Origin of the sequence: Amycolatopsis silviterrae (assembly GCF_042684085.1) — a bacterium.
Taxonomy (GTDB): Bacteria; Actinomycetota; Actinomycetes; order Mycobacteriales; family Pseudonocardiaceae; genus Amycolatopsis; species Amycolatopsis silviterrae.
In genome coordinates this window covers 1-57,671 of sequence record NZ_JBHUKS010000032.1, presented here as the reverse complement: position 1 = coordinate 57,671, position 57,671 = coordinate 1, and the positions used below count along the sequence as shown (strand labels likewise).

At 71.3% G+C, this 57,671-nt stretch carries 22 protein-coding genes; 10 read left to right on the top strand and 12 right to left on the bottom strand.

Annotated elements, in window-relative coordinates:
* Nucleotides 1-54: 54 nt before the first annotated feature.
* On the top strand, nucleotides 55-564 hold the full coding sequence (locus tag ACFSVL_RS38405) for a DUF2199 domain-containing protein (protein ID WP_378311716.1): 510 nt from the start codon (nucleotides 55-57) through the stop codon (nucleotides 562-564).
* A 1-nt stretch (nucleotide 565) separates the two neighbouring features.
* Here the strand turns inward: ACFSVL_RS38405 and ACFSVL_RS38400 are convergent, their stop codons facing one another.
* The 3 genes from ACFSVL_RS38400 to ACFSVL_RS38390 form a co-directional block, all read right to left on the bottom strand.
* Nucleotides 566-1,969 carry an amino acid permease gene (locus tag ACFSVL_RS38400; protein ID WP_378311714.1) on the bottom strand — a complete coding sequence of 468 codons (1,404 nt, stop codon included), beginning with the start codon at nucleotides 1,967-1,969 and terminating at the stop codon, nucleotides 566-568.
* Nucleotides 1,970-2,170: 201 nt separating this feature from the next.
* Nucleotides 2,171-3,037, bottom strand: coding sequence for an aminoglycoside phosphotransferase family protein (locus ACFSVL_RS38395; RefSeq protein WP_378311712.1), 867 nt, complete (start codon nucleotides 3,035-3,037; stop codon nucleotides 2,171-2,173).
* A gap of 117 nt (nucleotides 3,038-3,154) precedes the next feature.
* Nucleotides 3,155-4,021, bottom strand: coding sequence for a LysR family transcriptional regulator (locus tag ACFSVL_RS38390; RefSeq protein ID WP_378311710.1), 867 nt, complete (start codon nucleotides 4,019-4,021; stop codon nucleotides 3,155-3,157).
* Nucleotides 4,022-4,127: 106 nt separating this feature from the next.
* Between ACFSVL_RS38390 and ACFSVL_RS38385 the strand changes: the two genes are divergently transcribed.
* Nucleotides 4,128-5,123, top strand: a complete 996-nt coding sequence (locus tag ACFSVL_RS38385; protein WP_378311708.1) for an amidohydrolase family protein — start codon at nucleotides 4,128-4,130, stop codon at nucleotides 5,121-5,123.
* An 18-nt stretch (nucleotides 5,124-5,141) separates the two neighbouring features.
* Here ACFSVL_RS38385 and ACFSVL_RS38380 read toward each other — a convergent pair whose 3' ends face one another.
* The 4 genes from ACFSVL_RS38380 to ACFSVL_RS38365 all read right to left on the bottom strand — a co-directional run bounded on the left by ACFSVL_RS38380 (nucleotide 5,142) and on the right by ACFSVL_RS38365 (nucleotide 10,842).
* Nucleotides 5,142-7,388 carry a serine/threonine-protein kinase gene (locus ACFSVL_RS38380; RefSeq protein WP_378311706.1) on the bottom strand — a complete coding sequence of 749 codons (2,247 nt, stop codon included), beginning with the start codon at nucleotides 7,386-7,388 and terminating at the stop codon, nucleotides 5,142-5,144.
* A gap of 81 nt (nucleotides 7,389-7,469) precedes the next feature.
* Nucleotides 7,470-8,477 carry an ArsR/SmtB family transcription factor gene (locus ACFSVL_RS38375; RefSeq protein ID WP_378311705.1) on the bottom strand — a complete coding sequence of 336 codons (1,008 nt, stop codon included), beginning with the start codon at nucleotides 8,475-8,477 and terminating at the stop codon, nucleotides 7,470-7,472.
* Nucleotides 8,478-8,592: 115 nt separating this feature from the next.
* Nucleotides 8,593-10,002, bottom strand: coding sequence for an FAD-dependent monooxygenase (locus ACFSVL_RS38370; RefSeq protein WP_378311703.1), 1,410 nt, complete (start codon nucleotides 10,000-10,002; stop codon nucleotides 8,593-8,595).
* 117 nt (nucleotides 10,003-10,119) lie between these two features.
* Nucleotides 10,120-10,842 (bottom strand): alpha/beta hydrolase, encoded by a 723-nt coding sequence (locus ACFSVL_RS38365; RefSeq protein ID WP_378311701.1) that lies wholly within the window; start codon nucleotides 10,840-10,842, stop codon nucleotides 10,120-10,122.
* Nucleotides 10,843-11,252: 410 nt separating this feature from the next.
* Here ACFSVL_RS38365 and ACFSVL_RS38360 point away from each other — a divergent pair, with 410 nt between their 5' ends.
* The 6 genes from ACFSVL_RS38360 (at nucleotide 11,253) to ACFSVL_RS38335 (ending at nucleotide 48,839) form a co-directional block, all read left to right on the top strand.
* Complete coding sequence (locus tag ACFSVL_RS38360; protein WP_378311700.1) at nucleotides 11,253-12,464, top strand: MFS transporter; 1,212 nt, start codon at nucleotides 11,253-11,255, stop codon at nucleotides 12,462-12,464.
* 883 nt (nucleotides 12,465-13,347) lie between these two features.
* Nucleotides 13,348-14,751, top strand: a complete 1,404-nt coding sequence (locus ACFSVL_RS38355; protein ID WP_378311698.1) for a serine hydrolase domain-containing protein — start codon at nucleotides 13,348-13,350, stop codon at nucleotides 14,749-14,751.
* Between the two features lie 72 nt (nucleotides 14,752-14,823).
* Nucleotides 14,824-32,340: a non-ribosomal peptide synthetase gene (locus ACFSVL_RS38350; protein ID WP_378311697.1), complete on the top strand. Its 17,517-nt coding sequence runs from the start codon at nucleotides 14,824-14,826 to the stop codon at nucleotides 32,338-32,340.
* Between the two features lie 11 nt (nucleotides 32,341-32,351).
* Nucleotides 32,352-47,123 carry a non-ribosomal peptide synthetase gene (locus ACFSVL_RS38345; protein ID WP_378311694.1) on the top strand — a complete coding sequence of 4,924 codons (14,772 nt, stop codon included), beginning with the start codon at nucleotides 32,352-32,354 and terminating at the stop codon, nucleotides 47,121-47,123.
* A gap of 271 nt (nucleotides 47,124-47,394) precedes the next feature.
* Nucleotides 47,395-48,642 carry an MFS transporter gene (locus ACFSVL_RS38340; RefSeq protein WP_378311692.1) on the top strand — a complete coding sequence of 416 codons (1,248 nt, stop codon included), beginning with the start codon at nucleotides 47,395-47,397 and terminating at the stop codon, nucleotides 48,640-48,642.
* Nucleotides 48,642-48,839, top strand: a complete 198-nt coding sequence (locus tag ACFSVL_RS38335; RefSeq protein WP_378311691.1) for an MbtH family protein — start codon at nucleotides 48,642-48,644, stop codon at nucleotides 48,837-48,839. Before ACFSVL_RS38340 ends, ACFSVL_RS38335 begins: the two co-directional genes overlap by 1 nt.
* Before the next feature lie 456 nt (nucleotides 48,840-49,295).
* On the opposite strand, the gene ACFSVL_RS38330 is transcribed toward ACFSVL_RS38335, so the two are convergent.
* Complete coding sequence (locus ACFSVL_RS38330; protein WP_378311689.1) at nucleotides 49,296-50,366, bottom strand: S1 family peptidase; 1,071 nt, start codon at nucleotides 50,364-50,366, stop codon at nucleotides 49,296-49,298.
* A gap of 430 nt (nucleotides 50,367-50,796) precedes the next feature.
* On the opposite strand from ACFSVL_RS38330, the gene ACFSVL_RS38325 reads away from it, so the two are divergent.
* Together ACFSVL_RS38325 and ACFSVL_RS38320 are read left to right on the top strand one after the other, a co-directional pair.
* The gene (locus ACFSVL_RS38325; RefSeq protein ID WP_378311687.1) at nucleotides 50,797-51,492 is read left to right on the top strand and encodes a S1 family peptidase; all 696 of its coding nucleotides are present in this window, start codon (nucleotides 50,797-50,799) and stop codon (nucleotides 51,490-51,492) included.
* Nucleotides 51,493-51,523: 31 nt separating this feature from the next.
* A complete protein-coding gene (locus tag ACFSVL_RS38320) occupies nucleotides 51,524-52,060 on the top strand; it encodes a snapalysin family zinc-dependent metalloprotease (protein ID WP_378311685.1) in 537 nt (178 codons plus the stop codon).
* A gap of 52 nt (nucleotides 52,061-52,112) precedes the next feature.
* On the opposite strand, the gene ACFSVL_RS38315 is transcribed toward ACFSVL_RS38320, so the two are convergent.
* The 4 genes from ACFSVL_RS38315 to ACFSVL_RS38300 form a co-directional block, all read right to left on the bottom strand.
* Nucleotides 52,113-53,498 carry a family 2B encapsulin nanocompartment shell protein gene (locus ACFSVL_RS38315; RefSeq protein ID WP_378311683.1) on the bottom strand — a complete coding sequence of 462 codons (1,386 nt, stop codon included), beginning with the start codon at nucleotides 53,496-53,498 and terminating at the stop codon, nucleotides 52,113-52,115.
* A gap of 5 nt (nucleotides 53,499-53,503) precedes the next feature.
* Nucleotides 53,504-54,919, bottom strand: coding sequence for a family 2B encapsulin nanocompartment shell protein (locus tag ACFSVL_RS38310; RefSeq protein ID WP_378311681.1), 1,416 nt, complete (start codon nucleotides 54,917-54,919; stop codon nucleotides 53,504-53,506).
* Nucleotides 54,920-54,997: 78 nt separating this feature from the next.
* Nucleotides 54,998-56,110, bottom strand: a complete 1,113-nt coding sequence (locus ACFSVL_RS38305; RefSeq protein WP_378311679.1) for a family 2 encapsulin nanocompartment cargo protein terpene cyclase — start codon at nucleotides 56,108-56,110, stop codon at nucleotides 54,998-55,000.
* Nucleotides 56,111-56,124: 14 nt separating this feature from the next.
* Nucleotides 56,125-56,976, bottom strand: coding sequence for a geranyl diphosphate 2-C-methyltransferase (locus ACFSVL_RS38300; protein WP_378311677.1), 852 nt, complete (start codon nucleotides 56,974-56,976; stop codon nucleotides 56,125-56,127).
* Between the last annotated feature and the right edge of the window lie 695 nt (nucleotides 56,977-57,671).

Here is a 57,671-nt window from a genome sequence, read left to right as displayed (position 1 = left end):
GCTTAAGCGCGTTTTCCCGGACTGCGCCCCGGTTCCGTCATTATCCTCTCGATCATGACGACTGACCTGGGGTTCGACTGTTCCTGCTGCGGCAGACGCCACGACGAACTACCGCTCGCCTACGGCGCGCCCGCCCCGGCGCACTGGCACGACGGCCTGGCCGGCCAACCAGGCTTCGTCCTCGGCGAAGAACAGTGCGTGCTCGACGGGGAGCACTTCTTCGTCCGGGGCCTCCTCGTGCTGCCGATGCCGGACGGCGAGGACTTCGAATGGGGCGTGTGGGTATCGCTCAGCAAAGACAGCTTCACCCGCGTCACCGAACTGTGGGACGACCCCGCGCGGGTCGACGAGCCGCCGTACTTCGGCTGGCTGTCGACTGAACTGCCCGGTTACGAGCCAACCACGCTGAACCTGAAGACCAACCTGCACAGCCAGCCGGTCGGCGTCCGGCCGCTCGTGGAGCTGGAGCCGACCGGTCACCCGCTCGCCGTCGAGCAGCGGACCGGCATCGACCGCGCCCGGGTGCAGGAGATCGCGGAACTGCTGCTGCACCCGGGGCGGTAGCTCAGCGGTTCTTCCGCAGGCTCCGCCGCACCAGCGGCCAGAACGCCGCGATCACGACCAGCGACACGATGCTCGTCCACACCTGGGTGCGGGCGGAGTCGTCGGTGAGCAGCATGACCACGATGATCGCCACGACCCCGGCGACGGTGAGAATGCCGAGCCACGGGTGCAGCCACATCTTGAGCTTGAGCCCGTCGCGTTCCTCCGGCGTCATCTTCTGCCGCATCCGCATCTGGGTGAACGCGATGAACGAGTACACGAACAGCGCGACCAGGCCGGCGGAGTTCATGATGAAGTCGAAGATGCCCGAGTCCGGCGCGACGAAGTTGACCAGGACCGCGATGTACCCGCCGATGGTGCAGGCCACCACCGCGACGGCGGGGACGCCGGCTTTGTTCTTCTTGGCCACTGCCCGTGGGGCGAGCCGTTTCTCGGCGAGCGCGGAGAACATCCGGCCGGCGGAGTAGAGCCCGGAGTTGAGCACCGAACACGCGGCGGTGAGCACGACCGCGTTCATCACCAGGCCGGCGCCGGGGAGCCCGAACAGCGTGAAGGCGTGTGCGAACGGCCCCTCCTGCTTGGGATCCGGCAGCTGGTTCCACGGGACGATGGTGACGATCAGCAGCACGCCGCCGACGAAGAACAGCAGGATCCGCCAGATCACCGTGACGACGGCCTTCCGCACGCCCTTGGCCGGGTCCTCGGATTCGGCCGCGGCCATCACCGCGATCTCGGTGCCGAAGTAGGAGAAGATCACGATCGCGACGCCGCTGAGGATCGGCCACCAGCCGTTCGGCGCGAATCCGCCGTGCTGCCAGAGGTTCGGGATCGAGAAGCTCGCCTTCGGCCAGAGCCCGAACGCGAACAGCGCGCCGACCGCGAGGAACACGACGATCGCGGCGACCTTGATGCTCGCCAGCCAGTACTCGACCTCGCCGAACGACCGCGCCGACACCAGGTTCGTCGCGGTGAAGAACAGCAGCAGCACCACGGAAAACACCCACTGCGGCACCGCCGGGAACCAGCCGCCCAGCACCGAACCGCCGACGACCGCCTCGAACGCGATCACGCCGATCCAGTAGTACCAGTACAGCCAGCCGACGAGATAGCCCGCCCACTCGCCGAGCCCGACGCGGGCGTACTCCATGAACGAGCCGATCGCCGGGCGCGCGGCGGCCATCTCGCCGAGCATCCGCATCGCGAGGAAGACGAGCAGCCCGCCGATCAGATAGGAGAGGACGGCGGCGGGCCCGACGGCGCGCACGACGTTGCCCGAACCGACGAAGAGGCTGGCCCCGATGATCCCGCCGAGCGCGATCATCGTGATGTGCCGGGAGCGGAGCTTCTTCGCCCGGCCGCTCTCGCCGGCGGTCGCTTCGCCCTGTTCGGTGGTCCGATCAGCCATTGACCGAGGTTCCTCTCGTCCGTGCCGTCCCGCTTCCCCGGCCGACAACGATGTCGGAAACGGCCGCGGAGCTGGGCTTCGCGGGCGCGGCCGCCGGGTCCGTCGAGGCTAGGTGCGCACGGGGGCGGATGCCGGGCGGGGGAGTTGTCGATCATCCGAATGGAGCAGCGGTGCGCGCCGGATTTGCCGGGTATCTGCGGGCTAGCCCGTCAGCGTCTCGGCGATCTGGTGCCCGGTGCTCGCGGCCACCCGCGGATTCGTTGCCGCGTAGGCGGTGTAGGCGTTCAACCCGGTGCTGAGCGCGTACCCGCGGCCGCGCCGCCACGAGTCGTCGTCCAGGCCGGACTCGACGCGAAAGACCTCTCGCGCCGAGGGCGGGAGGAGGGTCCACGCAATCAGCGCGTCGCACGCCGGATCGCCGACGCCCAGCTCGCCGAAGTCGAGAACCGCGCTGAGCCGTCCGTCCGCCATCAGCAGATTGCCGGGATGGAGATCGCCGTGCACCCATACCGGCGGGTGCGGCGGTGTCGCGAGCGCGGCGTCCCAGATCGCGGTGAGGGCGGAGCTGTCGAAAACGTGGGCGGTCGCGGCGATCGCGGCGCGGGTGTCCGAGTCTCTGGAGGCGAGTGGATCGTCGTGTGCGCGCGAGGTGTCGGCCGGGATTCGGTGGAGCGCCGTGACGAACCGCGCCAGCTCGGCCGCAGTCTCGTCCGGGCGGGGGAGCGCGCCGATTTCCGGGGGTGAGCCGGTGAGCCAGCGGGATACCGACCAGTGCCACGGATAACCCTCGCCCGGCCTCCCGAGCGCGACCGGTTCGGGAATCGGCACCGGGAGGTGCGGCGCGAGCCGGGGGAGCCAGCGGGACTCTTTCTCCGCCTGCCCCGCCGCCCACTCGCCGCGCGGCAGGCGCACCGACAGGTCGTCCCCGAGCCGGTAGATGACGTTGTCCGATCCGGCCGGGTCGAGCCGCGTCAGCGGGAGCGCCGCCCAGGCGGGGAACTGGGCGGTGAGGAGTCGCTGAACCAAGGCTTCGTCGATGACCGGGTTCGCGGGGCGGGCGGTGGGCAACGGCGGGTCTTTCGGTGGTGGCTGGCGTGTTCCGGCTTGATCAGACCACGGCGGGCGGGGTTCGGCCAACGGATTTCGGTTCCGCTCGGGCTGATCGCGGAACTCCCGTCTGGCAGGTCAACCGCAGGCCCGGATGAACGCGGCCACAGCGGGTGCGGGTTCGTCGCTGCGGTGCAGCACGTGGAAGTCGGTGGCGGGGCCGGGCTCGGCCAGCGGCCGGTACAGCACGTCCGGCACCGCGGCCCGGTCCACTCCCGACGGGACGACGGCGATCCCGACCTTCGCGGCGACCAGCGCGAGAACGCTCAGCGTGCTGTCGGCGCGGAACCGGCCCGGCGGGAGCGCCGAGCGGCGAGGCATTCCGTGCGGCGCGAGGTCGCCGTCGCCGACTAGGTATTCGATCAGCTCCTCGCCGTCGATCTGTTCGGCGGTCAGGGTTTCGTGCCCGGCGAGGCGGTGCCCGGCGGGGAGCGCGACCAGGAAGGACACCGAACTGGCCCGGATCGACGCCAGCCGCGGGTCGTCGGACGGAGCGGCGAGCGCGCTGAAGCCGACGTCCAATTCGCCGGCGAGGACCGCGGCGCGCTGCTTCAGCGGCCCCGCTTCCCGCACTTCGATCCCGACCCTCGGCCGTGCCTGGTGGAAATCGCGGATCAGGCCGGTGAGGAAGCCGCCGAACACGGCGGCGCCCGCCACGCCGATCCGGACGCTTCCGGTCTCCCCGCGCAGCGCCGACCGCGCGGTGTCCTGCGCGCGTCCGGCCTGGGCCAACACCTGCCGGGCTTCGGCGAGGAACGCGGCGCCCGCCGGGGTGAGCCGGGGCTGCCGCCCGGCGCGGTCGAACAGGGGTCCGCCGAGTTCGTGTTCCAGATCGCGGATCTGCATGCTCAGCGTGGGCTGGACGACGTGCAGCCGCCGCGCGGCCGCGCTGAACCCGCCCTCCTCGGCCACCGCGACGAAATAGCGCAGATGCCGCAGTTCCATCTCCAGCTCCTATCAGCGGTACTGATCGATGAATCAGAAACAAGTGTTTGAGCTTATCGCCCGCCGGAGTCATCGTGGAGGGACCGGACGACGAAGGGGACCCGCGATGCGGATTGTCACGCTCGAAGAACACTGGACCGACCCGGCGGTGAACGCCGCGGGCATGCCGCGGCTGCTCGACCGCGTGCCCGGCTACGCGGCCGCGTTCGACCCGGACACCGGGATGCCCTACCCGCGGCGCCCGGAGCTGCTGGCGGACCTCGGCTCCGCCCGGATCGCCGACATGGACCGCAACGGCATCACCACCCAGGTCCTCTCGCTGGTCAACATGTTCCTGCCGGCGGACGTCGCGCCGGAACTGACCGCCGCGGCCAACGGCGCCATGGCCGAGGCGGTCGCGGCGTTTCCCGGACGGTTCGCCGCGTTCGCCGCTCTGCCCACGGCCGTGCCCGGAGCCGCCGCGGACGAATTGCGCCGGTGCGTCGGAGAACTGGGCTTCGTCGGCACGATGATCATGGGGCGCACCGACGACGAGTTCCTCGACCGGCCGCGGTTCGACCCGATCCTGCGCGCCGCGAGCGAGCTGGCCGTGCCGATCTACCTGCATCCGGCCCCGCCGCCGGCAGCGGTCAGCGAAGCCAATTACGCGGGCGGACTGTCACCCGCGGTGTCGGCGGCCCTCCGGCTGCCCGCGTGGGGCTGGCATCAGGAGACCGCCGTGCACTTCCTGCATCTGGTGCTGACCGGGGTGTTCGACCGCTATCCGGGCCTGCAGTTCATCCTCGGCCACTGGGGCGAGTTCATCCCGTTCTACCTCGACCGGCTGGACGACGCGCTGCCGAAGCGGATGACCGGGCTCGACCGGACCTTCGGGGAGTACTTCCGGGAGAACGTGTTCATCACCCCCAGCGGCATGTTCAGCCAGGCCCAGCTGCGGTATTGCGCGGACACCGTCGGCGCCGGCCGGATCATCCATTCCGTGGACTTCCCGATGCTCGGCAACGAGGGCGCCGTGTCGTTCCTGACTGAGTCGCATCTTTCCGGGGAGGACCAGGAAAAGATCGCCCACGGCAATGCCGACGCCTTGCTCGGCCTCGGCTGAGTCCTTTCGCGCCTGCGGTCAGTGCGGCTGGGTGAGGTCGCCTGGCCGGAAAGCGTCCACTGTGGTGCTCACCGGAGTGTCGAGTTCGGACTTGTGCTCGCGGGGGTAGACCCAGCGCAGTGCGGCCGTCGACCCGGTTCCCGGGTAACCGCGCTCGTAGAAGATCTTGCCGTCGCTTTGGTAGCCGGAAATCGAGTAATGGTCGCCCTCGTCCTTGCGATAGGTCACGCGGCCGCCGGTGGATTCTGCTTCGGCGGCTGCGTCGGCCAGGGCTGCGGCGGTGGTTCGGCCGCCGGAATTGGTTCCCCATACGGTTAGCGTCGCGTCGAGTTCGGGGTTGGTGAACGTCATTCCGTCGCCGTTTTCCGGGCTGTACGGGGACGCGGTGTAGCCCTGCGGCACGCGTGTGGTGAAGCCGAATCGGGGGTTGGTGTAGGTATTGCTGACGGCCGATGACGACGAGGACGGGGACGGCGGCGAGGACGAAGCTGTTGTGGTGCCTAGCATTTCCAAGAACTTCGGCTGCAGCAGATCGTTGATCTCCGTGTACGGCACGGTCGCGGTTTCTTTTCCGGACGCGTTGTCGCAGCCCAGGTCGTACCACAGGATTTCGAACTCGACGCCGGTTTTGGTGAAGCCCATTGCCGCGCCGGGGACGTGGTCGCGGGCGGGGTCCCGGTCGGCGGCGTCGATGGTCGTTTTCCGGCCTTCTTCGCCGACGGAGATCACCCGGCAGAAACCGTTCTTGGTGTGCGGTTCGATGCGGGCGGTCAGGGTGCGCATTCCGGTCGCGGTCAGTATTTCGGGGCGGAACATGTCCGTGGGGCCGATCGGATTGCCGGTGGTGAGGTCGAGGTTGACGGTTTCCGGGAAGCGCCACGTCGTGTGCGAGAGCACTTTCGAGTCGAGATCGTGGTCGTACCGGACGGAAAGGAGGCTCGGCGTCTGCAGCAGGATCCGCGCCGTCGACCGTGCGGTGGGGGTTTCTCCGGCTGCGGGGAACTGCTGCTGCCAATCCGGATCGGCGACGGCGTCGCGGATGGCCTTCAGCCGTTTGTCGATCGGGGCGCGCAGTGCGGCGTTGAGGCGTTGCCGGACTGCCGGATCCCCGCCGGACACCTGCGGATACTGGAGGCTGTAGGCGACCGGCCGGGCCTGGTCGCGGCCGGAATCGGTTTGGATCGCGACGGTGAGCGGGGCCGGGGGCGGCGGGTCGTCCTGCCGGTTGAAGACCAGGATTCCGCCGGTGACCAGCGCGCCGACGACCACCAGCACGGCGATGACCTTGCCGACGATGACCGTGGCCGCGCCGGCTCCGGTGCCGGTGGCGGGCACTCCGGCGGCCACCGCGCCGGCACCGATCGGTGCGGCGGCCGTGCCCGCGGTGGTCAGGAGGGCGAGCGGGGTGAGTGCGGTCAGCGCTGCGGCGGAGGCGGCCAGGCGCTTCCAGCCGCGTTTCTCCCAGTCCTTTCCGTAGGCCTTGCGGGCGATCGTCTCCAGCTCGGTCACGAAAGCGTCCGCTGTGGACGGTCGCCACGCCGGGTTCTTCGCCATCCCGCGCGCGATCAGCGGGCGCAGTTCCTCGGGTACGGCCTCCAGCGGCACGGGTGCCATCTGGTGCAGCGAGCGCAGTTCGTTCGTGGTGGCGCCCTCGAACGGCTGGTGGCCGGTGATGCACTGGTAGAACACGCACGTGGCGGCGTAGACGTCGGTGGCGGGCTGGCCGGGCTGCCCGGCCCACTGCTCGGGAGCCATGTACGACGGGGAGCCGGCGGTCAGTCCGTTGTGTCCGTCCAAAGTGGCCAGTCCGAAGTCGACTAGTTTCGACTGGCCTTCCCGCGACACGAGGACGTTTCCGGGCTTGTAGTCACGATGGACGACCCCGGCGGCGTGCGCGTCGGCGAGGCCGAGCAGGGAACCCTTGAGGATGGCCAGCGCGGATTCGGGGGCGAGCACGTTTTCCGTGGCAAGGAGCGCGCGCAGGGACACGCCGGGCACGGCTTCCATCACCAGCGCGGCGCCCTGCGAGGTCTCGACGAAATCGAACAACCGCACGACATGCGGGCTCCGGACGCCGGACAGCAGCCACGCCTCGCGGCGGAAGCCTGCCGCGATGTCCGGGTCGGCGAGGTACTCGGCGAGGAGGTACTTGATGGCCACCATGCGGCCGGATTCCTGGTGCTTGGCCAGCACCACCCGCCCGAAGCCGCCGACGCCGAGCACGTCGACCTCGGTGAACCCGGGCACCTGCCAGGTCTCGCTCATCCGCGCCGCTTCCCGTCTCCGCGAGGCCGGTCGCGGTCGGCGAGAGCGTACTCCGGAACTGTGGCATCCGGGGTGGAGTTGTCACATTTGTGCTCCGGTCGAGGGAACGGAGCCGTCCGGGCCGGTCAGCAGGCGCAGTCCCTGTTCGGTGGTGCGGTAGAGAACGGCGCGGCCGGATCGGTGGCCGGCGACCAATCCGCTGTCCCGCAGGACCCGGAGGTGCTGGGAAACCGCGCTCGGCGACACGTGCAGGGCTTCGGCGAGGCTGGTCGTCGTGGCGGGGGAGCGCAGGGTGTCCAGCAGTTCGGCGCGGCGCCGGCCGAGCAGGCGGACCGCGTGCGCGGCGGTGGAACGGCGTGCGGCTGTCCACAGTGCACCGCTGCCGCGCGCCGGGTAGCGGATCGTGGTCTGGGTGGTGGTGTGCAGTTTGATCATGACCCACGGCGGGCCGAGCACGACGGGCGACAGCACCAGCCCGCCGGCGGGACGGCCGGGCGAGGGGCGGCGGTCGCCGTCGAGGGTGAGCCGTCCGTCGCGCCAGTTCAGTTCGGCGTGCAGGCCGGAGAACAGCCGGCTCGCGCCGCCGTCGGCCCATCGCCGGGCCCGGTAGGCGATGTCGGCGTCGAGCACGGCGCGCAGCCGGGCCCAGTGCGGCGCGATCAGCCGGTCGTGCGCCTGGCGGAGTTCGGCGGCGATGGCGCGGAGCCCGGACGCGGGGTCGTCGGCGAGCACCCGGGCCGGAGCGGGCAGGTCTTCGCCGAAGACCCCGCGCAGACTGCGGCGGACCTGGCTCGCGGTGGTCCGGCACATCGCGGCGAGCGCCTCGTCGATCGTGCTCGCCGCCCGCGCCGGGGCGGGCAGCAGGAACTGGGGCCAGCTGGTCCGGCCGGTGACGAGAAGCGGCCACGTCCGGGAGAGGTCGAGCGGGCGGGCGGCGAGTTCGGCCGCGGCCCAGCGCGCCCAGGGGGTGCGGGCCGTGCCCCAGCAGCCGCCGAGGGTTTGCAGGCCGGAGACGGTTTCGGACAGCGGCGAGACGGCGAATCTGGTGTTGGCCAGGTCGTCGGTGGTCAGGTCGAGGGTGAGTGCCACGTTCGGGATTATCGGCGTTGGCTGAACCGGCGCGCGAGGTGATGGTTGAGGTTCGGGTGGTTGCCGCTGGTCGAGGCGAGGTAGCTGCCGCTCGTGCTCAGCGCGACGTTCGTGTCTATCGGGGTTGGCCGAACCATCGGGCGAGATGATCGTCGAGGTCCTGCTGGTCCTCGCCGATCCAGGCGACGTAGCCGTCCGGTCGCAGCAGGACTGCCGGATGCTCCAGCGCCACAGTGGAATCCTCGATCAGGTCGACCCGGTCCGCCCAGCCTTCGACGCTCAGCCGTTCGGTCCGGTCGAGCACCAGGCCGTGGCCGCGGTGCAGCCGTTCGAAGAGGCGGCCCTGCTTCAGGTCGAGGTCGGGCAGGCGGCTGCCGAGCAGGGCGGGGCCCTCGCCGAGGTCGTAGCGGAGGTCGATCGCGGTGATTTTCCCGATCAGGCGGCGGTTCACCTCGTCGAGGTCCATCAGTTCGGCGAGCAGTCTGCGCACGGCCTGCGGTCCCGCTTCGGCGGACGACAGTTCCATCTGCGCGCGGGTGTTGTCGAGGACGTCCGCGGCGACGGGGCGGCGTTCGGTCTCGTAGGTGTCCAGCAGGGATCCCGGGGCCCAGCCGCGGAGCTGCGCGGCCAGTTTCCAGCCGAGGTTGAACGCGTCCTGCACGCCGAGGTTGAGCCCCTGTCCGCCGGTGGGCGGGTGGATGTGCGCGGCGTCGCCGGCCAGCAGCACGCGGCCGGCCCGGTATCGGTCGGCCAGCCGGGTCGCGTCGCCGAAGCGGGACAGCCAGCGCGGGGAGTGCACGCCGAAATCGGTTCCGGCGACGGCGCGGAGCCGGTTCTTGAAGTCCTCCAGCACGGGCGGCTCCGCACTGAGGTCCGCCGCCGGGACCACGACTCGGTAGCTGTCTTCGCTGACTGGGCTGAACAGGAACCGTTTGTCCGTCTCGCGGATCTCGGCGACCTTGGCGGCGATTTCCTCTGGCGGGGTGGTCGCGGCCATCTCGCCCATCAACGTCTCGTTCCGCGACGGCTCGCCGGGGAAGCCGACGCCGAGCAGTTTGCGCACCGTGCTGCGCGCACCGTCGCAGCCGACGAGGTACTGCGCGTGCAGCCGTTCGCCGTCGGTCAGTTCGACGGTCACGCCGTTGTCGTCCTGTGCGAAACCGGCGACCGCGCAGCCGTGCCGGACTTCCGCGCCCAGTTCGATCGCGTGCTCTTCGAGCAGGCGGACGACAATGGGCTGCGGGATGCCCAGCAGATAAGCCGATTCGAGGCTCGCGGGCGCGGGTTTGGCGATTCCGGCGAAGACGCCGCCGACCGGACGCCGCCGTCCGTGTTCGAGGACGCGCTCGGCCAGCCCGCGCATCGCGAGCTGTTCGAGAGTTCGAATATGCAGACTGACAATGCGGGCGAGCGGGATGGGCTCGGTTTCCCTCTCCAGCACCAGGACCTCGACCCCGTGCAGCCGCAGCTCGGCGGCGAGCGTCGCGCCGGTGGGGCCGCCGCCGGCGATGATCACGTCGGTCATGAACCACCTGTTCGTCTGGATTGCGCCCGCCGCGGTCACGTCGAGTATCGGCCGGTCAGTGTGCGGCACTCTGGATCTTGCGGCAAGCGATATACGTGGACCGTGACGGGAGCTTCTTCACTGCCCGAACGCCCACGCCGCCATCAGCGGGAACTCTTCGCGCCAGAAGGCGTCGCCGTGCGATCCGGCTCGCTCGTGCAGCACGACGTCTGCTCCCGCGTCGCGCAGCGCGTCCGCCCACCGGGCCGCGTTCTGGAGGAAGAACGGCTCCTGTGTGCCAGCGACGAGGTACACCCGCGGCAGCGAACCCGGCAGGTCGTCCGGCGGCCGGTAGCCTCCGCCGGGCGAGGCGCAGAAGACGGTGCCGTAGACGTCCGGATGCCGAAGCCCCATGGCCAGCGCCAGCTCTCCGCCTGCCGAGACACCGCACACCGCGGTGCGCTCGGCGGGCAGCGCCACGCCGAACCTCGATCGTGCCCAGTGGCCGACGTCCTCGCGGAAAAACCGCTCGTGCGCCGAGAACCGCTCCGGATCGAAGCCCGGGGAGTACTCGTGGAGCCGCACAGTCTCGTCGGCGTGGTGATGCGCGCCGACGATCATCGTGGGCGGCACGTCGTCGACAGTCGCCGAGGTCCCGTCGGCAGTCAACGAGGTCCCGTCGGCGACCTTCGCCGTCACGCTGCTAGCCGCGGCCTCGAGGTCGCCGCCCCACCGCGCGATCTCCTCGCCGTCGGCGGCGAACACGATGGCCTCCGGCCGATCCGCCGGGACGTAGGCCGTGACCTGGCGGCCGCCGTCGTACTCGAGGGTCTCGGTAACCAGTTCGCCCGCGCGCGACATCGTCGGCTCCTCCGGTCCGCAGTACGGTCGGCCTCGTCGGCTAGGCGGGACGCTAGCGGATGTGTTCGCCGCCGTTCCGTCCGCCGCTGGCGAGGCGGCGAATCCGTCCGTCGCTGGCAAGGCGGCGAACGGCTGCTCCCGCGATCGGACGTGCGCCAGCCCGATACTGCGGCAAGCTGCCGGAGGCGAGTCGCGTTGTGCTTGCTGGCTTCGGCAGGACAGCCGCGCAAGACTTCCGCCGGACAACGGACGAGGCAGCTACGGGGCGAGCCGGGTCGCCGCTTGCCCGTGCTTCAGACCGAAGCGGTACCGGATGCCCTCGGCGGTCCACGCTGGTTCCGCGAAATGCTCTTTGTAGCTCCACCCTACATCATGGCGAACACATGTTCGACTCCGGCACCCTCCCCGTTATGGTGAAACGCGACTCCAAACTCCCCGCCGCGTACTGGCGGCTGTGGTGGGCCTCGGCGGTGGACAACGTCGGCGACGGGGTCTTCTCGGCGGCCGTTCCGCTGCTCACCGTCACCATCACGCGCGATCCGCTGCTGGTCTCGGTCGTCTCCGCGGCGACCTACCTGCCCTGGCTGCTGCTCTCCTTGCCGGCGGGCGCGCTGGTGGATCGCTGCGACCGGGTCGGGTTGCTGTGGCGGTCGCAGGTCGTTCAGGCGGCGATCGTCGCGGTGGCGGCGGTGCTGATCTGGCTGGGGCGGATCGACATCGCGGGGCTGGCGGTCATGGGGTTCGGGCTCAGTGCGTGCGAGGTTGTCTTCGCCAACGCGTCGCTCGCGGTGTTGCCGGATCTCGTTTCCGACGCGCAGTTGCATCGGGCGAACGGCAGTCAGTACGCGGTCGCCAATGCCGGGCAGTTGTTCGTCGGGCCGCCGATCGGCAGTGTGTTGTTCGCGGTGGCGGCGGCGGTGCCGTTCGGGGTGGACGCGGCTTCGTTCGCGGTGTCCGCGGTGTTGCTGGCGACTTTGCCGCGGCGACCGGTGCCGCGGGTGGTGCGAGTGCCGCGGGTCGCGGTGGCCGAGGGGGTGCGCTGGCTCGGGCGGCATCGGCTGTTGCGGACGCTGGCGGGGCTGTTGGCGGTCAACACGTTTTGCTATCAGCTCGGGAACGTCACGGTGGTGCTGCTCGCGACGCAGACCCTGCACGTCGGCGGCCAGGGGTTTGGGGTGCTGCTGGCCGGGGCGGCGGTCGGGAGTGTGCTCGGCGGGATGGTCAACGCGCGCATCGTCGCGAGAATCGGGGCGCTGCGGGCGTTGCTGAGTGCGTTGATCGCCAATGTGATCCTCTTCGGATTGATCGGGCTCAGTCCGAATGCGGTCGTGCTCGGCGTGCTGTTGGGGATTAACGGATTCGCCTCGACGCTTTGGAGCGTGGTCACGGTCAGTCTCCGGCAGCAATCGGTGCCGGCGGAATTGCGCGGGCGGGTCCACAGTGTTTACCGGATGCTGGGCTGGGGATTGATGCCGCTCGGCTCGCTGGCCGGCGGGCTCGTCGCGGACGGATTCGGCATCCGGGCGGCGTATCCGGTCGCCGGTGCGGTGCGGGGGATCGCGCTGGCGGTCGCATTGCCGGTGCTGCTTTCCGCGATGCGCGGCGAACGGGCGTCCGGGTGACGCGGGCCGGTTTGGATTGTCCGCTGTGGACGTATTCGGTTCGGCCGCGGGAAGGCCGTCAATTCGCGGGCAACCGGGCGGACAGTCTCCTTTAACGGCAGGTTTGCCGGACTGTCGCCGAATTGACCGGCTATTGGCAGTTTGCCGACAGTGGGCATTTCCGGAGGGCCGGGCGAGAAGTCCGTTCCGCTGTTCGGCTAATGGTCGCGGCGGGGCTGCAACGTTTCCGGCGGCGGGCGCGACTGTGCGTTCGGAGGTGCTCGTGACGGAATCCACTGCGGCAGTCCGGTGCGGACGCCCGGCGCGGCCGCGCCGCGGCAACGGCCGGTTACCCGGCGGTAAGAAACCGGTGCAAGGCGGCCGCGCCGCCTCCGGTTTCGTTACCAGGCATTCGCGCGGCGATCCGGGAGGAACGAATTCCGCTTCCGGGGATCCGCCGGAATCTTCCGGTGATCGGGTGAGGTTTAACGGGCGGCTTCGGTGATTCCGTGAGATCGACTTGTCTCGCCAGCAGTCCGGGGGCGTTTTGGCCCGGCCGGGAGGTGATCGTTTCACGGAATGCGCGGGCGCGGCCGTGATGTTGCTGCGTTCGGGGTAATGCCGACGGCTGTTGGCGCCACTTCTCCGGTCGGGCGCGCGGATCGGCTCGCCGGGAAAGGGGCGGTTTACGCTGGTCGGCGCAGCGGGAATCGGTGCGGTGCGCGGGCGGGGCGTCCGCCGAATGCGCAAGATCCGGTTCGCTTATCCGCGCGCCGCCCCGAGGTGTGAGCCCGTTGTTCATATTTTAGAATGGTCTCGGCAATGTGTGACGCTGGGTGCGATCGGGTATATGCCGGAGTCCTTCGTTTGGCGGTTGCTGGAGCGCAACCGATCTAGGCAGGGTATGGATTCCAGCGCGGGCCTGGGCTCGATGGCGTCCGCGCTCTGCTGGGGCTACTGCCGCGCGGGCGGGGGCAATTCCCCGCGCGGTTCCTACGAGTATTCGAAAGGCCTGGTCATGCACTCCCGGAAAGAAAGACCAGAAACCCCGAGACGGCGCCCGGTCCCTGGCGCCGCGGGCGCGGACCGGCTCGCCGAGGTGCTTTCGCGGCTGGCGGTCCGGCATCGGGTGCCGGGGGCGCAGGTCGCGGTCTGGTCCGGCGGCGAGACCGTAATGGTCCAGACCGGTTCGGCGGGCGGCGGCCGGGCGATGCGGGAGGACACGCGGGTGCCGGTCGGCTCGGTCACCAAGGCGGCGACCGCGACGCTGGCGATGATGCTCGTCGCCGACGGCGACCTCGACCTGGACCAGCCGGCCGGCGAGATCCTGGGCGACGCCCGGATTCCCGGCGCGCTGACCCTGCGGCGGCTGCTGAGCCACACCAGCGGGCTGCCGTCGGACCCGGCCGACACGGCGGGGTCCTGCCGGAAAGAGGTGCGGTCCGCGGAGTCCGTCTGCGAGCCGGGGACCGCGTTCTCCTATTCCAACCTCGGGTACGCGCTGGCCGGCTCGCTGATCGAAGAGGTCACCGGGATGGGCTGGCGCGAGGCGGTCGAGTCGATCCTGTTGCGGCCCTTGGAGATCGAGCCGGTCTACGTCGACAGTCCGGGCATCGCGACCGGGCACGCCCGCGACGGCGAGCGTCCGCTCGAGCAACTGCTGCCGCCGATGCTGGACCCGGCGGGCGCGCTCGCGCTGAGCGCCCGCGACCTCGTCGCGCTGGGGCGAGTCCACCTCGGCAAGCCGGGGCTGCTCGACGTCGTGACCGCGAGCGATCTGCACCGGCCGGTGCCGGGCGCGGAACCGTTCGGCCTCGCCGACGGCTGGGGGCTGGGGCTGGCCTGTTTCGGCGACGAGGACTCCCGCTGGCTCGGGCACGACGGCACCGCCGACGGCACGTCGTGCCACCTGCGGATCGACCAGTCCGGGGCGTGCGTGCTCGCGCTGACCGCCAACGGGGCCGGGGGCGCCGACCTCTGGCTCGATCTGGTCGAAGCGCTGCCCGAATTCGACCTCCCGCGCCGCCGCCTGCTCGCCGCGGATTCCGTCGCGGTTCCCATGCCGGACGGTGATTTCGGCAGTTACCGCAACGGCGCCATCGGATACACGGTGCGGCCGGACGCCGCCGGCGGCGGGTGTCTCGACGTGGACGGCGAGATCTTCCCCGAACTGGTCCGGTACGCCGGCGGCGCCTTCACCGTCCGAGATCCGGCGACCGGCCGCGCCACGCCCTGCGGCCGGTTCCGCGGCGAGCCCGGCGCGGCGGCCGCGGTCGAGATCGGCGGACGGCTCGCGCGGCGGTGCTGAGCCGCCGCCCCTGACAACCCCTCGTTCCCGCCCGGCGGGATCCCTTGGTGTGCCCGGAAGGTAGCGAAAACGATGACCGCCCAAGACATTCCGGCCGGAACGGACGCCGCGCCCGGCAGCCTGCCGGAGCTGTTCGCCGCACAGGTGCGCTCGGCTCCGGACGCGCTGGCCGTGGACGGCGCGGCTCGGCTGACCTACGCCGAACTGGCCGGCGAAGCGGCCCGCCTCGCCGCGTATCTCGGGCGGCTGGGCCTGCGCGCGGAGGACCGGGCCGGGATACTGGCGGAACGGTCGGCCGGGCTGGTCGTCGCGGAGCTGGCCGTCGTCGCGGCCGGCGGCGTGTACGTGCCGCTCGACCGGCGCGCGCCGGACAGCCGGCTGCGAACGCTGCTGGTCGAGGCCGGGGTTTCGGTGCTGCTCACCGACGACCCGGCGCGCGCCACGGAGATCCACAGTGGACAGATCGTCGCGCTCGGCCAGCCGCTGCCGGAGGCGGAGTTCCCTGAAGCAGCAGCACATCCGGACAACCTGGCGTACCTGATGCACACGTCGGGCTCGACCGGAACGCCCAAGGGGGTCGCGGTCCGGCACCGGGACGTCGCGGCGCTGGCAGCGGACCGGAGGTTCGCCGGGGACGCGCATCGGCGGGTGCTGCTGCATTCCCCGGCCGCCTTCGACGCGTCCACCTACGAAATGTGGGTGCCGTTGCTCACCGGCGGCACGGTGGTGGTCGCGCCGCCCGGCGACCTCGACGTCGAGAGCCTGCGTGAGGTTCTTTCCCGCTGCGACGTGGGCGCGGTCTGGCTGACGGCGGGGCTCTTCCGGGTCGTCGCGCAGGAAGCGCCGGACTGCTTCCAAGGCGTGCGGGAGGTCTGGACCGGTGGTGACGTCGTCCCCGCCGGGGCGGTGCGGCGGGTGCTGCGCGCGTGCCCCGGCGTCACCGTGGTCGACGGGTACGGGCCGACCGAGACCACCACCTTCGCGACGGCCCACGCGGTCCAGTCGGCGGACGTCACGGCGGTGCCGATCGGCCGCCCGCTGGACGACGTGCGCGCGTATGTCCTGGACGACGCCTTGAATCCGGTCGCGTCCGGCGAGCTGTACCTGGCCGGTGCCGGGCTGGCGCGCGGCTATTGGGCGCGTCCCGGCGCGACGGCCGAGCGGTTCCTCGCCGATCCGGCCGTGCCCGGGGAGCGGATGTACCGCACCGGCGACGTCGTCCGCTGGAACGACCAGGGCGAGCTGGAATTCCTCGGCCGCGCCGACGATCAGGTCAAGATCCGCGGTTTCCGGGTGGAACTCGGCGAGATCGAGGCCGTGCTCGCCGCCGACGACACGGTGGCGGAGGCCGTGGTCGTCGCGCGGGAAGACGGGCCGGGCGTCAAGCGGCTGGTGGCCTATGTCGTGCTGGTGCCGGGAGTGTCGCGAAAGGACCTGAAGGCGGTTGCGGCGGCGGTGTTGCCGGGCTATCTGGTGCCGTCGGTGGTGGTCGTGCTGGACGAGCTTCCCTTGAGTGCCAATGGAAAGGTCGACCGGAACGCGTTGCCCGCTCCTGCGGCGGAACCGGTGGACCGCAGCGAGCCGAGAACGGACGCCGAACGCGCCGTCGCCGACATTCTGGCGGAAGTGCTGGGCCTGGACCGCATCGGGACGGACGACGATTTCTTCGCACTCGGCGGCGATTCCATCCTGGCAGTGCAGGCGCTTTCCCGGTTGCGCCGGACGTTCGGCGCGGATCTCTCGGCGCGGGCGCTGTTCGACGCGCCCAGCGTGACCGACCTTGCGCGGTTCCTCGAAAACCGGCCGAGGACCGAGCAGGCGATCCCCGTCTCGCCGACCCGGGACGTGCTGCCGCTTTCCCCGGCTCAGCGGCGATTGTGGTTCCTCGACGAGCTGACCGGCGGAAGCACCGAATACAACACCGGCGTCGGGATCCGGCTCTCCGGTCCGCTCGATCGCGCGGCCCTGCGGGCTGCGCTGGCTTCGCTCTGCGCCCGGCACGAATCGCTGCGCACGACGTTCGGAGAAGGCGGGCAGCGGATCGCGCCGACCGGGGAGATCCCGTTGCGCATCAACGAATGCGCCCCGGACGACGAGACGCTGAAGGCCGAACTGAACGAACCGTTCGACCTGCGGACCGGGCCGCTGACCCGGGCCGTGCTCTTCCCGCTCGCCCCGGACGAGCACCTGCTTCTCCTGTGCCAGCACCACATCGTCACCGACGGCCGGTCGATCGCCGTGCTTACCGACGAGCTTTTCGACCTGTACACCGGCAAGACCCTGTCCCCGCTGCCGCTCGGCTACCAGGACTACACGCAGTGGCGCCTGGCGTCCGAACGGCTGGACCAGCTCGGGTACTGGCGCGAGGCGCTCGACGGGCTCGAACCGCTCGCCCTGCCGACCGACCGTCCCCGGCCGCCGCAGCGCACCACCGAAGGCGCGGTGCACCGGCACGACCTGCCCGCCGACCTGGTGCGCCGCGTCGCGGAAGCGGGTCGCGCGCAGGGTGCCACGCTGTTCATGACCCTGACCGCCGCCGTGCAGGTCGTCCTCGCCGCCTACAGCGGACAGCGGGACGTCGCGGTCGGCACGGCGGTGTCCGGACGCGACCGGGCCGAACTGGAGCAGCTGACCGGATTCTTCGTCAACACCCTGGTCCTGCGGTCCGATGTGGACGGTGCGCAGCCGTTCGAGCGCTTCCTGGCGGAGTTCCGCGAAACCGTGCTGGCCGCGTTCGCGCACGGAGACGTCCCGTTCGACCGCGTGGTGGAGGAAGTCCAGCCCGAACGCGACCCGTCGCGGACGCCGTTGGTGCAGGCGGTGGTGGTCCTGCAGCGTCCGTTGGTGGCGGAGCGCACGGTCGCCGGGCTGGACGTGAGCGAGTACGCGCTGCCCCGGCCGTCGGCGCGGTTCGACCTCGTGGTGGAGTTCTGGCCGCGTCCCGACGGCCTGCGCGTCGCCGTCGAGTACGCCACTGCGCTTTTCGACGCCGAGACCGTCGAGGGTCTTGCGCGGAGCCTGGAAGTCCTGCTCGCCGGGATCGCCGCCGACCCGGCGCGGCCGGTGGGCGACCTCCCGCTGCGCGCCGCCGACGACCGTCCGCCCGCTCGCTCGGACACGCCCGCCGAGACGGTGCCGGAACTGTTCGACCGCTGTGCCGACCGCAACCGGGACGAGGCCGCGGTGGTGTGCGGCGACGTCCGGCTGAGCTACGGCGAGTTGCAGACCCGGGCGAACCGGCTCGCGCGACACCTCCGCCGCAGCGGCGTCCGGCCGGAAGAGCGGGTCGGCGTGCTGATGGACCGCTCGGCCGATCTCGTCGTGGCCGTGCTGGCGATCCTCAAGGCGGGCGCGGCCTACCTGCCGCTCGACCTGCGCGCCCCGGCCGACCGCCTGCGCCGGGTCCTCGACGGCGTGTCGCTGGTGCTCACCGACGATGCCTGGCACGACACCGCCCGTACTGTCCACCAGGGAATGTCGCTGGTCGTGAAGGACTCCATGAGGGAATCAGATTCCCTCATGGAGTCCTTCACGGACCCGGAGCACCTGGCGTACGTCGAGTACACGTCCGGGTCCACGGGGGTTCCGAAGGGGGTGGCGGTGCGGCACGCGGACGTTACCGCGCTCGCGACCGACCCGCGTTTCGCGCGTCATGATCGGGTGCTGCTGCATTCCCCGCTCGCCTTCGACGCCTCCACCTACGAGCTGTGGGTGCCGCTGCTCAACGGCGGCACCGTCGTGGTCGCGCCGCCCGGCGACCTGGACGCCGACCGGCTCCAGCGGTTGATCGCGGAGCACCGGATCACCGCGCTGTGGCTGACCGCCGGGCTCTTCCGGCTCTTCGCCGAGGAGACGCCGGAGTGCTTCGCCGGGCTGCGCGAGGTCTGGACCGGCGGCGACGTCGTGCCGCCTGCCGCCGTCCGCCGGGTCCTCGACCAGAGGATCACCGTCGTGGACGGGTACGGCCCGACCGAGGCCACCACCTTCGCCACGTCGTTCCGGATGACGGCCGAGGCACCCGACGTCATCCCGATCGGCACCCCGCTGCGGGACGTCCGGGTGCACGTGGTCGACGACCGGCTCCGGCTGCTGCCGCGCGGTGCGGCCGGCGAGATCTGCGTCGCCGGGGCCGGGCTCGCGCGCGGCTACTTCGGCCAGCCGGGCCTGACCGCGGACCGGTTCGTCGCCGACCCGTCCGGTGCGGGGGAGCGGATGTACCGCACCGGCGACCGGGGCCGGTGGCGCACCGACGGGACGCTCGAATTCCTCGGCCGCGTGGACGATCAGGTCAAGATCCGCGGCTTCCGGGTCGAACCGGCCGAGATCGAACGCGCGCTCGCCGCCGAACCCGAGGTGGCGCAGGCGTTCGTGACGATCCGGGCGACTGCCGGGCGCAAGCATCTGGTCGGCTACGTGGTCGCTGCCGAGGGATCCACTGTGGACACCGAGGCGCTCCGCCGCGCGGTCGGCCGCACGGTGCCGGACTACATGGTGCCGTCGGTGCTCGTCCCGCTGCCCGAACTGCCGCTCACCGCGAACGGCAAGGTCGACCGCCGTGCGCTGCCGGAACCGCAGGCAGCCGGCGAGCGGACGGTCGCGCCGCGCACCGAACGCGAGGCCGTGCTCGCCGGGATCTGGGCGGACGTGCTCGGTCTCGAACGCGTCGGCGTGGAGGACAACTTCTTCGCCCTCGGCGGCGATTCGATCCTGAGCATCCAGGTCAGCGCGCAGGCCCGGCGCGCGGGGCTCAGCGTGACCACCGCCGATCTGTTCCGCCACCAGACGATCGCCGCGCTCGCCCCGGCGGTCGGCGCGGCCGCGGCGATCCCGGTCCGCGGCCCGGAAAGCGGCGACGTCGTCCTCACTCCGATCCAGCAGTGGTTCTTCGGCCTGTCCGCGGACCGGTTCGACCAGACGATCGCGGTCCGGCTCGCCGGCGACGTGCGGCTGAGCGCCCTGGTCCCGGCGCTGGCCGCGCTGTCCGAGCGGCACGACGCGCTGCGGATGCGGTTCGTCCACGACCGCGACGCCTGGCACCAGCACAACACCGCCGTCAACGAGGGCCATTCGCTGCTGCGCTGGTCGCTGACCGGCGAGCCGCGGATTCTGCACCTGTCCGCGCACCACCTGGTGGTCGACGGCGTGTCGTGGCGGCTGCTGCTCGAAGACCTCGACCGTGCCTATCAGCAGGCTGTGCGCGGGAAGCCGATCGACCTGGGTCCGCGGACGACGTCGTTCCGCGAATGGGCCGCCTGGCTGGCCGAGCACGCGCAGGCAGGCGGCTTCGACGACGAACTCGCGCACTGGTGGGAGCTGCCCGCCCCGACGCCGCTGCCGGTGGACGGGACCGGGGACAACACCTTCGGCCGGGCCCGCGTCGTCACGGCCCGGCTCACCGCGGACGAGACGCACGCGCTGTTGCGGGAGGTGCCGCCGACGTACCGGACGCAGGTCAACGACGTGCTGCTCACCGCGCTGGGCCGGGTGCTGGGCGACTGGATCGGCGCGATACCGGTGCTCGACCTCGAAGGCCACGGCCGCGAGGAGCTGTTCGACGGCGTCGATCTGTCGCGGACGGTCGGCTGGTTCACCAGCATGTTCCCGGTGGCGCTGGACGTTCCGGACGGCTGGGGCCCGGCGCTGAAAGCGGTCAAGGAGCAGCTGCGCGCGGTCCCCCGTCGAGGGATCGGGTACGGCGCCCTGCGGTATCTGGCCGGCACGGCACCGGTGATCGAACCGCAGGTGAGCTTCAACTACCTCGGCCAGTTCGATCTGCCCGGCGACTTTTCCCTGCACCGGGAACTCTCGCTGGACGTCTCGCCCGATACTGTCCGGCCGCATCTGCTGGAGGTCGTCGGCCGGGTCGAGGGCGGCGAGCTGGAGCTGGCCTGGCATTACGCCGAGGGCGTGCACGAAGAATCCACTGTGGACCGGCTGGCCGCCGCGATGGCCGAGGCGCTGCGCGAGATCGTCCGGCATTGCGCGGAACCGGGGGCGGGCGGCCGGACGCCGTCGGACTTCCCGCTGGCCGGGCTTGATCAGTCCACAGTGGACACGCTCGTCCAAGGGCAAGCGGTAGAAGACATCTACCCGTTGACCCCGATGCAGGCCGGGATGGTGTTCCACGACCTCGCCCAGCCCGGCGACCGTGTCTACTTCGAACAGGTTTCGTTCACCGTGGACGACGTGCCCGACCCGCGGCGGCTCGGCGAGGCCTGGCAGCGGATTGTCGAGCGGACCCCGATCCTGCGCAGCCGGATCGTGTGGGACGGCGTGCCGCAGCCGCTGCAGGTCGTGCAGCGCGCGGCTGAACTGCCAGTGTCCTATCTGGACTGGTCCGATGTGGACGCGGAGAAAGCGTTGGCACAGCTGCTGGAAGAAGACCTGGCCGAAGGCTTCGACCTCGACCGGGCACCGCTGGCGCGGCTGGCGATCGCCCGGGAATCCGCCACCCGGGTGCGCGTGCTCTGGACCTTCCATCACGTGCTGCTCGACGGCTGGAGCGTTTTCGGTCTCCTGTCCGACGTCATCGCGGTGCTGCGCGGGGAGGAACCGCCCGTCCGGCCGCCGTTCAGCGACTACGCGGCCTGGCTTGCGGCGCAGGACGACGAGCGGGCCGAGGCGCACTGGCGGGCCGAACTCGCCGGGGTGACGCCGACGCCGCTGCCGGTCGAGCGGCCAGCCGTCCGCACGCACACGTCGAGTTCGACCGGCCGGATCCCGGTGGAGCTGGACGACGAGACGTCGGCCGCGGTATACGCCTTCGCGCGGCGGCACCGGCTGACGGTCAACACCGTCGTCCAGGGTGCCTGGGCCGCGCTGTTGTCGCGCTACAGCGGCGAAACCGAGGTGTGCTTCGGCGCGACGGTGTCCGGCCGTCCGGCGGAACTGCCCGGCGCGGACGACATTCCCGGCATCTTCATCAACACCCTGCCGGTGCGCGTGCGGCTCGACGGTACGCAAGGGGTCGCGGACTGGCTGCGCGATCTCCAAGCGGCGCAAGCGGAATCGCGCCGGTTCGGGCACGTCGGCCTCCCCACCCTGCAGGCCTGGAGCGGCAGCGACGGGAGCATTTTCGACAGCATCGTCGTCTTCGAGAACTACCCGATCGACGAGGTGCCCGAGCTGCGCGACGTCCGCGCGGCCGAGCGGACCAGCTACCCGCTGGGCGTCGTCGCCTACCCCGGACGCCGGCTGTCGCTGATCCTCACGCACGACCCGGCGCGGATCGGCGATCCGGCGCGGCTCGCGGCGCACCTCGAAGCGCTGGTCCGGGGCATGGTCGCGGCTCCGTATCAGCCGGTGTCCCAGGTGCCGATGCTGTCCGCCGCCGAGACCGAAGAACTGCTCGCCGAGCGCAACGAGACGGCCCGCCCGGTGCCGCCCGCCGCCGTGCCCGAGCTGTTCGAGGCACAGGCCCGCCGCACTCCGGACGCTGTCGCCCTGGTGACCGACGACGAGCAGATCACCTACCGCGAACTCGAGGCCCGCGCGAACCGGCTGGCCCACCGGCTGATCGAGGCGGGCGTGCGGGCGGAGGACCGGGTCGCCGTGCTGATGGACCGGTCGCCCGAACTCGTCGTCGCGGAACTCGCGATCGTCAAGGCCGGCGGCGCGTACCTGCCGCTGGACCTGCGCGCGCCCGCCGAGCGGATGCGGCTGCTTCTCAGCGAGGCCGACGTGACCGTGCTGGTCGCGGACGACGCGTGGCGCGAAACCGCCGGGGAAGTCCATTCCGGCACCATCGTCATCGGCGAGAGCAGCGGGCCGGACACCCCGCCAGGCATCCCCGTCGATCCCGAACAGCTCGCGTACGTCATCTACACCTCCGGGTCGACCGGCCGGCCGAAGGGCGTGGCGGCGCGGCATTGCGACGTCGTGGCGCTCACCGCCGACCAGCGGTTCGCCCGGCACGACCGGATTCTGCTGCACTCGCAACAGGCCTTCGACGCCGCCACTTACGAGCTGTGGGTGCCGCTGCTCAACGGCGGCACCGTCGTGCTGGCCCCGCCGGGGGACGTGGACGTCGAGACGCTCGGCCGCTCGCTCACCACGTACGGCGTGACCGGCGCGTTTCTCACCACCGGGCTGTTCCGGCTGGTCGCGCAGGAATCGCCGGAGGTCTTCGCGGGCGTGCGGGAGGTCTGGACCGGCGGCGACGCCGTCCCCGCCGCGGCGCTGCGCCGGGTGCAGGCGGCCTGCCCGGACACCCTGGTCGCCGACGTCTACGGCCCCACTGAGACCACCACCTTCGCGACCGTGCACCCGCTGCCCGGCGAGGTCCCGGACGTCGTCCCGATCGGCGGGCCGCTCGACCACACCCGCGTTTACGTTCTCGACGCGGACCTCCGGCTCGCCCCGCCCGGCGCGCCCGGCGAACTGCATATCGCCGGTGCCGGCCTGGCGCGCGGCTACCTCGGCCGGTCCGGGCTGACCGCCGAGCGGTTCGTCGCGGACCCGTTCGGCCCGCCGGGGGAGCGGATGTACCGCACCGGCGACCTGGTGCGCTGGAACTCCGCCGGCGCCCTCGAATTCGTCGGCCGGGCCGACGAGCAGGTCAAGATCCGCGGCTTCCGGGTCGAGCCGAGCGAGATCGAAGCCGCGCTCGGCGAGCATCCCGGGGTCGAGCAGGCGGCCGTGCTGGCGCGTTCGGACGGCGGGGTGAAGCGGCTGGTCGCGTATGTCGTCGGCGAGACCCGCGACCTGGCGGAGTTCCTCGGCCGGACGCTGCCGGACTACATGGTGCCCGCCGCGTTCGTCCGGCTGGAGAAGTTCCCGGTGAATGTCAACGGGAAACTCGACCGCCAAGCGCTGCCGACGCCCGAATTCGGGGCGCGGGACCACGTTCCGCCGCGCACCGAGCGCGAGCACACGATCGCCGGGATCTGGGCCGACGTCCTCGGCGTCGCCCGGGTCGGCGCGACCGACGACTTCTTCGAGCTGGGCGGCGACTCGATCCTCAGCATGCAGGTGGTTTCGCGCGCCCGCCGGGCCGGGCTGGACCTGCAGCCCGGCGACCTGTTCGCGCACCGCACCCCGGCCGCGCTCGCGACGGCGGCCCGCACCGCGACCGCGGCCGTCGAGCGCGGCCCGGTCCAGGGGCCGGTGCCGCTCACCCCGATCCAGCGCTGGTTCTTCGCGACGCAAACCGCCGAGCCGGACCACTTCCACCAGTTCGTCCGCGTGGGAACCGTCGACCCGGAGGCGGCGCAGGCGGCCGTCGAGGCGCTGCTGACGCACCACGACGCGCTGCGGATGCGCTTCGCTCGCGGAGAAACCCACTGGCTGCAAGAGAACGGTCCGGTCGGCAGCGAGACCCCGCTAGTCCGGTTCGACGGAGACCGGCTCGCCATCCACCACCTCGTGGTCGACGGCGTGTCCTGGCGGGTGCTGATCGAGGACTTCGAACGCGCCTACAACCAGGTCTTGCAAGGCAAACCGATCGACCTCGGCCCCCGCACGACGTCCTTCCAGGACTGGGCGATCCGGCTCGCCGAGCACGCTGCCGACGGCGGGTTCGACGACGAACTCGGCTACTGGCGCGGCGTGTCCGGCCGGACCGTGCTGCCGGTGGACGGCCGAGGCGAGGCGACGGTCGCCTCGATGCGCTCGGTGACCGCCCGGCTGTCCGCTGCGGAGACCGGGGCGTTGCTGCGAGACGTCCCGAAGGTCTATCGCACGCAGGTCAACGACGTGCTGCTCACCGCACTCGGCCGGGTCCTGCGGGACTGGACCGGCGGCACGCCAGTGATCGACCTCGAAGGCCACGGCCGCGAGGAGCTGTTCAGCGACGTCGACCTGTCCCGGACGGTCGGCTGGTTCACCACGGTCTTCCCGGTCGCGCTGGACGTCCCGGACGATTGGGGCGCCGCGCTCAAGTCGGTGAAGGAGCAGCTGCGCGCGGTGCCGAGGCGCGGGATCGGTTACGGCGCGCTGCGGTATCTCACCGGCACCGCGCCGGAGATCGACCCGCAGGTGAGTTTCAACTATCTCGGCCAGTTCGGCTCCGGCCGCATCGAATCCGACGAAAGCCCGCGCTCGGCTCGCGCGCATCTGCTCGACGTCGTCGGCCGTGTCGAGACCGGAGAGCTGGAATTGACCTGGTACTACGCCGAAGGCGTCCACCAAAGGTCCACTATGGACACCCTCGCCGCCGCGATGACGACCGCGCTGCGCGAGATCATCCGGCACTGCGCCGACCCTGATACGGGCGGCCGGACGCCGTCGGACTTCCCGCTGGCCGCGCTCGATCAGTCCACAGTGGACGACCTCGTCGGCACTGGCGCGACAGTCGAGGACGTCTACCCGCTGACACCGATGCAGTCCGGGATGGTGTTCCACGCGCTGTCCCAACCTGGGGAGCGGGTCTACTTCCAGCAGGTCGGGTTCGTCCTTGACGGTGTCAGCGACCTGGCCGCCCTGGAACGGGCGTGGCAGCGGGTGGTCGACCGGACGCCGGTGCTGCGGACGCGGATCGCCTGGGAGGGCGTGCCGGAGCCGGTCCAGGTCGTCCAGCGGCAGGCGCCGGTCCCGATCGCCCGGCACGACTGGCGGGACCGCACCGAGGACGAACGCGACCAGGCGTGGCAGAACCTGCTCGCCGCCGACCGGGCCCAAGGGCTCGACCTCACCGAAATGCCGTTGCTGCGGCTGGCTTTCGCCCGGCTGTCCGACACCGAAGTCCGGGTGCTGTGGACGTTCCACCACGTCCTGCTCGACGGCTGGAGCGTCTTCGGCGTGCTGTCCGACGTCTTCGCCGCCTACTCCGGCGCCGAGCTTCCCGAGCGTCCGCCGTTCCGGGACTACGTCGCCTGGCTGGACCGGCAGGACGACGCGGCGGCCGAGGCACACTGGCGGCGCGAACTCGGCAGCCTCGTCGCGCCCGCCCGGCTGCCCTACGACCGTGCCCCCGCCCAGGCGCACACCACCCGGTCTTCGCAATGGCTGCGCGTACCAGTGGAAAACTCCGGACGGCTGCGGGACTTCGCGCGCCGTGCCGGGCTCACGCTGAACACCGTCCTGCAGGGGGCGTGGGCGCTGGTGCTGTCCCGGCTCAGCGGCGAACGCGACGTCTGCTTCGGCACCACCGTCTCCGGGCGTCCGGTCGATCTGCCCGGTGCCGACGACATCACCGGCATCTTCATCAACACCCTGCCGGTGCGGGTCACCGTGACCGGGGCTCCGGTGGCGGAGTGGCTGGCCGAGCTTCAGGCCGCGCAGGTGGAATCCCGCCGGTACGGTCACCTGCCGTTGACGAAGCTGCAGGCCTGGAGCGGTTGTGGCGGAAGCCTTTTCGACAGCATCGTGGTGTTCGAGAACTACCCGATCGACAAGGCGTCGACACGCGGCTTGCGGCTGCGCGACGTCGATGCGGCCGAGACGACGAACTACCCGATCAGCGTCGTCGCGTCGCCGAGGGAGCAGCTGACCCTCGACGTCGGCTACGACCCCGACCTGTTCGACGCCGAGACCGCCGAGCGGATCACCCGGCAGCTCACCGCGGTCCTGGAGGCCTTCGGCACGCACCGGACGCTGGAGGACATCGATCTGCTCACCGAAGCGGAACGCCGTCAGGTGCTGTCCGACTGGAACGACACCGCCCGGCCGCTCCCGCAGGACGACCTGACCGAGCTGTTCGCCGCGCAGGTCCGCCGCGCGCCGGACGCGATCGCGGTGGCCGGCGACGGGATCAGCCTCACTTACGCGGAGCTGGACCAGCGGTCCGACCGGCTCGCCCGGCACCTGGTCTCGCTCGGGGCCCGGCCGGAAACGCTCGTCGGCGTGCTGATGGACCGCTCGCCCGGGCTGATCGTCGCGGAACTCGCGATCGTCAAGGCCGGTGCGGCCTACCTGCCGCTGGACACCCGCGCGCCCGCGCCCCGGCTCAAGACCCTGTTGTCCGGGGCGAAGATCCTGGTCACCGACGACACTTGGCGCGACACCGCCGAAGAAGTCCACAGTGGACCCATCGTCGTCCCCGGCGACCAGACCGCGGACGTCCAGCTCCCGAAGGCGGACCCGGGCAACCTCGCGTACGTCATGTACACCTCGGGCTCCACCGGCAAGCCGAAGGGCGTCGCCCCCAGCCGCCGCGACATCGTGGCCCTCGCGGCCGACCGGCGTTTCGCCCAGCACCACCGCGTGCTGCTGCACGCGTCGCAGGCCTTCGACGCCTCAACCTACGAGCTGTGGGTGCCGCTGCTCAACGGCGGCACGGTCGTCGTCGCCCCGCCCGGCGACCTCGATCTGGACACCATGGGCCGCCTGCTCGCCGAATACCGCGTCGGCTGCGCGTTCCTCACCACCGGTCTGTTCCGGCTCGCCGCGCGGGAAGCGCCGGAGATCTTCCGGGGGCTGCGGGAGGTCTGGACCGGCGGCGACGCCGTCCCGTCGGCGGCGGTGCGGCGGGTGCGGGAGGCCTGCCCGGACACGACCGTCGTGGACGTGTACGGCCCGACCGAGACCACGACGTTCGCGCTCGCGCATCCGGTGCTCGGCCCGGTGCCGGACGTCGTGCCGATCGGGAAGCCGCTGGACAACACCCGCGCGTACGTCCTCGGCCCGGACCTGCGGCCGGTCCCGCCGGGCGCGCTGGGCGAACTGCATCTCGCCGGCGCGGGCCTGGCGCGCGGCTACTACGGCGCGCCAGGGCTGACCGCCGAGCGGTTCCTGCCCGATCCGTTCGGGCCGCCGGGGGAGCGGATGTACCGCACCGGCGACCTGGTGCGCTGGACCGCGAACGGTGAGCTGGACTTCGCCGGGCGCGTGGACGAGCAGGTCAAGATCCGCGGGTTCCGGATCGAGCCCGGCGAGGTCGAGGCCGCGCTGGCCGCGCACCCCGGGATCGCCCAGGCCGCCGTGCTGGCGCGCGAGGACCACGGTGTCAAGCGGCTCGTCGCCTACTACACCGGGGACGCGGACGAGCTGCCCGCGTTCCTCTCCCGGACCTTGCCGGACTACATGGTCCCGGCCGCGTTCGTCCGGCTCGACCGGTTGCCGTTGAATGTCAACGGAAAACTCGACCGCAAGGCTCTGCCCGCGCCGGACTTCGGCGCGACCGGCACCCGCACCGCCCCGGCGACCGAGGCTGAACGGACCCTGGCCGCGATCTGGTCGGAGGTGCTCGGCGTCGAGGACGTCGGCGCCGAGACGAACTTCTTCGAACTCGGCGGGGACTCGATCCTCAGCATCCAGGTCGTCTCCCGCGCCCGTCGCGCCGGGCTGATCCTCTTGCCGCACGAGGTGTTCCGGCATCCGACGCTGGCCGCGCTCGCCGCACACGCCGGCGGCGACCACGGGCCGAGAGCCGAACAGGGCCCGGTCGTCGGTGAAGCGCCGCTGACGCCGATCCAGCGCTGGTACTTCGAGACCCAGCCCGAGCGGTTCGACCAGCGGGTGGTGCTGGAGTTCGCCGAGGACATCGACGAGCCCGCGTTGCGCCGCGCCCTCGCCGAGGTCTGGGCGCACCACGACGCCCTGCGCCTGCGGTTCAACGGGACACAGCACTGCGATCCGCCCGGTCCGGTGGAACTGCTCGTCGGCGAGCCCGCCTTCGACGTCAAACGCGGTCCGCTGCTGAACGCGGTCCTCGACGGGCGACGGCTGCTGCTGGCCGCGCACCACCTGGTCATCGACGGCGTCTCGTGGCGGATCCTCCTGGAGGACCTGGAAACCGCCTACCGCGGCGAAGCCCTCGAACCGAAGACGACGTCGTTCCTCGCCTGGTCCCGGCGGCTCGCCGACCACGCCGAGGCGGGCGGTTTCGACGACGAACTCGCCCACTGGCAGTCCCTCCCGCCGGTGCCCCCGCGCGACCCGGGCGTCCTCGCCGACACTCGCGAGGTCACCGTCCGGCTGACCGCCGAGGAGACCCGCGCGCTGCTGCAGGACGTCCCCGAGGTGTATCGCACGCAGGTCAACGACGTGCTGCTGACCGCGCTGGGCCGCGTGCTGCGGGACTGGACCGGCGAAACGCCGGTGATCGACCTCGAAGGCCACGGCCGCGAAGACCTGTTCGACGGCGTCGACCTGTCCCGGACAGTCGGCTGGTTCACCAGCATGTTCCCGGTGGCGCTGGACGTCCCGGACGAGTGGGGGCCCGCGCTGAAAGCGGTCAAGGAACAGCTGCGCGCGATTCCGCGGCGAGGCATCGGTTACGGCGCCCTGCGCTACCTGACCGGCACGGCACCGGCGATCGAACCGCAGGTGAGTTTCAACTATCTCGGGCAGTTCAGCGCCGCGGAAGGCGGGCTGTTCCGCGCTGGCAGCTTGGACGCCGATGTCGACCCGGACGCGCCCCGCACCCACGTGCTCGACGTCGTCGGCCGGGTCGAAGCAGGCGTTCTAGAGCTGACCTGGTCGCACGCCACCACCGGGGTCGAAGCCCTGGCCGAGCAGATGCTGACCGCGCTGAGGGAAATCATCGCGCACTGCGCCGAGCCGGGCGCGGGCGGCCGGACGCCGTCCGACTTCCCGCTGGCCGCGCTCGACCAGTCCACTGTGGACCGTTTAGTGGCGGGGCAGGCCGTCGAGGACATCTACCCGCTGACCCCGATGCAGGGCGGGATGGTCTTCCACGGCCTTTCCCAGACCGCCCAGGGCATGTACTTCGAGCAGGCCACTTTCGTGCTCGAAGGCGTCACCGATCCGCAGCGGCTCGGCCAGGCGTGGCAGCAGGTCGTCGACCGCACCCCGGTGCTGCGCACGTCGTTCGTCTGGACCGGCGTGGACGAGCCGGTCCAGGTCGTGCACCGCGCGGCCGAACTGCCGGTCCGGCACCTCGACTGGACCACTGTGGACGACCGCGAAGCCGAGCTGGCGCGGCTCCTGGCCGAAGACCGGGCGCAAGGGCTGGACCTCGCCGTCGCGCCGCTGGCCCGCGTCGCGCTCGCGCGGCTTTCGGCGACGGAAGTCCAGGTGCTCTGGACGTTCCACCACGTCCTGCTCGACGGCTGGAGCGTCTTCCAGGTGCTCTCGGACGTCTGCACCGCCTATGCCGGACAGCCGCTGCCGTCGCGGCCGCCGTTCCGCGACTACCTCGCCTGGCTCGGCCAGCACGACCAGGCCGCCGCCGAACAGTTCTGGCGCACGGCGCTCGCCGGGGTCGAAGGCCCGACACAGCTGCCCGGCGACCGGACCCCGCCGTCCGGCCACGCCCCGTGCTCGGCCGAGTGGCTGCCCGTCCGCCTGGACCGGGCCGCCACCGCGAGGCTGGACGCGTTCGTCAAACGCCACGGCCTCACCCACAACGTGGTGCTGCAGGGGGCCTGGGCGCTGCTGCTGTCTGTCTACAGTGGACAGAACGACGTCGTGTTCGGCGCGACCGCGTCCGGCCGCCCGGCCGAAGTGCCCGGCGTGGACGACATCCCCGGCATCTTCATCAACACCCTGCCGGTCCGGGTCTCGGTGGACCGAGGTGCTCCGGTCGCGGACTGGCTCGCCCGCCTGCAGGCGGCGCAGGCCGAAGCGCGCGGACACGGGCACGTCCCGCTCGCGCGGGTGCAGGGCTGGGCCGGTCTGCCGGGCGGGGTGCACCTGTGCGACAGCCTGGTGGTCTTCGAGAACTACCCGATCACCGGCGCGTCCGCCGGGCACGGCCTGACCGTGCGCGACCTGTCCGCCCGCGAGACGACGAACTTCCCGGTCACCGTCGTGGCCTCGCCCGGCCCGGAGCTGACCGTGGACGTCGGCTACGACCCGGCGCTCTTCGACCCCGCGACGGTGACCGGCCTGGCCGCCCGGCTGCTGGAAATCCTCCGTGGCCTGACCGCGGACGGCACCCGCACCCTCGGCGCGGTCCCGGTCGTCACCCCGGCCGAGACCCAGCTCCTCGCCGAACGGGCCGACACCGGCGGCGAACCGGAGCCGCGATCGCTGCCCGAGGTGTTCGGCGACCAGGTGCGCCTCCGGCCGAACGCGCTGGCGGCGGTCCTCGGCGGCGCGCCGGTGACCTACGCCGAGCTGAACCGGCGGGCCAACCGGCTCGCGAACCGGCTGGCCGGCCTCGGGCTGCGGCCGGAGGAGCCGGTCGGGCTCGCCGTCGGCCACGCGGACGCGGTGGTCGCCGAACTGGCCGTGGCCAAGGCGGGCGGCGCGTATCTGCCGCTCGACCCGCGCGCCCCGCTGGAGCGGCAGCGGATCCTGCTCGACGGCGTCCGGTTCGTCGTCTCGCGGGAGGAGCACCCGCTCGGCCAGACCGTCCTGCTGTCCTCTGTGGACGATGAGCCGGACACCGACCCGGAGATCGCCGTCGACCCGGATCAGGCGGCCTGCGTGATGTACACGTCCGGTTCGGCCGGGACCCCGAAGGGCGTGGTGGTGCGCCACCGCGACGTCACGGCACTGGCCGGCGACCACCGGTTCCGCGGCGGGGCGCACGAACGGGTCCTGCTGCACTCGCCGCTGGCGTTCGACGCCTCGACCTACGAGCTGTGGGTGCCGCTGCTCACCGGCGGCTGGGTCGTCACCGGCCCTGACACCGGTACTGACGCGCCGCTGCTGCGCGGCCTCGTCCGCGAGCACGGCCTGACCGCCGTGTGGGTCACCGCCGGGCTGTTCCGGGTGCTGGCCCAGGAAACGCCGGAGTGCTTCACCGGCCTGCGCGAGGTCTGGACCGGCGGCGACGTCGTCCCGGCCGAGGCGGTGCGGCGGGTGCTGGCGGCGTGTCCCGGCCTGCGGGTCGTGGACGGCTACGGCCCGACCGAGACGACCGTGTTCGCCACCGCGTACCCGATGGACGACACGGTCCCGGACCGGATCCCGATCGGCCGCCCGCTGGACGGCACGCGCGTCCGGGTGCTCGACGCGGACCTGCGCCCGGTGCCGCCGGGCGTGCCCGGCGAGCTGTGCCTGGCCGGCGCGGGCCTCGCCCGGGGCTACCGGGACCGGCCGGGGCTGACCGCGGACCGGTTCGTCGCCGACCCGGACGGCCCGCCGGGGGAGCGGATGTACCGCACCGGCGACCTCGTCCGCTGGCGGCCCGACGGGACGCTCGAATTCCTCGGCCGCCGCGACGACCAGGTCAAGCTGCGCGGGTTCCGCGTCGAACCCGGCGAGGTCGAGGCCGTGCTGGCGAAGCATCCGGACGTCGCGCAGGCCGCGGTGGTGGTCCGCGAGGACCAGCCGGGCGCGAAGCAGCTGGTCGCGTACGTCGTTTCGGCCGTGGAAGAAGACAAGCTCAGGGAGTTCCTGGCCCGGTCCCTGCCGGACTACCTGGTGCCGCCGGTGTTCGTCGCGCTGGACCGGTTCCCGGTCAGCGCCAACGGAAAACTCGACCGGCACGCGCTGCCCGCGCCGCGGGCGGCGAAAACCCGGCACGTCGAACCGGAGACGGAGACCGAACGCGCGCTCGCCGCGATCTGGGCCGAGGTCCTCGGCGCGGACCGGGTCGGCACGCAGGACAGTTTCTTCGCCCTCGGCGGCGATTCGCTGCGCAGCCTGCACATCTCCGCCCAAGCCAGCGCACTGTTCGACATCCGGCTCACCCCGGCCGACGTGCTGACCGCGCGCACGGTCGCCGCGCTGGCCCACACCGTCGAAGACCTCGTCCTCAGCGAGCTGGAAAGGCTTGCCGCGGAACTGGAATCGTGAAGGACTACCCCATGACGTCGTCCCGTGAGGACCGCATCGCGGCGCTGCCCGCTCACCTGCGGGAAGCGCTGCGCCGCCGGATGGCCGGAGCGGCAGGCCGCGCGCCGGAGATCCCGGCCGCCGCCGACCGCTCCGGCCCCGTCCCGCTGTCGTCCGCGCAACGCAGGCTGTGGTTTTTCAGCAGGCTCCGCCCGGACGACCCCGAATACAACAGCGCGTTCGCCCTTCGCCTGACCGGCGAGCTGGACGTCGAGGCGCTGACGGCCGCGTTGCGGCTGCTGGTGGCCCGGCACGAGCCGCTGCGCACGACCTTCGAGGAGATCGACGGCGAACCGGCGCAGGTCGTCCGGCCGCCGGACGCGGTGCCGCTCCCGGTGGTGGACGCCGCGCCGGAGGATCTCGACGCCGTCCTGCGGGCCGAGTACTCGCGGCCGTTCGATCTCGCGCACGGGCCGCTGCTGCGCGCGCTGCTGGTGCGGCTCGGCCGGGCTGAGCACGTGCTGCTGGTGTGCGTGCACCACATCGCCACCGACGGCGCATCGATGGGCGTGCTGACCGAAGAACTCGGCCTCCTCTACCGCGACGGCGAGCGCGCGAGCCTGCCGCCGCAAGCGTTGCAGTACGCGGATTTCGCGGTGTGGCAACGGAATCGCCCGACCCGCGCGGCCGGGCTGGAGCACTGGACCCGGCAGCTGACCGGCGTGCCCCCGCTCGACCTGCCGACCGACCGCCCGCGCCCGGCCGCCCGCAGCACGGCCGGAGCGGTACGCGAGTTCGCCGTCCCCGCCGACGTGGCCCGAGGGCTTGCCGAACTGGCGCGCGGGTCGGAAACCACGCTGTTCACCGTGCTGCTCGCGGCCTGCCAGGCGTTGTTCGCGCGCTACACCGGGCAGGACGACATCGCGCTCGGCACCGTCGTGTCCGGTCGGGACCGGCCTGAGCTGGAACGGGTGGTCGGGTTCTTCGTCAACACCGTCGTCCTGCGCTCGGCTGTGGACCTGTCGGCCTCGTTCGCCGATCACCTGGCCACGGCGCGGCAGACCGTCCTGGACGCCTTCGCGCACGACGACGTGCCGTTCGAGGAAGTGGTCGACGCCGTGCGCGCGGGCCGGGATCCCGGCCGCAACCCGCTGTTCGACGTCATGGTGCTCCTCCACAGCTCCACGGGAACCGCCGTGCCGGGCTTGGCCGCCGAACCCGTTGGCGTGGGAAGGGATTCCTCGAACTTCGACCTCACCGTCGAGTTCGAGGAATCCGCCGGACGGCTGGCCGGCCTGGTGGAGTACAGCACCGAACTGTTCGACGTCGGGACGATCGACCGGCTCATCGCGCACCTGCTGCGCCTGCTGGCCGGGATCGCCGCCGCCCCGGACCGCCGGCTCGCCGACCTGCCGCTGACCACCGAGACCGAGGAAGCCCAGCTCCTCGGCTGGCACGGCTCGGCAGTGGACGTCCCGCCGGGCACGATCGTGGACCTCCTCGACCGCCAGGCCAGGACCCAGCCGAACGCGACCGCGCTGGTCTGCGGAAACGTCCGGCTGACGTTCGCCGAACTCGCCGCCCGCACCGACGCGCTCGCCGCGGACCTCGTCGCCCGGGGTGCGGGACCGGACCGCGTGGTGGCCGTGCTGCTCCCGCGTTCGGCCGACGCGATCGTCGCGCTGTTCGCGGTGCTCAAAGCCGGTGCGGTGCACCAGTCGATCGATCCCGGCCTGCCCGCGGAGCGGATCGAGCTGCTGCTGGCCGACACCGAGCCGGTCGTGGTGCTGGACCGCCTCGGCACGCCCGCCGACGGTCCGCGCCCCGCCAGGCCGCACCCGTCGGACGCCGCCTACGTCATCCACACCTCGGGTTCGACCGGCGCGCCCAAGGGCGTCGTGGTCGAGCACGCGGCTTTGGTCAATCTGCTGGCCAACCACCGCGCCGCCTTCGGCCGCGAACGGTTGCGCGTGGCGCTGACCGCGTCGCTGTCGTTCGACACGTCGTGGGAAGGGCCGCTGCTGCTGGCGGACGGCCACGAACTGCACCTGATCAGCGACGAAACCCGGCTCGACCCGGCCGCGCTGATCCGCTACGTCCGCGACGAGCGCATCGGCTTCCTCGACGTGACCCCGTCCTACCTGCGGCAGCTGCTGCCCGCCGGACTGCTCGCGGGCGCGCAGCGGCCGGAGTTCCTGATGGTCGGCGGCGAGGCGATCGGCGAGAGCCTGTGGCGCGACCTGGCCGGCTCCGGTGTCTCCGCCGGGAACTACTACGGCCCGACCGAGTCCACTGTGGACGCCACGTGGGCACCAGTGACCGGGGACCGGCCGTCGATCGGCCGTCCGCTGGGGAACGTCGGCGCGTATGTCCTCGACGACCAGCTCCGGCTGGTGCCCGCCGGGGTGCCCGGGGAACTCTGCCTCGCCGGAGCCCAGCTCGCGCGCGGCTACCTCGGCCGCCCGGGCCTGACCGCGGACCGGTTCGTGGCGAACCCCTTCGGCGGGCCCGGCACCCGGCTTTACCGGACCGGCGACCGCGCCCGCTGGACCGCGGACGGACGGCTGGAGCACCTCGGCCGCGTCGACGACCAGGTCAAGGTCCGCGGCTTCCGGATCGAGCCCGGCGAGGTCGAGGCCGCGCTGCGCGCCCAGCCGGGAGTGGTCGACGCCGCGGTCGCCGCCCGCGACGGCAGACTCGTCGCGTACCTCGTCGGCGAGACCGCGGACTTGCGGAGCGGTCTGGCCAAGACCCTGCCCGCGCACCTGATTCCGTCGGCGTTCGTCCGCCTCGGCCAGCTTCCGCTGACCCGGCACGGCAAACTGGACCGCCGGGCGCTGCCTGCCCCGGAGATCTCCGCGTCCGCGCAGTACACCGCTCCGCGAGACGAGCGCGAGCAGCTGGTCACCGACGTCTGGTCCGAGGTGCTCGGCCTGGAACGCGTCGGCGTCGACGACGATTTCTTCGCCCTCGGCGGCGATTCGCTGCTCGGCATCCGGGTGGTCGCGCGGCTGCGCGCCGAACTCGGCGCCGACGTCCCCGCCCGGCTGGTCTTCACCGCGCCGACCCCGGCGCTGCTGGCCGCGCAGCTGCCCGCCGCGTCCGCTCCGCAGGAGGCGATCCCGCTGCTGCCGCGCGGCGACGGGCCGTTCGACGCCCAGCTTTCCTTTGCGCAGCAACGACTCTGGTTCCTCGACGAGTTCGACCCCGGCAGCACCGAGTACGTCTCGCCGACCGCGCTGCGGCTGCGCGGCGAGCTGGACGTCCCCGCACTGAACCGGGCGCTGACCGCGCTGGTAGCCCGGCACGAATCACTGCGCACGACCTTCGCGACGGTCGACGGCCGCGGCGTGCAGATCGTCCACCCGCCGCACGCCGTCGACCTCCGCGCGGTCGACGGCAGCCTGGACGCCGCGCTCGCCGCCGCGACCGGACCGGTCGACCTGCACACCGGCCCGCTGCTGCGTGCCGCGCTCACCCGGCTCGGCCCCGGCGACCACGTGCTCACCCTGGTGTTGCACCACATCGTCACCGACGGCTGGTCCTCGGGCGTGCTCCTGAACGAACTCGCCGCCTGCTACGCCGCGTTCACCCGCGGCGCGGAGCCGGACCTGCCGCCGCTGCCCGTGCAGTACGCCGATTACGCGGTCTGGCAACGAAACCGCACCGACTTCGATGGTCAGCTCAGCTACTGGCGGCACCGGCTCGCCGGTCTGGAACCGCTGGAACTGCCCACCGACCGCCCGCGCCCGGCCGTCCGCACGAAAAACGGCGCACTGCACGAGTTCAGCGTCCCGGCCGGCACCGCCGCGCGCCTCACCGAGCTGTCCCGGCAGCAGGGCAGCACGCTGTTCATGACCCTGCTCGCCGCCTGCCAGCTGGTGTTCGCCCGCTGGTCCGGACAGGACGACGTCGCGGTCGGCACCGTCGTGTCCGGACGCGAACGCACCGAACTGGAAGGCCTGATCGGCTTCTTCGCCAACACCCTCGTGCTTCGGTCCACAGTGGACCTAAGGCGCGGCTTCGCCGAGTTCCTGGGCGAAGTCCGCGACACCGTGCTGGACGCCTTCGCGAACCAGGACGTCCCGTTCGACCGCGTCGTGGACGACGTCCAGCCCGAACGCGACCCGAGCCGCACCCCGTTGTGCCAGGTCATGGTGGTGCTGCACAACACCCCGGACGCCCGGCCCGCCCTGCCCGGGCTGGCCGTCGAGGAGGTCGCCCCGCCGGTGGTGACCGCTGGATTCGACCTGGCGCTGCACTTCCAGCAGACCGCAGGCCGCCTCGACGCGGTCGTCAACTACAACACCGACCTGTTCGACGCGGCCACCGTCCAGCGGCTGGCCGGCTGGGTGCGGACCCTCCTGGCCGGCATCGCGGTGGCTCCGCAGCAGCCGCTCTGCCGGTTGCCGTGGATCACCGCCGCCGAACGCGACCGCGTCCTGCGGGAGTGGAACCCGGTCGCTGTCGCGAGCCCGGAGCCGACGCTGCACCGGCTGTTCTCCGCGCAGGCCGCCCGCACCCCGCACGCCGTCGCGGTGACCTGCGAAGGCGCCGAGCTGACCTACCGCGAGCTGGACCGGCGGGCGAACCGCCTGGCACACCGGCTGATCGCCGAAGGGGCCGGGCCGGAACAGCTGGTGGCGCTGCGGCTGCGCCGCTCGGCGGACCTGGTCGTCGCGATCCTCGCCGTGCTGAAGTCCGGCGCGGGCTACCTGCCGATCGACCCGGACTACCCGCCCGCGCGGATCGAGGCGATGCTGGCCGATGCGCGGCCGGTGTGCGTGGTCGACTCGATCGCGGCGGACGGCCAGCCGGACACCGATCCCGGGGTGCGGGTCCGCCCGGAGAACACCGCGTACGTCATCTACACCTCCGGCTCCACCGGCGTGCCCAAGGGCGTGCTCGTCCCGCACGCGAACGTGACCCGGCTGTTCTCCTCGACCGAGCACTGGTTCGGCTTCGGCGACCAGGACGTCTGGACGCTCTTCCACTCCTACGCGTTCGACTTCTCGGTGTGGGAGCTGTGGGGCGCGCTGCTGCACGGCGGCCGCCTCGTCGTGATTCCGCCGGACGCCGTCCGTTCTCCGGAGGAATTCCTGGCCCTGCTGGCCGAACAGCGGGTGACCGTGCTGAACCAGACGCCGTCGGCGTTCTACCGGCTCGGCTCGCTGCCGTCCGCGCCGCTGAGCCTGCGGTACGTGATTTTCGGCGGTGAGGCGCTGGACCCGGTGCGCCTGGAGGAATGGCGACGGCGGCATCCGGACGGACCGCAGCTGATCAACATGTACGGCATCACCGAGACGACCGTGCACGTGACGTACCGCGTGCTCGACGACCGCGCGACGGTCGGCGTGCCGATCCCGGACCTGCGCGCTTACGTCCTGGACGACTGCCTCGAACCGGTGCCGCCCGGCGTCACCGGAGAGCTGTACGTCGCGGGTGCGGGCCTGGCGCGCGGCTACCTGAACCGGCCCGGCCTGACCGCGTCCCGGTTCGTCGCGGACCCGTTCGGCGCGCCCGGGACGCGGATGTACCGCACCGGGGACCTGTTGTGCTGGACCGCGGACGGCGAACTCGCCTACCGGGGCCGGGCCGATCACCAGGTCAAGATCCGCGGCTTCCGGATCGAGCTGGGCGAGGTCGAAGCGGCGCTGTCCGCGCATCCGGACGTGACCGGCGCGGCGGCCGTCGCGCACGGCACCGGGGACGCCCGGCGGCTGGTCGCCTACCTGACCGGCACGGTGCCCGGGACGACCGTGCTGCGCGAATTCCTCGCCCGCTCGCTGCCCGCGCACATGATCCCGGCGGTGTTCGTCGCACTGGACGAGCTGCCGCTCAATGCGAACGGGAAGCTCGACCACCGGGCCTTGCCCGCGCCCGGCGCGAGCGTCGAAAACCGTTACGTGGCCCCGCGAACCGAGATCGAGACCACGCTCGCCGAGGTGTGGTCGGCGGTGCTCGGCGTGGACCAGGTGGGCGTCGAGGACAACTTCTTCGGCCTCGGCGGCGACTCGATCCTCAGCATCCAGGTCGTCTCCCGCGCCCGCCAGGCCGGGCTGACGCTGTCGTCCAAGGACCTCTTCCAGCACCAGACCATCGCGGAACTGGGCCGGGTCGTCACCACCGGCGGACCCGTCGCGCCGGCGCCGGAACAGGGCGGACTCGCGCCGCTCGGGCCGATCCAGTCGTGGCTGTTCGAGCATCTGGAGCGGCCGTGGCGGCTGACCATGTCCGTCCATCTTGTACTGTCCGCAGTGGACATTCCGCGGCTGACCGAAGCGCTCATGCGGGTGGCTGCCCGCCATGCCGCCCTGCGGATGCGCTTCTCCCAAGTGGACGGACGCTGGCAGCAAGAACCCGCCGCCACCGAAACGGCGGACATCCTCCGGCACGTCGATCTGTCCGAAGTGGACAATGTCACTGCGGCCATGCATGCCGAGGCGGTACGCGCACAGACCTCTTTGGACATCATCGACGGCCCGGTGTGGCGCGCGGTCCTGTTCACCTTCCGGGACCGCTCGCCGCAGCTCTTCCTGACCGCGCACCACCTCGTCATGGACGGAGTGTCCTGGCGCGTCCTGCTGGACGACCTCGACCACGCCTACCGGGGCGAACCCCTGGAACCGGCGGGCAGCTCCTTCACGCACTGGGCCCGGACGCTCGCCGACCACGTCCGCTCCGGCGGGCTGGACGGCGAGGCGGAGTACTGGAGGAACGTCCTGCGCGAGGTGCAGACCGAACTCCCGGTTGACCGCTCCGGGCGCAACACCGCGGAGTCGGCGCGTTCGGTGTCGGTATCCCTCGGCCATGCGGAGACTTCCGCGCTGCTGCAGGAGGTGCCCGGCGCGTACCGGACCGAGGTCAACGACGTCCTGCTGAGCGCGCTCGCCCGGGTGCTCGCACGCTGGACCGGCCGGTCCCGGGTGGTGCTCGAAATGGAAGGCCACGGCCGCGAGGACCTCGCTGCGCCGCTCGACCTGTCCCGCACGATCGGCTGGTTCACCGCGCAGTACCCCGTCGCGCTGACCGTGCCCGGCGACGGCTGGGACGCGATCCTCAAGTCGGTCAAGGAACAACTGCGCGCCATCCCGCACAAGGGCGTGGGCTACGAAGCCCTGCGTTACCTGAGAGAGTCTCCGCTGAAGGCCGACCCGGCGCCGCGGATCTCGTTCAACTACCACGGCCGCTGGGACGTCGGGACCGCCGAGGACGGGCTCTACCGGGGACGAGGGGAAAGCCTCGGCCACGACTCCGCGCCGGACAGCATCCGCCCGTACCTGCTGGACGTCGTCGGCGTGGTCGAATCCGGCGAACTGCACCTGACCTGGGAGTACTCCAGCGAAGTGCACGAGGAGGCGACTGTCCGCAGCTTGGCCGAGGCGACCGTCGAGGCCCTGCGGGAGATCATCGCGCACTGCGCCGCCGCCGGTGGCCGCACGCCGTCGGACTTCCCGCTCGCCGCGCTCGATCAGGCCACAGTGGACAGATTGGTGGACGGCCGCGACGTCGAGGACATCTATCCGCTGACGTCGCTGCAGGCGGGCATGGTGTTCCACAGCCTGGTCGACAGCGGGTCGAGCGCGTACTTCGACCAGTTCCGCCTGCGGCTGGCCGGGGTGCGCGACCCGGGGGCGCTGGCCGAGGCCTGGCAGCGCGTGGTGGACCGGACGCCGATCCTGCGCAGCAGCACGGTGTGGGACGGCGTCGACGAGCCGGTGCAGCGCGTCCACCGCGCGGTCCGGGTGCCGGTCGGGCAGCACGACTGGCGCGGCCTCGCCCCGGAGCGGCAGCAGGCCGAGCTGGCGAACCTGATCGAAGCCGACCAGGCGGCGGGCATGGACCTGACGGCCCCGCCGTTGATGCGCCTGGAGATCGCCCGGCTCGCCGACGATGAGGTGCAGCTGCTCTGGACCTCGCACCACGTCCTGCTCGACGGCTGGAGCACCGCCCAGGTCTTCGGCGAGGTGTGCGAGCAGTACACGGCGATTGTCGAAGGCACGCCGGCGAAACTGACCCCTCGGCGGCCGTTCCGCGACTACCTCGCCTGGCTGGCCGGACAGGACCGGTCGGCGGCGGAGGAGCACTGGCGCGAAGTGCTCGACGGCTTTGCCGCGCCGACCCCGCTGCCGTACGATCGCCGTCCCCGCGAGGCACACCGCGCGGAATCCGGGGCGACGGTGCTGGTCGAGCTGTCCGCCGAGGAATCGGCGGGGCTGCGCGAGATGGCGAAAACCGCCGCGCTGACGGTCAACTCGGTCGTGCAGGGAGCGTGGGCCCTGCTGCTCGCGCGCTACAGCGGCGAGCCGGACGTCTTGTTCGGCACCACGGTTTCCGGCCGTCCCGCCGAACTGCCCGGCGTGGAAGCGATGATCGGGATGTTCATCAACACCGTGCCGACGCGGGTCGAAGTCCGGAATGGACAGTCGAGTGCCGAGTGGCTGCGCGGGATCCAGGCCGAACAGGCCGAAGCGCGCCGGTACGACTTCCTGGCGCTCTCGCAGCTGCAGACCTTCACCGGGGTGCCGGCGGGCGCGTCGTTGTTCGACAGCGTGGTGGTCTTCGAGAACTACCCGATCGAAGACAGCGGACAGGACGGCGTCCGGGTGCTGGACGTGGAATCGCTGGACACGACGAGCTATCCGCTGAATCTCACGGCTTATCTGCACGACCGGCTCGGGCTCGAACTCTCCTACGACCCGAAGCTGTTCGACGAAGCCACCGCCCAGCGGCTGGCCGGGCACCTCGCCCAGCTGGTGCGGGCGATCGCCGCCGACCCGGGCCGGCGTGTCGGCGCGCTCTCGCCGCTCACTGCCGGGGAACGAAGACACGTGCTGGCGCTCGGCCACGGCGATCGGGCCGACCTCCCGGCGGAGACGGTCCTGGACGTGTTCGAAGCGACCGTCGCCCGGATCCCGCACGAAACCGCGCTGATCTTCCACGACACCGTCTTGGACTACGCCGAGGTCGACGCGCGCGCCGCCCGGCTGGCACAGGAATTGGTCGAGCGAGGTGCCGGGCCTGAGCGGGTGGTCGCGGTCATGCTGCCACGCTCGGCCGAGGCGGTCATCGCGGTCCTGGCGATTTTCAAAGCGGGCGCGGTGTATTTGCCGATCGACCCGGACCTGCCGGACGAGCGCGTGCGCTTCCTGCTGAACGACGCGCAGCCGGTCGCCGTGCTGGGGAGACCGGACGAGAGCTACGCGCCGCCCGCCTCGGCTTCGAAACGGCCGGACGCGGACACCGCCGCGTACGCCATCTACACCTCCGGCTCGACCGGCACGCCGAAGGGCGTCGTCGTGGAGCATCGCGCGCTGGTGAACCTGCTGGTCGCGCACCGCGCGATCTTCCTCGACCGCGGGCGGGAACGGGCGGCGCTCACCGCATCGCTGGCCTTCGACGCCTCCTGGGAACCGTTGCTGGCCATGATCGACGGCCACGAGCTGCACGTCCTGGACGACGACGTCCGGCTCGACCCGCGCACACTGGTCCGCGCCGTCCGCGCGCACGGGCTCAACCTGCTCGACCTCACCCCGGCCTACCTCCAGCAGCTGCTGGACGCCGGGCTGGCGACCGGCGAAACCCGGCCCCGCACGGTGATCACCGGCGGCGAGGCGGCGACCGAAACGCTGTGGCGGCAGCTGGCCGCCGCGGACGTCACCGGCCACAACTACTACGGCCCGACTGAAGCGACCGTCGACTCGATCCACGCGCCGGTGACCGGGGGCCAGCCGCTGATCGGCCGCCCGCTGACCAACTTCCGCGCGTACGTGCTCGACGGCGCCGGCGAACCCGTGCCGCCCGGCTTGCCCGGCGAGCTGTTCCTCGCCGGACCGCAGCTGGCGCGCGGCTACCTCGGCCGGCCGGGACTGACTGCGGACCGCTTCGTCGCGGACCCGTTCGGCCCGCCGGGGTCGCGGATGTACCGCACCGGCGACCAGGTCCGCTGGACCGCCGAGGGTGCGTTGGACTACCTCGGCCGGGTCGACGACCAGGTCAAGATCCGCGGGTTCCGGGTCGAGCCGGGGGAGATCGAGACCGTCCTGCGGCGGCATCCGGCGGTCGCCGACGTCACCGTCATCGCCCGCGAAGGACGGCTTGTCGCCTACGTCGTCGGCGAGTCGCGCGGCTTGCGCGAGTGGGTGCGCGACCGGCTGCCGGAGCACCTGGTCCCGTCGGCGTTCGTGGCGCTGGACGCGTTGCCGCTCAACCGGAACGGCAAGCTCGACCGCCGCGCGCTGCCCGCTCCCGGCCGCGCCGGAACCGCCGAGTACGTCGCGCCGCGGACCGCCGCCGAACAGCGGCTCGCCGCGATCTGGGCCGACGTGCTCGGAATCGACCGGGTGGGCGCCGACGACAGCTTCTTCGAGCTTGGCGGCGATTCGATCCTCAGCATGCGGATCACGTCGCGGGTGCGTGCGGAATTCGGCGTGGAGGTGTCGCCGCGGATGCTGTTCTCCGCGCCGACGCTCAGCCAGTTCGCCGCCGAGTTGCCCGCCGAACCGGCTGGCGCGCAACCGATCCCGGTCGTCGCGCGGGACGGTGCGCTGCCGTTGTCGTTCGCGCAGCAACGCTTGTGGTTCCTGGACGAATTCGAGCCGGGCGGCCGCGAGTACCTGTCGCCGACCGCGTTGCGCTTGCGCGGCGAACTCGACCTCGACGCCTTGCGCCGCGCACTGAACACGGTCGTCGCCCGGCACGAATCGCTCCGCACCACCTTCGACGCGATCGAGGGCCGGGCCGTGCAAGTCGTCCATGAGCCCGCGCCGGTCGAGCTTCCGGTCGAGGAGTTCGACGAGGCGGCTTTGGTCCGCGAGGCGCTCCGGCCGTTCGACCTGCGCACTGGGCCGCTGCTGCGCGCCCGGTTGTTCCGGGAGCAGTCCGGCGACCACGTCCTGCTGCTGGCACTGCACCACATCGTCACCGACGGCTGGTCGGCCGGAGTGCTGGCCGCCGAGCTGGACGCCTGCTACTCCGCCTACGTCCGCGGCGAGGAGCCGCGACTGCCCGCGCTGCCGGTGCAGTACGCGGATTTCGCCGCCTGGCAACGGGATTTCCTCGACAGCCCCGGCTTCGCCGAGCAGCTCGACCACTGGCAGGACCGGCTCGCCGGCCCCGCGCCGCTCGAACTGCCCACCGACCGGCCGCGGCCCGCCGTGCGCACGAGCGAGGGGGACTGGCTCGGCTTCGAGATCCCGGCCGAGGTCGCCGCGAACCTCCGCGACCTCGCCGGCGCGCAGCACGGCACCCTGTTCATGACGCTGGTGGCCGCCTGCCAGGTCGTACTGGCGCGGTGGTGCGGACAGGAGGACGTGTCCGTCGGCACGGTGACCGCCGGCCGCGAGCGGGCCGAGCTGGAACGGCTGATCGGCTTCTTCGTCAACACCCTCGTCCTGCGGTCCACAGTGGACTCGCGCGGGACGTTCCGGGACTTCCTCGCCCGGGTGCGCGACACGGTGCTCGACGCGTTCGCCCACCAGGACGTGCCCTTCGACCGCGTCGTGGACGCCGCCCAGCCGGTCCGCGACCCGAGCCGGACGCCGCTGTTCCAGGCGATGGTGGTGCTGCAGAACACCGGCGACCGGCCGGGCGGCGGCGCGCTGATCGCCGGGGAGGCCGCGCTGCCCGCGACGACCGCGGCCTTCGACCTGCTCGTGCAGTTCGAGGAGGACGGCGGCGCGCTGCACGGCGCGATCAACTACTCCACCGGCCTGTTCGACGCCTCGACGATCCAGCGCCTCGCCGAACGGCTGGTCCTGGCGCTGACCGTGCTCGCGACCCAGCCGGACCAGCCGATGTCGTCCCTGCCGCTGCTGCCGCGGACGGAACTGGACCAGCTGCGGACCTGGAACGACACCGCCGCGCCGGTCCAGACGGCGTCCCTGTCGCAGCTGATCGAAGCACAGGCGGCGCGGACGCCGGACGCTCCCGCGCTCGTGTCGGATGCCGGGGAGATCACCTTCGCCGAGCTGAACGCGCGGGCGAACCGGCTGGCCCGGCTATTCGCGGAGAAGGGGGCCGCCCCGGAACGGATCGTCGCCGTCCGGCTGCCGCGCTCGACCGCGCTCGTCGTGACGGAGCTGGCGATCGCGAAGACCGGCGCCGCGTTCCTCCCCGTCGACCCCGGCTATCCCGCCGAGCGCATCGAGTTCATGCTGCGCGACGCCGCCCCGGTGTTCGTGGTGGACGGAGAACTCGGCGCGGCGGAGTACGCGGACACGAACCTCGGCGTCCCCGTCGATCCGGACCAGCCGGCGTACGTGATCTACACGTCCGGCTCGACTGGGCGGCCCAAGGGCGTCGTGGTGCGTCACGCCGGGCTGACTTCGTTCTCGGCGGCGATGATCCGCGATTTCCAGGTCCACCCCGGCGACCGGACCCTGGCGTTCAGCTCGCCCAGCTTCGACGCCTCGATCATGGAACTCTGCCTGACGCTGCCCGCCGGAGCCGCGCTCGTCGTCCCGCCGGAAGGCCCGTTGCTCGGCGCGCAGCTGGCCGAGACGCTGGCCGGACACCGGATCACGCACGTGCTGCTCCCGCCGGTCGCGCTGGCGACCGTGCCCGACGTGCCGCTCCCGGCGCTGCGCACGATCCTCGTCGGCGGCGACGTGTGCCCGGCCGAGCTGGTCGCCCGCTGGGCACCGGGGCGGCGGATGATCAACGCGTACGGGCCCACCGAATGCACGGTCGCGACCTCCTGGAGCGAACCGCTGTCGCCGGGCGGCCCGCCGCCGATCGGCAAGCCGATCCGGAACACCGAGACCTACGTCCTCGACGCCGGCCTGCGCCAGGTCCCGATCGGGTCGACCGGCGAACTGTGCGTCCGCAGCGTCGGCTTGGCGCGCGGGTACCTGTCCCGGCCCGGCCTGACCGCCGACCGGTTCGTCGCGAACCCCTACGGCCCGCCCGGATCCCGGATGTACCGCACCGGCGACGTCGTCCGGCAGACCGCGACAGGTGACCTGGAGTTCGCCGGACGGGTGGACGACCAGGTCAAGATCCGCGGGTTCCGCGTCGAACTGGGCGAAATCGAGGCGGCGCTGCGACGGCATCCGGCGGTGCGCGAGGCCGTGGTGGTGGCTCGGGAAGCCAACGGGCACAAGCGCTTGGTCGCCTATGTCGTCGGCGAAACGGCGGAGCTGCGTTCGTTCCTCGGCGAGACGCTGCCGGACTACCTGGTCCCGTCGGTGTTCGTGCCGCTCGACTCGGTTCCGTTGAGCCCCAACGGAAAGATCGACCGCGCCGCGCTGCCGACGCCGGACCTGTCGGCGCTGCAGACCGCCGAATACGTCGCTCCGAGCACTGAACAGGAGGAGCTGCTGGCCACCGTGTGGGCCGAGGTCCTCGGGCTCCCGCGCGTCGGCACGGGAGACAACTTCTTCGACCTCGGCGGCGATTCGCTGCTCAGCATCCAGGTCGTGCACCGCGCGCGGCAGGCCGGGCTGGCGATGCGCTCGAAGGACCTGTTCACCCACCAGACCGTCGCCGAACTGGCCGGCGTGGTGCAACCGGCCGACGCCGCGGCGGACGATCGCGAAGCCGTGGTCGGACCCGCTCCGCTGACCCCGATCCAGCGCTGGTTCCTGGACTCCGCGCCGGTGAATCCCGCGCACTTCAACCAGTCCGTGCTGATCGAACTGAACGGCCCGGTGGACGAAGAAGTCCTGCGGCAGGCGATCGACGCACTGGTGGCGCACCATGACGCCCTCCGCCTGCGCTTCGAACGGACCGCAGCCGGATGGACCCAGCACAACGACCCCGTCGACTCCAGTTCCCTGCTTCGCCGAGTGTCCACTGTGGACCTGGAACGAGCCGCCGACGACGCCCAAGCAAGCTTCGACCTGGCCCGTCCGCCACACCTGCGTGCCCTATTGGCGGACTCGGTGCTCTTCCTGGTCGCACACCATCTGGTCGTCGACGCGGTCTCCTGGGGCATCCTGCTGGAGGACCTCGAACGCGCCTATCGGCAAATCGAAGCCGGGGAAAAACCCGACCTGGGCCCGAAAACGACGTCGTTCCGGGACTGGGCGCACCGCCTGCGCGAGTTCGCCGAGTCCGGCGCACTGGACGGCGAACGCGCGCACTGGGCCCGCGCCCTGCCCGGCTGCGCCCTCCCGCTGGACCGAACGGACGCCGCCCCGGAACCGCAAGAATTGGTGACGATCCGAGTCGGGGAACGCGACACCGACGCGCTCCTGCACCTCGCCCCCGGCGCCTACCGCACGCGGATCAACGACGTCCTGCTCACCGCACTGGCCTGGACGCTCACCCGCTGGACCGGCGAACCGGCCGTCGCGATCGACCTGGAAGGCCACGGCCGGGAGGAAATCCTGGACGACGTCGACCTGACCCGCACCGTCGGCTGGTTCACGACGCTCTTCCCGGTCGCCCTGGAGATCGACCCGGCGACGAGCTGGCGCAACCAGGTCAAGTCGGTCCGCAAACAGCTGCGAGCGGTGCCGGGCAACGGTTTCGGCCACGGCGCGCTGCGGTGCTACCGCTTCCCGGACTTGGGCCGCGACACGCCGCGGGTGGCGTTCAACTACCTGGGGCAAGGCGAGCACACCGCTTCCGGGGACGGCCTGTTCTTGCGCTCGCTGCCACCGCTCGGCCGAGACCAGGACCCGGCGAACCGCGCGCCGCATGCGCTGGAGGTGGTCGGCGGGGTGCGGGAGGGACAGCTGGAGTTCTCCTGGTACTACCTGCCGGACCTGCACCGAAGGGCAACGGTGGCCGGGGTGGCGGCGGGGTTCGCGGACGCGCTGCGGGCGATCGCGGCGGACTGCCGGGGTGATGAGGCGTGAGCGGCGGGGTTGGTGCCCGCGGCTGTCGGCTGCGAGTCGGCGATGGTGCGCCGTGGTCTGGTGACGAGCTGCGGGCCGCCGCCGATCGAGCGAGGAGGCGGGGCGCGGCGAGTCCTGACGGCGGCCCGGTTCGCGGGAGTCGTCGGTCAGCGGCGGGATCCGGCGTGCGCGGGATTGCGGTCGGTTCCGGCATCCCGGTTCGCGGATACCGCGCGAGCCGGGCCTTCTCCAGCTCCGGGACCCGTATCGCGCGCACCCGGGGAGGCACGGCATGAGCGGTATCGCGGGCAACCGGGACTACCGGCTCCTCTGGACCGGCCAGGTCGTCTCCGAAGCCGGGTTCAGCACGACCACCATCGCCTTCCCCCTGCTGGTCCTGGCGCTCACCGGGTCGGCCGCGCAGTCCGGGCTGGTGCTCGGGGCCGTCGCGATCAGCCAGCTCGTCGCCGGGCTGCCCGCCGGGGCGCTGGTGGATCGCTGGCCCCGCAAGCGGATCATGCTCGGCTGCGAAGCGGCGCAGGCGATCGCGGCGGGCGGGCTGGTGCTCGCGTTGTACTCGGGCGTCGCAGAGGTCTGGATGCTCGTCGCGGTGGCCGTCGTGATGGGGCTGAGCCGGGCGTTGTTCGAACCGGCGGAGGAGGCGAGCCTGCCCCGGCTCGTGGCGGACGAGCAGGTGCCTTCGGCGGTCGCGATGAACGCCGCGCGGACCAGTGCGGGCCAGCTGTCCGGCACCGCGCTTGGCGGGTTTCTCTTCGCGGTGGGACGGGTGGTGCCGTTTCTCTTCGACGTGGTCGCGCATGTCTTCGCGTTCGTGTCGCTGCTGTTCGTCCGGCTGCCGGCGCATGCGGAGCGGGCGGACCGGTCGCCGAGGCATCTCGGGCGGGAGATCCTCGAGGGGTTGCGCTGGGTGTGGACGCGGCCGCCGTTGCGCGCGACGGTCCTGTGCGTGGTCAGCCTGAATCTGTTCTTTTCCGCTTATTACCTGGTGATCATCGTGCTGGCGACCGAGCGCGGGGTGCCGTCGGGGGAGATCGGGGTGATGGCGGCGATGCTCGGGGGTGGCGGGATTTTGGGGTCGTTGGCCGCGCCGTATCTGCATCGGTGGCTTAGTGCGTACGGGTTGGTCATCGGGGTTTTTTGGGCGCTGACGGTGCTTACTCCGTTGGCGGTGTTTGTCCATAATGGATATTTGATGGGCGTGTTGTTCGCGGGTATCGCGTTTTTGCCGCCTGCGGCTAATACGGCGATCGCTACTTATCAGCTGCTGTCCACGCCGGACGAATTGCGGGGGCGGCTTGGCGGGGTGCTTGGGGTGACCGGCGGGTTGGCGGCGGCTGCTGGGCCGGCGTTGGGTGGGTGGTTGGTGGAGGCGTTGCCGGCGGTGTCGGCGGTGCTGGCTTGCACCGGGTCGATCGCGGCGGTGACTCTTGTGACGACGTTCAGCGGGACTCTGCGTGGTTTGCCTGCCGCGCCCCGGGTTCCGGAACTTGAGGAAACATCTGGAAAGGGAGAGTTCTGATGGAGGAAGACGCTGTGTTCCAGGTTTTGGTCAACGACGAGGAGCAGTATTCGCTGTGGCCCGCGGAGAAGGAGGTTCCGGCGGGGTGGCGTCCGGACGGGGCGCGGGGGAGCCGGGAGGAGTGCATGCGGCACGTCGACGAGGTGTGGACGGATATGCGGCCTCGTTCCCTTCGGGAGCGGATGGCTGCTGAGTGAGGTTTTGCTCGTCGCCTGGCGGCGACATTGCGCTGGGTGCTTGCGGTGGGCAACCCGAAGCCCCAGTGTGCTGACAGTTCGGGGGTGCTTGTCAAGGCGGGAAAGATGCCTTGACAAGCACCCCCGAACTGCAGGGCGGCTTCGTATCGGGGTGCGGGGGGATGTGGGTGCCCGGATGGGTTGGGTGCGCTGGTGGCGGTTGGGTGGGGGGTTGGGGCTAGCGCCCCAATGTGGCATTGGGTGCGTCGGATGCACCCAATGTGGCGTTGGTTGCGTCGCATGCACCCAATGCCACATTGGGGCGCGCTGCGGGGTGGCGGGCTGTGAAGGACTCCTTGAGGGAATCTGGTTCCGTGAAGGGGTCCCTCACGGACCGTCGGAGGTGGGGTCGTCTGTGAGGGGAACCCTGGGGGAATCTGAGTCCCTCAGGGTTCCCCTCACGGACGTCTGGAAGTGTTACGGCAGGACCAGGCCGTAGGCGCTGAGCGCCGCGGGCACGGGCTGGAAGAAGGTCTCGCCGCCGGAGTTGCAGTCGCCGCTGCCGCCGGAGGTGAGGCCCAGTGCGGTCGGGCCGTCGAACAGTGCGCCGCCGCTGTCGCCTGGTTCGGCGCAGACGGTGGTGTCGATCAGGCCGTACACGCTGCCTTCCTGATAATTCACCGTCGCGTCGAGCGCGGTGACCTGGCCTTCGTGCACGCCGGTCGTCGAGCCGCTGCGGGTGACGGTTTCGCCGACGGTCGCTTCGCCCGCGGCGGTGATCTCTTGCCCGGTGTTGACGGCGCTGGGGGCGTCGACGCCGGAATCGTAGGTGGCGTAAGAGTAATCCGTGCCGGGGAAGTCGGCGCCGGACGTGCTGGCGATGTGCTGCGAGTTGCCCTGGTCCTCCCACCAGTCGTTGGTGGCCACGCCGCAGTGCCCGGCGGTCAGCAGCGCGGGCTGGCCGCTCGAGGTGTGCACGTTGAAGCCCAGCGAGCACCGCAGGCCCTGGCCCCAGATCGCGTCGCCGCCGCTGATCAACGGGCGCAGCTTGCCCTTCGTCTGGGCGAACCGGGCCTTGTCGCCGAAGCTGTGCACGGCGTTGGTCACCTGGGCCAGCTTGGCTCCGGAGACCGTCGAATCGGCGGTGACGAGCACCTGTCCGGTTCGCGGGTCGACGCGCCACGCGGTGCCGGGGACGCTGGCCGTGCGGCCCAGTTCCGCGGTGACCGCCTTCAGTTGGGACGCGCGGTACTTCACGAACTTCGGCGTCGCGCCGGCCGCGCGGACCTGGTCGGCGGCGGCCTGGTCGGTGACGGTGACCGTCAGCCGGGAACTGGCCTGGTCGTAGTACGAGCCGACAGTGCGGTCGCCGAGCGACTTCGCGATGCTGGCGGACATGGCGGTCGCGGCTCTCGCGTCCTGCGGGGCCGAGGAAGGCTGGGCCGCCGCGACGCCGGATGCGGCGAAAATTGATCCAGCGGCCAGAACCGCCGCGGCGAAGGCGATACCGCCGCGTCCGCCGTGTCTTTGACTGAGTGCTGGGATCATGCACATCTCCGTTTCTCGCGAATAGGACGATGGCGCGCCGCGGTCAGCGAATGCGGCGCAATTTGCGAGTTTAGTGAAGCTCGGCAATCGCTTATACCCACGAAAGTTCCGAATCCCGTTCGGTTTTGCTGTCCAGCGGGGCTCGCCGTCCGCTCAACGGAAGCCCGTACCCGAACCATTAGCGGCTCGTTGAACTGCGCGAACACCGAACTCGAACGCCTTATTCGGCGTTCGGTTCATCCCGGTAATCGAGGTTCGTGCCGCCCCGCACGGTTCGGCTCCCTCCTTTCGACGGTGTTCGGACTCCGGCGGCCCTGGGACTCTGTGGTTTCCGGCGTGGGCCCGGCGCCCACGAAAGTTGTCCCCCGGCCGCAGATCAGGCCGAACTCTCCCGCGATCGGCGGGATGGGTTGCTATGGAAGGGAAAGCGATGCGGAAAATAATGCTGGCGGTGATGGGCGCGGCGGCTCTGCTGTTCGGGGTCGCCGCACCGGCGGTCGCGGCGCAGCCTGCCATCATCGGAGGCGGCGACGCCACCGAAACGTACTCGTTCATGGTGTCGCTGGACAACGGCTGCGGCGGCAGCCTGGTCGCGCCGCAGTGGATCATCACGGCACACCACTGCGGCTACGCCTCGACGGCGCGGATCGGCGCCATCGACATCAACGCGGGCGAGGTCGGCCAGATCGACAACGTGGTCACGAATCCCGGCACCGATCTCACCATGATGCACCTGAGCCAGCCCGCCCAGTCGGCTCCGGTCGCGATGGCGCAGAGCAACCCGTCGCCGGGAACGGGCGCGCGCCTGCTCGGCTGGGGCTGCATGAGCTGGCCGAACTGCCAGACTGCGCAGACCCTGCAGGAAATCGACCTGCAGGTGCTCGACAGCAGCGACTGCGCGGCGGGCGGCGGCGGAGCAGGCGACGTCTGCATTTCCGGCGACTACTCGCATTCCGCGTGCCACGGCGATTCCGGCGGGCCCGCGATCGTCGGCACCACCGGGAACTGGACGCTGGTCGGCGAAACCCACGGCCCCGGCGACAACGGCGGCGAATGCGCCACCAGCACGCTCTACACCGGCATCGCCCAGTACTCGTCGTGGATCCAGCAGCAGATCGGAAGCTGACCCGCACACCTTCGCGCGGAGAGGAAAAACCATGACCCTGCAACGCTTTGCCCGGTTCGCCGCCGGCGCGGCCGCCGCGGTCGTGCTGCCGCTGGCCGGCGCCGGGACCGCGGCCGCCGCCCCGCTGGACGCGGTGGAGCTGTACTACGACGCCAGCGGTTTGCCCGACTACCAGGCCGAAGCCACCCAGGCCGCGGCGAACTGGAACAACTCGGTGCACAACGTCCACCTGAACGACGGCGGCGCCGCGACCATCATCATGCACGAAACCACCGGCGGCGGTTCCTACACCACCACCGACGGGCACGGCAGCGGCGACATCTACATCGACACCCAGCAGGTCGCCGAAGGCAACGACCCGACCCGGATCATCGCCCACGAGATCGGCCACAACCTCGGCCTTCCCGACCACTACGAGGGCCCCTGCTCGGAACTCATGTCCGGCCACGGCCCGGGAATCTCGTGCAAGAACGCGATGCCCGACGCCCAGGAATCGGCACAGGTGGAAGCCAACTTCGCCAACGGCTTCGTGACGGTTCGCTTGCCGGAGAAGCACATCTACCGCTAGAAACGCCGACGCTCGCCGGAAGCGCGCTGCTTCCGGCGAGCATCGCCGTGCCTCAGCCGCGGGCGACCTCGACGTCGTCGAGGACCCCCAGCGCGTCCGGAACGAGAACCGCGACGGAGTGGTAGGCACTGACCAAATAGGACGACACCGCGCGGTCGCTGATGCCCATGAACCGCACGTTCAATCCCGGCCGGTATTCGTCGGCGAGGGATTTCGGCCGCAATCCGATGACGCCCGCGTCGTCTTCCCCGGTGCGCATCGCGAGCACCGACGTGGTGCCCGCCTCGGTGACCGGGATTTTGTCGCAGGGCAGGATCGGGACGCCGCGCCACGAGGTGACGCGTTTCCCGTCGACCACGACCGGCTCCGGGTAAATGCCCGCCCGCGTGCATTCGCGCCCGATTGCCGCGATCGCGCGCGGATGGGCGAGGAAGAAGCGTGTTTTGCGCCGGCGGCACAGCAGTTCGTCCAGGTCGCCGGGCGTCGGCGGACCGGTGCGGGTGGTGATCCGGGATGTGAGGTCGGCATTGTGCAGCAGGCCGAAATCCGGGTTGTTGACCAGCTCGTGTTCCTGCCGTTCCCGCAGCGCTTCCACGGTGAGCCGCAATTGCTGCTCGAACTGGTTCATCGGGTCGTTGTACAGATCGGTGACGCGGTTGTGCACCCGCAGGACCGTTTGCGCGACCGAGAGGTCGTACTCGCGCGGCGAGGGTTCGTAGTCGACGTAGGTGCCGGTGAGGACCGGTTCGCCGTCGTGGCCCGCGGACAGGTCGATTTCCGCCTCTCCCTTGCGGTTCTGCGGTTTCCGCGGCCGGGACGCGGCCTGCGCCACGTGTGCGCGCAGCGAGTCGAGCCTGCCGTTGAGCCGGGCGTACGAACCGGCGGGCAGCACCATGGCGACCACCCTGGTGGCGGCGCGGGCAGTGAACCCCCAGGTGGCGTCGTCCCTGGCGAGCAGTTCGCCGCCGAAGTGGTCGCCGTCGGTCGCGGTGCCGAGATGGGTTTCCGTGCCGTACTGCCCGGGGCCGTGCCGGGTGACCTTCCCGTGGACGACGAGCACGAGCTGGTCCAGCGCGCCCCCGGCGGACACGAGCGTGCTGCCCGCCTCGTACTCGCGCTGCTCGAACGCGTCGGCCAGCGCGCCGAGCGCCGTTTCGTCGGCGAACCCGCGCAGCAGCCCGAGTTCGGCGAGTTCGAGCGGGACGACCTGCACCCGCGCGCCGGTCTGGAAGAAGCTCACCTTGCCGTCGCCGACGGTGTAGGTGAGCCGCCGGTTGACCCGGTAGCTGCCGCCGGGCACCTCGACCCACGGCAGCTGCGACAGCAGCCACCGCGTGGTGATCGAGCGCATCTGCGGCAGCGACTTGGTCGTCGTGGCGAGGGTGCGGGCCGCCTTGACGCCGAGGGAAAGCTGCTGCTCTTCTTGCGTGACGGTCACCGGGCTCAGCCCTCCCGGCCGATTTCGGCGGCTTCCAGGATCGCGAGGGCGTCGGGCACGAGCACGGCGGCGGAGTAGTAGGCCGAGACCAGGTAGGACAGGATGGCCTGCTCGCTGATGCCCATGAACCGGACGTTGAGGCCCGGCTGGTACTCGTCGGGCAGCCCGGTCTGGTGGAGCCCGACCACGCCCTGTGCCTGCTCGCCGGTGCGCATCAGCAGGACCGAGCTGGTGCGGGTCTCGGTGACCGGGATCTTGTTGCACGGCAGGATCGGCACGCCGCGCCACGCCGGCACGTGGTTGCCGTTGAGGTCGACCGAGCCGGGGTAGATCCCCGCCTTGCTGCATTCCCGCCCGAACGCGGCGATCGTCTTCGGGTGCGCCAGGAAGACCCCGGGGTCCTTCCACACCAGCGAAAGCAGCTCGTCGAAGTCGTCCGGCGTCGGCGGGCCGGTGCGGGTGGGCACCCGCTGCTCGAAGTCGGCGTTGTGCAGCAGGCCGAAGTCGGGGTTGTTGACCAGCTCGTGCTCTTGCCGCTCCCGCAGCGCCTCGACGGTGAGCCGCAACTGCTGCTCGGTCTGGTTCATCGGCTGGCTGTAGAGGTCGGCGACCCGGCTGTGCACCCGCAGCACGGTCTGCGCGACGCTCAGCTCGTACTCGCGCGGCGAGGTGTCGTAGTCGACAAAGGTGCCCGGCAGCTGCGGTTCGCCGTCGTGCCCGGCGGACAGGGCGATCTCCGCCTCGCCGTGTTCGTTGCGGGCCGAGGACCCGCCCGCGATGAAGGCGTCGAGGTGCGCGCGCAGTGCGTCGGACCGGTTCAGCACGCCCTCGAACTCCTGGCGCGACAGCGTCAGCACGGTCGCGGAGGTGACCGCCTTGGCGGTGAACTCCCAGATCGCGTCCGAACTGGTGAGCGCGCTTTCGCCGAAGTAGTCGCCGTCCACGAGCGTGCCGAGCACGGTCTGGTCGCCGTAGGCGCCGACCCCGGCCTTCGTGATCTTGCCGTGCGCGACGAGGAACACCTGGTCGGCCCGGCTGCCGAATTCGGCCAGCACGTCGCCCGGCTGGTACTCGCGCTGCTCGAACCGCCCGGCCAGCTCGGCGAGGGCCTCCTCGTCCTCGAATCCGCGCAGCGGCGCGAGTTCCCCGAGTTCCGGCGGGATGACCCGGACCTCGGACCCGCTGGTCACGAACGTGACCCGGCCGTCGCCGACGGTGTAGCTGAGCCGCCGGTTGACGCGGTAGGTGCCCGCGGACACCTCGACCCACGGCAGCACCTTCAGCAGCCACCGCGAGCTGATGCCCTGCATCTGCGGCACGGACTTCGTGGTCGTGGCCAGTTGCCGCGCCGCTGCCCGGCCTAGGCTCAAGGGTTCCTGGTCTTCCACGTCCGCGGAGTCGACCGGATCGGTGACAGTCACAGCGAAACCACCTTGTCTGGGAAAGCTTGCCTGGGGAAGGTTGTCTGGGAAGCGAGTCCGGGAGTCAGGAGCCCGGGATCAGGACCGGTAGCGAGGGTTCGTGGCGTGCCATTCGAAGCCGCCGCCCATCCAGTCGCGGACGCCGGCGAGGAAGCGCTGCAGTTCCGGCGACGGGATCGAGAGCAGGGCGCGGTGCCCCTCCTCGAACTCGCGCACGATCCGGTTGTGCAGCGCGACCGTGGTCTCGACCGCCTCGGAGACCGGGCAGTCCCGGTCGGCGGCGATCTGGAGCACCATGTTGCAGACCGGGTTCTCGTCGGCCGCGTCCTTGGCCACCGAGTGGAGGTCGTTGACCAGGACGGTCGCGGTGCCCGCGCGCATCATCGCCTCCCGCACGCGCGGGTCGTAGTAGAACGGCGCGGGCAGTTCGTACCCGCCGACGGCGTCGATGAGGGTCATCGAGGTGTAGAAGCTGTCGTGCTGGCGGGCCGCGAGGTACTCCCAGGCCGGGGGATAGCGTCCGGTGTGGCGCCACGCGGCGTAGGCGTCCCAGCTGACGAACATCGCGAAGGTCGAATAGCAGACCCGCTGGACCAGCACCGGCGAACCGTGCCTGCCGAGATGGTCGACCGCGGAGCGGAACCCGACCCGGATCGGATCGGCCGCCAGCGCCTCCTCCAGCGGCACGGAGAACTCGCCCGCGGGCGCGACCGGGTCCATCGCGGCCATGACCAGCGCCAGCCGCGGCGGCAGTTCGGTCGGCGAGGCGCCGAGGGAGCTGTCGTCGGCGTAGTAGTCGTCGGCCGCCCACCACACGGCGTTGAGCTGCGCGGCGATCAGCAGCCGGTCGGGATCGTCGCAGTCGGGATGGGCCAGCATCACCAGCCGCCCGAGCGTGGCCCGCGCGATCTGGTCCAGCCCCTCGCCCTCGAACCCGCAGCCCGCCGCCCACTCGACCAGCCGCCGGTCGACCTCCTCGGCGAGCGGCTCGTTCACCCGCCGCACCGCCGGGCAGTACAGCGGCGACGCGCTGCCGTCGCCCCATTCCCGTTCCGCGTACGCCGGATCGGTCCCGCCGGACGGCGCGAACTGCTCCGCGATCCGGGCCGCGGACGTGCCGAGCCCGAGCGGCCCGCTCAGCCAGCCGGTCGGGCACGCGAGGTCCGGGCGGACCGCTGCGATTCCGGACATGACGGCGGCCCCGCTCAGACGCGGTCGGCGGCGATGAGCAGGTACTGGAAGCTGCCCTCGCGGTAGGCGGTCAGGAACGGCTGCTCGATGCCGGTCGCCACGGACGACTGCTCGCGCAGCTCCCAGTACGGGATCGTCGCCGCGGTCAGGTCCACCACGTTGATCGGGACGAACCCGTTGGCGGCGAGCGCCGCGAAATAGTCGCTGCGGGCGTGGATATTGCAGATGTAATGCTGGTCGATCTGGCTCACCGCGCGCGAACGCCCGCCGGTCAGGTCGTTGTAGCATCCGGTGATCGTGACGAACCGCCCGCCCGGCCGGAGCTGCCGCGCGTGTTCGGCGAACAGTTCGCGCAGATCGACGTACATCGTGCTTTCGTTGTTCCAGATTCCGGCGAAATCGCCGCTTTCGAATCCGGTGTCGAGCATGTTCCGCAAATGGAATTGCACGGAGCCGTCGATTCCGCGCAGCCGGGCCTGTTCGTTGGCGAATTCGACCTGCTGCTCGGAAATGGAGATGCCGTCCACCCGGGCGCCGAACCGCTGGTGCGCCTGGACGCTGGTGCCGCCGCGCCCGCATCCCGCGTCCAGCAGCCGGTCGGCCGCATTGATCGGGGCGAGGTGCTGCAGCAGGAATTCCGACTGCGCGGTCTCCAGCCGGTGCATCTCGGCGATGATCGCCTCGTCCCGCCGGTCGCCCCGTCCGTCCAGAACGGACGGATCGTAGTCGCCGATGCCGTAGTGGTGGTGGTAAAGCCCGTCGACGTCGCCTAGGCGCAGGTTCACCGGGTCCTTTTCGGCGTTCCAGTAGTCGGCGACCGACTGCTGATACGCGGTGCGGGCAACCGGACGGGCAACAGATGTCATGATGAACTCCCTTTTCGGGTCGCAATTCCCGATCGGCACGCGGCGAACTGCGCCGGCGCGCTCCCGGGCTGATGCGAAGCGGCCGGCTTTTCCTCGATCCGGGACCGAGGCTAGCGAGGATTCTTTTGCCCGGACAAGACGATTCGCGGGAATTCACTCGCGGGCTGGCGGGGCCGCGTTTCCGTGCCTCTTCTGGCCTAGGAAGGCACTCCTGCGGGGTGTTCGCGAGCCGGTGCCCGGGGCACGAACGATGCCGCCGGGAACACGGCCGGATGACGGCATGCGACAGACCGTGGACAACCCTGGCGGACGGGTGACCCCCGATGGGCCGAAGCGGTTCCGGCCCGCGGAACCGGGGGCGGCTCGGGCGGGGTTCGGCCGTCCGAGCGGGGCGCTGAGCCCGATGCCGGGGAGGTGCTGCGCGGCCCTGCGCCTGCTGGACCATCCACAAAGGACACCAGGGCCGTCGAATTGCCCGATTGATGCCCGAATGGCCAGGTCCGAAGGTCCGTGAGGGGCACCTTCACGGACTCAGAGTCCGTGAAGGTGCCCTTCACGGACGGCCAAGCCCGCTCCGGCCGCCCGCCGCCCCGCCAAGAGCAGCACCAGTCCTGGAGCCGGCTTCGACCGTCCGTGAAGACATCCCTGGGTTTTGGTTGTCAAGCGGCGGTGTGTTGTTGTGTGTTGTGGTGGGG

Excerpts from the sequence above, each read along its gene's own strand:
- ACFSVL_RS38345 (WP_378311694.1), top strand. The coding sequence starts at position 32,352 with ATGACGTCGTCCCGTGAGGACCGCATCGCGGCGCTGCCCGCTCACCTG.
- ACFSVL_RS38390 (WP_378311710.1), bottom strand. The coding sequence starts at position 4,021 with ATGGAACTGCGGCATCTGCGCTATTTCGTCGCGGTGGCCGAGGAGGGC.
- ACFSVL_RS38360 (WP_378311700.1), top strand. The coding sequence starts at position 11,253 with ATGGTGAAACGCGACTCCAAACTCCCCGCCGCGTACTGGCGGCTGTGG.
- ACFSVL_RS38405 (WP_378311716.1), top strand. The coding sequence starts at position 55 with ATGACGACTGACCTGGGGTTCGACTGTTCCTGCTGCGGCAGACGCCAC.
- ACFSVL_RS38385 (WP_378311708.1), top strand. The coding sequence starts at position 4,128 with ATGCGGATTGTCACGCTCGAAGAACACTGGACCGACCCGGCGGTGAAC.
- ACFSVL_RS38305 (WP_378311679.1), bottom strand. The coding sequence starts at position 56,110 with ATGTCCGGAATCGCAGCGGTCCGCCCGGACCTCGCGTGCCCGACCGGC.
- ACFSVL_RS38370 (WP_378311703.1), bottom strand. The coding sequence starts at position 10,002 with ATGACCGACGTGATCATCGCCGGCGGCGGCCCCACCGGCGCGACGCTC.
- ACFSVL_RS38330 (WP_378311689.1), bottom strand. The coding sequence starts at position 50,366 with ATGATCCCAGCACTCAGTCAAAGACACGGCGGACGCGGCGGTATCGCC.
- ACFSVL_RS38350 (WP_378311697.1), top strand. The coding sequence starts at position 14,824 with ATGACCGCCCAAGACATTCCGGCCGGAACGGACGCCGCGCCCGGCAGC.
- ACFSVL_RS38320 (WP_378311685.1), top strand. The coding sequence starts at position 51,524 with ATGACCCTGCAACGCTTTGCCCGGTTCGCCGCCGGCGCGGCCGCCGCG.
- ACFSVL_RS38400 (WP_378311714.1), bottom strand. The coding sequence starts at position 1,969 with ATGGCTGATCGGACCACCGAACAGGGCGAAGCGACCGCCGGCGAGAGC.
- ACFSVL_RS38355 (WP_378311698.1), top strand. The coding sequence starts at position 13,348 with ATGGATTCCAGCGCGGGCCTGGGCTCGATGGCGTCCGCGCTCTGCTGG.
- ACFSVL_RS38340 (WP_378311692.1), top strand. The coding sequence starts at position 47,395 with ATGAGCGGTATCGCGGGCAACCGGGACTACCGGCTCCTCTGGACCGGC.
- ACFSVL_RS38365 (WP_378311701.1), bottom strand. The coding sequence starts at position 10,842 with ATGTCGCGCGCGGGCGAACTGGTTACCGAGACCCTCGAGTACGACGGC.
- ACFSVL_RS38325 (WP_378311687.1), top strand. The coding sequence starts at position 50,797 with ATGCGGAAAATAATGCTGGCGGTGATGGGCGCGGCGGCTCTGCTGTTC.
- ACFSVL_RS38300 (WP_378311677.1), bottom strand. The coding sequence starts at position 56,976 with ATGACATCTGTTGCCCGTCCGGTTGCCCGCACCGCGTATCAGCAGTCG.
- ACFSVL_RS38380 (WP_378311706.1), bottom strand. The coding sequence starts at position 7,388 with ATGAGCGAGACCTGGCAGGTGCCCGGGTTCACCGAGGTCGACGTGCTC.
- ACFSVL_RS38335 (WP_378311691.1), top strand. The coding sequence starts at position 48,642 with ATGGAGGAAGACGCTGTGTTCCAGGTTTTGGTCAACGACGAGGAGCAG.